Raw genomic sequence first — 55,837 nt, 5'->3', positions numbered from 1 at the left:
TATGGCGAATCCCGCCCTGTCACCGGCGCGACGGAGATGGACGACGAAGGCACCGGCACCAAGGTCGAGAGCGACGCCGTAGAAGTGGGTGATTCGGCTCTCTCCAAATACTGCGTGGACCTCAACGAAAAGGCCCGGCGCGGCGATATCGACCCGCTCATCGGTCGGGACCGCGAAGTCGAGCGGTGCATCCAGGTTCTTTGCCGGCGGCGCAAGAACAACCCGATCCTCGTGGGTGATCCGGGCGTCGGCAAGACCGCCATCGCCGAGGGTCTGGCGCACAAGATCGTCAAGGGCGAAACGCCCGAGGTGCTTGCCCACACCACGATCTATTCGCTCGACATGGGCGCGCTTCTGGCGGGCACCCGCTATCGTGGCGATTTCGAGGAACGGCTCAAGGCGGTAGTCACCGAGCTTGAGAAGCATCCCGACGCGGTGCTTTTCATCGACGAAATCCACACCGTGATCGGCGCGGGCGCCACCTCGGGCGGGGCGATGGATGCCTCCAACCTGCTCAAGCCCGCGCTTCAGGGCGGCAAGCTGCGCTGCATGGGCTCGACCACCTACAAGGAGTTCCGCCAGCATTTCGAGAAGGACCGCGCGCTGGCCCGCCGCTTCCAGAAGATCGATGTAAGCGAACCGACGGTGGAGGATGCGATCAAGATCCTCCTGGGCCTCAAGCCCTATTTCGAGGACCACCATTCGGTCAAGTATACCAACGACGCGATCCGCTCGGCCGTGGATCTCTCGGCGCGCTACATCAACGACCGCAAGCTGCCCGACAAAGCCATCGACGTGATCGACGAGGCGGGTGCGGCGCAGCACCTCGTCGCCGCCTCCAAGCGGCGCAAGTCCATCGGCGTCAAGGAGATCGAGGATGTGGTCGCCAAGATCGCCCGCATCCCGCCCAAGAACGTGTCCAAGAACGATGCCGAGGTTCTACGCGATCTCGAAGGCGCGCTAAAGCGGGTCGTATTCGGTCAGGATGCCGCCATCGAGGCACTGTCCTCGGCGATCAAGCTCGCGCGCGCCGGGCTACGTGAGCCGGAGAAACCCATCGGCAACTACCTTTTCGCCGGACCCACCGGGGTGGGCAAGACCGAGGTGGCCAAGCAACTTGCCGAAACCCTGGGCGTGGAACTGCTGCGTTTTGATATGTCGGAATACATGGAAAAACACGCCGTCTCGCGCCTCATCGGCGCGCCACCGGGCTATGTCGGCTTCGATCAGGGGGGCCTCTTGACCGACGGGGTCGATCAGCATCCCCATTGCGTGCTGCTTCTCGACGAGATCGAAAAGGCGCACCCGGACGTGTTCAACATCCTGCTTCAGGTGATGGACCACGGCACGCTCACCGACCATAACGGCCGCAAGGTCGATTTCCGCAACGTCGTGCTCATCATGACCTCGAACGCGGGCGCGGCGGAACAGGCGAAATCGGCCATCGGCTTTGGCCGCGACCGCCGTGAGGGCGAGGATACTGCCGCCATCGAGCGCACCTTCACCCCCGAATTCCGCAACCGGCTCGATGCTATCATCTCCTTCGGCGCGCTGCCGCGCGGGGTGATCCTCAAGGTGGTCGAGAAGTTCGTGCTGCAACTCGAAGCGCAGCTCATGGATCGTGACGTGACCATCGAGCTGAGCGACGAAGCCGCCGCCTGGCTGGCCGACAAGGGCTATGACGACCGCATGGGCGCGCGCCCGCTTGGCCGGGTGATCCAGGAGCACATCAAGAAGCCGCTGGCCGAGGAACTGCTGTTCGGCAAGCTGGCCAAGGGCGGGGTGGTCAAGGTGGGTGTTCGCGACGACAGGATCGCCCTCGACATCGAAGGCCCCGTCACCCGCCGCCTCACCGGCAAGAAGAAGCCGCCCCTGCTGACAGCGGAATGACCTGCGCATCGTTCCGGTCTCGCCCTTCCCCCGCGAGACCGGAACGGAAGGGCCGCAAGGGCGTCAGCGCGTGGTCAGTTTCAACTCGATCCGCCGGTTCTGCGCCCGAGCCTCGGGCGTGTCTGCCGGGTTGAGCGGCTGATATTCGCCATAGCCATTGGCCGACAGCCGCCTGGCCGGGAAGCCCAGCACCGTCGCCAGATAGCGCACCACCGACAGCGCCCGCGCCTGGCTCAGCGCCCAGTTGTCGGCGAACCGCGCACCAGGCATGAGCGGCACGGTATCGGTGTGCCCATCCACCTGCAGAATCCAGTCGATCTCGGGCGGGATCTCGTCGATCACATTGCCCAGAAGCCGCGCCACCCCTGCGATCTCGCGTTGTCCGGCCTCCGAAAGCTCGGCCTCACCCGGCGCGAACAGCACCTCTGACGAGAACACGAACCGGTCGCCCACGATCCGGACCCCTTCCTGCTGGCCCAGGATTTCGCGCATCCGCCCGAAGAAATCCGATCGGTATCTCTCCAGATCCGCCTTTTCCGCGGCCAGCCGCTCGGCCTCGGCCTGCAAGAGCGCGGCGCGCTCCTCCTCTGCCTGCCGCCGCCGGCGCTCCTCGGCGGCCACGCGCGCCAGCGCGGTGTTGAGTTCGTTACCCAGCGATTGCAACTGCACCTCGGCCTCGGCCTCTCGGTCCCGCGCGTCGTCGAGCAACGCCTGCAACTCAGACAATTGCGTGCGCAGCGCCGCCACCTGGCTGTTCAGCAAGGCCTGCTCGCGCCGCGCGGCCTCGGAGATTGCGGCCTCCTGCGCCAGCCGCGCGCGCGCCTCGGACAGAAGCACCGCTCGCTCCTGCGCCGCACTCAGCCGATCCTCGGCCTCGGCCTCGGCCGCGCGCTGCGCGGCCAGCGCCGCCACCAGCCGCGCACGCAGCTCCTCGGCGGTCTGTGCCCCGGCGCGCGCGTCGGCCAGCGCCGTTTCCAGCTGGCCTATCTCGGCTTCGCGCCCCTCCAGCCCCAGCAGCGCCTGCGCCAGCCGCGCGTCGAGATCGTCGCGCACCGCTTCGGTCGCCGCCAGAAGCGTAAGCGTCTCCTCCGCCCGCCGCCGCTCTGCCTCCAGCGCCAGCGTCATCGCCGTCAGCTCCGTCTGCGCCCCCTCCAGCCGCGCGCGCAACGCCTCTGCGGCCGCCGCCTCGGCGATCCGCGCGGCCTCCTCCTCGCTCAACCGCTCTTCGAGCGCCGCCTGCGCCGCACCCGCCTCGGCTTCGCGCGCGCGCAGATCGGCCACCAGCGCCTCAAGCGCCTCACGCCGCGCCGCCGCCAGACGCGCGGCCTCGGCCTGTTCGTCCACCTCCTCGCGGAGCCCAGCCAGCGCGAGGTTGAGCGCGGCCTGTTCGTCAAGCAAATCCGCCTGCGCGCCCTCGAGATCGGCCACCCGCCCAAGCGCGTGGTCGCGCTCGGCCAGAAGGCTTGCCACCTGTTCCTCAAAGCTGGCAATATGTCCCCGCGCCTCTTCCAGCGCGGCGGCCTGTTCATCGCCTTGCGCGCGCAACCGCGCGATCAGCGCCGCCTGTTCGGTGGCGCGCGTGCGTGCATCGCCCAACGTGGCGGTCAGCACACCCACCCGGTCCTGAAGGCTGGCGTTGCGATCCTCGGCCAGCCCCAGAGCGCGCGACAGCGCGGCCACCTCGGCGGAAAGCGTGTCGAGCCTGGACGCCTGCCCGCTGATCTCTTCTCGCAGCACGAATTGCACGATCATGAAGATCGTCAACACGAACATCAGCACCAGAAGCAGCCCGGTCATCGCGTCCACGAAACCGGGCCAGATCGCGCCCTGGAACCGTGCCCCCGTGCGCCTCGAGAGCGCCATCTCAGCCGTCCTCGTCGCGCGGAATCACCGGGCGGGCGGGGCGCTGCGCGCCTGCGCGCGCCTGTCCCAGAAGGCGGGTAAGCGCGGCCAGATCGGTGCGCAATTCGGTCATCGTCTCCTGCCGCCCGGCGCTGATTTCTTCGAGAATGCGCAGCATCTGCACATCGATCGAGCGCAAGCGCATCCGGCTTTCGGCGTCAAGCCCTTCGGAGGTCTCGCGCGCCTCGATCGCCTCGGAGAGCCGCTCCTGCCCCTCGGCCACGCGCATCAGCGCCACCTGAACCGGGTTCTGATCGCTCATCCGATGGGTCAGACGCTCGATTGAATCGGCAAGGATGCCGAGTTTTTCATCGACCATGGCGCGGCCCATCTCGGCTTGCGAAAACATCGCCTGCAACGCATCCATCTGCTCGCTCACCTGTTCGGCCATCGCGTCAAGCACATGGGCCACGCCGCTGCCCTCACCCTCGCCTTCGGCAAAACCCAAACGGGTGATGGTTGAAATCCACTCCTCCAACTCGCGGTAAAACCGGTTCTGCCCATGACTCGCGAACAGCTCCAGCAACCCCACGACAAGCGAGCCGGACAGCCCCAGGAGCGACGAGGCAAAGGCCACGCCCATGCCGCCCAGTTGCGCCTCGAGCCCGGTCATCAGCCGGTTGAAGATCTCCACCCCCTCCTCACCCTCCTGGGGGGCCAGGCTGCGGATGGTATCGACCACCGCCGGAACAGTGGTGGCAAGGCCATAGAACGTGCCCAGAAGCCCGAGGAAAATCAGCAAGCTCACGATATAGCGGGTAATCTCTCGCGCCTCGTCTATGCGCTGCGCCACCGAATCGAGGATCGAGCGGGCCGAGGTCGAGGCGATCTGCATCCGCCGCCCGCGCCCGCGCAGCATGGTGGCAAGCGGCGCGAGCATGGCAGGCGGATGCGTCAGTTCGTGGCCAGGCACCTGCCCGGCAAACCCTTCGATCCAGCGCGCCGAGCCGATCAGTTGAAAGACCTGCCAAAAGGTCGCGATCACGCCCAGTACGAAGACGAAGAAGATAAAACCGTTCAGCCACGGGTTCGCCTCGAACACCGGCATCACCCGTGGCAAGGCCAGGAACGCACCGAACCCGGTCAGCCCGACCACGACCACCATGAGCATGATCTGGCGGTAGGGATAGGAAAACTGCGGCTCGACCTCGCGGTCCGGCTGGTCCATCTGGACGCTCCCGACACGGTGTTTATCGCGTGCAGCCTACGCGGCTTGGCCCGTCAAGCCAAGGCTTAACCACAGAGGTGGCGCACCCGGCGCACAAGCCAGTCAAGTTCGCCGTCATGCAGGCCAAGTTCCTGCAGATGGGCGGTGGTGTTGAACAGATATTCGGTATTCGGCCCCCGCCCGCCATGGGCGCGGGCGATGATCTGCGCCTGTTCCTCCAGATCGATACCGCCGCAATACTGCCCGTGATCGGGATCGACCACATAGGTCACCGCCTCGACGCGGCGACCATCGGCAAGTGCCACCTCCAACCGCTGCTCCAGATAGGCCGAGGAAATCAGTTCGCGTTCGCGCAGATAGGCCAGCACCTCGTCGGCGCGATCGGAGGCGGCGCGCAGCGCCACCCCCTCGCATGACCCCCCCGGCACCCGGTCGAGCGCGAGCACCAGCCCCGGCGTCTCGGGCGTGCCGCGATGGTGGATCGAGCGCATGCAGAAGCTGCGCCGATAATCAGGCAACCGCGCAATCACCCGTTCGATCGTGTCGAATCCCGGATTCCAGACCAGCGATCCATATCCGAACACCCACATGCCATTTCCCCTGTTCCTCGCGCACCCGCCCTTATAAACACAGCCCCAACCAGGCATGAAAGGGGCTTTTGCCATGCGCTTATTGCTTGCGGTCCTCATTCTGGGCGCGTCGCTCTGGGGCGGCTACTGGTTTGTGGGCAGTCGCGGTATCGAGGCGGGATTTTCCCGGTGGTTCGACGCGCGCCGCACGGATGGCTGGGTGGCCGAGACACGCGCGCTTGATGTGCAGGGCTTTCCCAACCGGTTCGACACCGCGTTCACCGATCTCGCGCTGGCCGATCCGCGCAGCGGGCTGGCCTGGGAGGTGCCCTATTTCCAGATCAACGCACTCAGCTACCGGCCCAATCATGTCATCGCGGTCTGGCCCGAGCGGCAGTTGCTCGCCACCCCGCAGGAAAAGTTCCTGCTTGAAAGCCGCGACATGCGCGCCTCGCTGGTCATCGCGCCCGATACCGCGCTCGCGCCCCGGCGCATGACGTTGACGGCCGGGTTTCTGCGCGTGACCCCTCAGGGGCGGACGGACGAGACCTCCGCCCTGTCCGCCCTCTCGCTTGCCGCAGAGCGGCTGGAGGGCTTCGACTATCGCCTCGGGCTGCGCGCCGAGGGGCTCACCCTCGCGGCGCCCTGGCACACGCTGCTCGATCCCGAGAACCGCCTGCCGCGTCAGATCAGCGGCGTCACCGCCGATCTGACAGTGACCTTCGACAAGCCCTGGGACCGCAGCGCCATCGAGCGCGCCCGCCCGCAGCCCACGCGAATCAAGGTGGCGCTGGCCAATGGCCGCTGGGGCGATCTGCACCTTCAGGCAGCGGGCACGGTGGATGTGGACGCGCGCGGCTTTCCCGAGGGTGAAATCACGCTCAAGGCGCGCAACTGGCGCGAGATCGTGACGCTGATGCGGGTGGCGGGCGTCCTGCCTGAAAGCATGGCGCAGACGGTCGAGAACGGGCTGGGCATGATGGCGCGCATGGCCGGGAACCCCGAGACGCTGGATGTCCCGCTCGGGTTCAGCGACGGGCGCGTATGGCTTGGCCCAGTGCCCATCGGCCCGGCCCCGCTGCTGCGGTTACGCTGATGGCGTGCCGGGATCAGCGCGCGGGCGGCGGTGGTGCCGCGCAATGCCCGCCCGTGGCTGCCAGCCCCGAGCCGAGCGCGATCATCGGAGGCGCCTTATAGGGGTTGAGCGGCTGCGACTGCGCCCGGTCGAGCGCGAGCAGCACCCCCACCCCGAGCAGCACCAGAAGGGTGATATGGACCCGCCTCACCGCCGCACCTCCAGTCCCAGCATGGGCCGGAGTCTTATGCCCACGAAGGAGCCGGCAAAGGCCGCCGCGAACCACACCCAGCCATGGGCCGAGCCGGTGGCGATGCCGCTGAAGAACGCACCGATATTGCAGCCCAGGGCCAGCCGCGAGGAATAGCCCAGAACCAGCCCCGCGACGATCACCGCCACCCAGGCCCGCGCGGGCAGGATTCCCACCGGCGAGCCCAACCCTGCCCGCCACCACGCCACCAGCGCCGCGCCGCCAATGAGGCCCAGATCCGTGAGCGAGGTGACATCTGTCAGAAGGCTCGCCTGCACCTGCGCCGCATTGCTCGATGCCGACCAGAACACCGAGCCGGACAGATCACCGCCCATGGCCACCACCCCCTTGGCCACCCAGAGACCCAGGCCATACACCACGCCCCAGGGCTGCCCCGCCACCACCAGATGCAGGATGGCCAGCGCCGCCAGCGCCAGCAGCGCCCCCCAATAGCGCGCGGGCAGGCGATGGCTTCCCTTGCGCCCGAGCAAGAGCGCCACACCGGCCACACCGGCCAGCCCCAGCAGCGTGATGCCAAGCCCACTGGTTCCCTCCAGCACGATGACCGGCAGGCTGCCAAGCGAGGTCCACCAGCTCAGGTGATACGCCCCTGCGAAACTGCCGATGGCAAAGAACGGCAGCGCCAACGCACTGACGACATTGCCGCTTCCGGCATTGACCAGCGTGCCCGAGCCGCAGCCCAGCACGATCTGCATCGCCGCGCCGAACACAAAGGCCCCGCCGATCATGGCAAGCCCGATGGGTGCGTGCGCGCCCTTCAACTCGGCCCCGCTCGCCGCCAAGAGCGGCAGCGCCGCCATCGCCACGATGGCAATCGCCAGAAGCTGCGCCAGAAGGCCAGAGGCGTCCCGCTCAAGAATCATCCGCCGCCATGGCCCGGTAAAGCCGAAGCGGAACCCCTCGAGCGTGAGGCCAAAGCCCAGCCCGATCAGCAGCACCATGCCCGAGCGCGGCCCGGCGATCAGCGCGACCGAAAGCACCACCGCCGCCACCAGCACCAGCATCGTCGCACGCGAAAAAAGGCCCGGCGCTGTGGCTGCATCGGGCATCGTGGTAACCGTTGTCATGGGCGCGCCTTAGTATTTGCCGGTGATCTTGTTGAGCATGTTCCGCAGCAGACCCGGCACATTGGCCATTTCGCCCCCCGCGATTGACCAGCCGACGATCGATTCGGGATACATCCGCACCCCCTCGATCCCGGCCAGTTCGCTCAGCGCGAACCAGTTGGTCGCGGCCCAGTGCCCGGTGTTGCAGAAACTCACCAGCCGGTCGCCGGGGCCAAAGCCGTTTTCTGCCGCCAGTTGCCGCACGAGGTCGGGTTTGATCAGCGCGGGTTCGCTCTGGCCGAACCAGCGGTCATGGGTGAAGTAGCGCGACTGCGGAAGGGTGCCGGGGCGCGCCGCGGCGGTGTGCTTGGTCTCGCCCTTCCAGAACGCCTCGGGGCGCGCGTCGATCAACTGCGCCGTGTCGCGCCCCTGGACGATGGCCTGCACATCCTCGCGCGTGGCCAGCCATTCGCGCGAGAAACGCACGGTGATGTCCGATGGCACGACCTGCCGCGCGGGGCCGGTTTCCAGTGCGCCCCCGGCCCGTGTCCAAGCATTCATGCCGCCATTGAGAATGGCCAGCGTGCTGACCCCGCTGGACTTGAGCGTCCAGTAAACCCGCGCCGCCGCGCCGAAATCGGTCTGGTCGGCGCCCTGATGAACCACCACCACGGGTGTATCTGTCGCGATGCCAAGCCCGCGCAGCACCTCGGTCAGATGCGCCTCGGTGACAAGCTGTCCGGGGTTTTCGGCCGGGCCGCGAAATACGCCATAAGGCGCGTTGAGCGCCCCGGGGATGTGCCCCCTCTCGAAGGCGCTTCTTGCGCGGATATCGAGCACGACGGGCGCTTCGGCCTCGATCGCGGCGCGCAGTCCGTCCACATCGACAAGCGGTCCAAGCTGCGCCTGCGACGCCATCGGCAAAACGGCCAGGGTCACGGCAAGCAGAAGGTGGCGAAATCGGTCGAACATCTGGGAATCCTTTGGCGCGGAAACTCGATCTGGCGAATTCAATACGCCGCACGCCCCGCCGCAGCAAGACAGGAGCGTCATTTTCACGTCCCTTTGAGCGCCGCCTCCGCGCCACTTGGCGCTGGACAAGCGGCGCCAATCCCCCAAGCATGGCGCGGCACGATTACCGAAAAGGCAGAACGATGGCCAAACCGCCCTTCACGCTGGTGCAACTCTCGGTACTGGAGGCGATCGCACGCTGCGGCGGGATCGGGGCAGCGGCACGCGATCTGGGATTGTCGCAGCCCTCGGTCTCGAACCACCTGTCGCAGATCGAGGAAAAGCTGCGCGCGCGGCTGTTCGACCGCTCGGGCCACCGGCTCGAGGCGAACGCCCTGCTGATGCCGCTTTTGCCGCGCCTGCGTGCACTCCTGCAACTTTCCGACGAGGTGGCGGGCGCGCTTGGCGGGCTGGCCACGCTCGAATCCGGGCGTCTGGCGATCGGCTACACCACGCATCAGTTCATCATGGACATTCTCGCCACCTTCCGCCAGCGCCACCCCGGCGTGCGGATCGAGGCGCGCTGTCACGGCTCGCATGACCTGCTCGAAGGGTTGCGTCACGGCGCGTTCGAGGCCTGTTTCGTTACCCTCCCCGAGCCGGAACCGGACCTGGTGTGCCTGGAATTGCGGCGCGAGGACGTGGTGCTCATGGTCGGGCGCGACACGGCGCTGGCGAGGCGCGCGCGGATTTCATGGGCCGAGGTGGGCACGCTCGACCTCATCCGCCGCGAAGGGGCGTCGGGTACGCGGCGGCTGTTCGATGCCTATGCCGCGCGGCAGCGGATCGCGCTGCGCACCGCCATCGACCTCGGATCGTGGGAGTCGATGCGCCTCGCGGCGGCGCAAGGCGTGGGCGTGGGCGTGGCCATGGCGGGCGAGATCGAGCCGGACGATTCGCGCATCGTCGCCCTCACTCTGGACGAGCCGGTGCCGCGTCTCGGGCACTACCTCGTCACCCTGCCCGAACAACGCGATATGAGCGCGGTCGCGGCACTATTCGAGATTGCCGGGCAGCGCAAGCGCGCCGCCTGATAGAAACCCTGCCGACGCACATTTAGCAATCAAATGAATAATAGTGTTTCATTTAACCGTCACAGAATCGTGTAAAGGGATGACAGGCTGAAATTTAGCGGTAACATCCCGCCACCAACACCTGGAGGAAAACCGATGCGTCCGAAGAAGAACATGCTGCTTGCCAGCACCACGGCGCTGGCCCTGAGCGGAACCATGGCATTCGCCGCCTGCCCGCCCGCCACCGTCGCCGACATGAAGGGCCTCGTGCCCGCCTATCCGCAACAGTTCGAACTGGCCGAATTCCAGTCTGCGGCAAGTTGCACGCTCGACCTGGCCGAAAATCCGGCGATGGCAGAGCTCAACGCGCGCATCGCGGGCAACCCGAATCTGCCGCCGGTGGCCGAGCGTTTGCCCGAGGAGCCGCTTGTCGTCGCGCCCTACACGGCCATCGGTCAGCACGGCGGCACCCTGACGGGTGTGTCGCGCGCCACTGAATCCGGCACTTCCGACCTTTTGTCGGTCCGCCATGTCAACCTTGTGCGTTACTCCGACGATCTCAAGACCATCGTGCCCAACGTGGCCAAGGCTTGGTCATGGAACGGTGATTTCACGCAACTGAGCTTCACCCTGCGCAAGGGGCACAAATGGTCCGACGGCGCGCCCTTCACCGCGCATGACGTGGTGTTCTGGTATGACGACATCCTGACCAACCCGGCGATCACCGAACAGACCCCCGGCCGCTGGCTTTTTGGCGGCGAACCGGCCCGCGTCGAAGCGGTGGATGATGTCACCGTCAGCTTCACCTTCCCCACACCGCAGCCCAATCTCATCAACCGCTGGGCGATGGATTACGGCCAGACCTTCCTGCCGCGCCACTTCCTTGGCCGCTTCATGGACAAATACAATGACGGCGCCGCCGCCCTGCGCGCCGAGCACGGCTTTGCCAGCGAGAAGGATGCAGTGGATTTCTACTACGGCGCCTCCGACTGGAAGGACGTGCCTTCGCCGCTCCTGAAAGACCCCGCCAAGGCCGCCTCAATCGGGGTAGCCGTCAAGCCGACGCTGGAAAGCCATATCCTTGTGGCCGAGGATTCCAACGGCCGCCGCCTTGTCGCCAACCCCTATTTCCACATGGTCGATACGGGCGGCAATCAACTGCCCTATATCTCGGAAATCCGCGAGGAATATGTCCCCGAGCGCGATGTGGTGAACCTCAAGGTCATGAATGGCGAGATTTCCTGGAAACAACAGGCCATCGAGCTCAATGACTTTCCGCTCCTGAAGGAGAACGAGGCCAAGGGCAACTATACGGTAAGCCTTGCGCCGACACTGGGCGAGACGGTCTATTATTCCTTCGCGCGCAACCACAAGGACCCGGTGCTGCGCGACATCTTCAACGATCCGCGCTTTTCACAAGCCATGTCGATGGGCCTCGACCGCGAGGAAATCCGCGAGATCGTCTATCTTGGACAGGGCACGCCCGCGCAGGCCATCCCGGTGGAGGCCAAGACCGTCGATTTCGTGCCCGACTATGCGCTGACGCAGTTCCTCGAACATGACGTGGCGGCGGCCAATGCGCTGCTCGATGAGATGGGCCTTGCCCGCAACAGCAGCGGCAAGCGCCAGCGCCCCGACGGCAGGCCGCTTGCCATCCGCATCCTTTTCGCCAGCCAGGGCAGCCCAGTGCAGTTGCACGAACTGTCACGCGGCATGTGGGAGGATTTGGGACTGACCGTCGATCTGCGCGAGGTGACATCGGACGAATACCGTGCCAGCGCCAATGCCAATGACGTGGACGTGTTCATCTGGAAGAATGACGGCATCTCGGGTCCGTTCATCGCGCAGGATGCCACCATGCTGGTGCCGCCCTTCGGCGATTTCTTCAACCCCGGCGGCGGGTTCGAATGGGCCAAGTGGAAAGAGACGGGCGGCGCAGAGGGTATCGAGCCGCCTGCCGACATCCAGAAGCTGTGGGATCTCTCCGAGCAGTTCCTGTCGGTGCCGCTCGGCACGCCCGAATCGAGCAAGATCGGCGAAGAGATCGTGCGCATCCATGCCGACCAGATGCTCAAGATCGGGATCGTGGGCGAAATCCCGTCTCCTTACGTCCACCACAACAGCCTGCAGAACGTGCAGCCGCTCACGTCCAAGACCTATGACTACTACTGGACCTCTCCCTATCGTTCGCATCAGTGGTTCATCGCCAACTGAGGATTGAGCACCGCCCGTCCCGGTATCATGCCGGGGCGGGCGCAGCCCTTGGGGGACACAGATGGCCCGTTTCCTGATAGACCGGCTTTTCGGCATGGTCGTGACGCTGTTTCTTGTCTCGATCATGGTGTTCATCATCATGGAACTGCCGCCCGGCGACTATGCCGAGCGCTATGCGTTCCGCAAGTATTCCGGCACCGGCGTCACCATGACCGCCGCCGATGTGCAGGCGATCCGGGTCGAGCTTGGCCTCGATGCGCCCGCCGTCACGCGCTATCTCGACTGGATCGGCGGCATCGTGCTGCGCGGCGATTTCGGCCCCGCCTATGCCTTCGACACATCGGTGAACAATATCATCGGCGACAAGATATGGCTTACGCTCGGGCTTCTCTTCGCCACGCTGATCGTGACCTATCTGGTCTCGATCCCCGTTGGCATCTATGCCGCCGTGCGGCGCGGCAGCCTTGCCGATTACGGCCTGACGGTGTTTTCCTATCTGGGCCTTGCGCTGCCGAATTTCCTGCTGGCGCTGGTTCTGCTCTATTTTGCCAATCGCTGGTTCGGCACTTCGATCGGGGGGCTGTTCAGTGCGAAATATTCCGATGCGCCCTGGTCGCTGGCGAAATTCGGCGATCTTCTGGGCCATCTGTGGCTGCCTGCCATGGTGCTGGCCTGGTCGGCCATGGCCTATCAGATCCAGACCGTGCGCGCGACCATGTCGGACGAGTTGGGCAAGCTTTCCGTGGTGGCCGCACGCGCGCGCGGTGTGCCCGAGGGGCGGCTGTTGCTGAAGTATCCCGCGCGGCTGGCGATCAATCCGGTGGTCTCGACCATCGGTTTCGACGTCAACCGGATATTCTCGGAACTGCCCATCGTGGCGGTGGTGCTGGGGCTGACGGAACTGGGCGATCTGCTGCTCAAATCCTATCTCGATCTCGACATGAACGTGGCGGGCGCGATCCTGTTGATGCTGACAATCGTGATCGTGGTGATGAATTTCGTCTCGGACCTGCTTCTGGCATGGCTCGATCCGCGTATCCGGCTCGGAGGATGACATGACCGACACGCCCGACAGCCCGCCCGAGACCGCCGCAGAGCGCCGAGCGCGCCGCCAGCGCGAACGCTATTATTCGGCCAGCCAATGGACGCTGATCTGGTGGCGGTTTCGCCGTCACCGCGCGGCCATGGCGGCGGCCTGCGTGCTGGGGGTGATGGTGTTTCTGGGCCTTTTTGCCGAATTCTTCGCGCCTTACGGCACCACCGAGCGCAACCGCGACTACCTTTCCGGGCCGCCGCAGATCCCGATGTTCTGCGACGATAACGGCTGTAGCCTGCGCCCCTTCGTCCATGGCACACGGACAGAGCGCGACCCGGTGACGCTGCGCGCCGTGGCGATGCCAGACCCAGAGACGCGGCGATATGTGAGCTTTTTCGTCGAGGGCCAGCCCGCGCGCCTGCTGGGCGTCATCCCCATTCAGACGCGGCTTGTCGGGCTGGAGGATGGCGCGCGCCTGCATCTGTGGGGCACCGATCAGATGGGGCGCGACGTGTTCTCGCGCACGCTTTACGCCACGCGCACCTCGCTTTCCATCGGGGTGGCGGGGGTGCTCATCTCCTTCGTGCTGGCACTCGCCATCGGGGGGGCGGCTGGCTATTTCGGCGGCATGGTGGATAACGTGATCCAGCGATTCACAGAGGTTGTGCGCGTGATCCCGATCATCCCGCTTTACATGGGCCTTGCCGCGGCCATGCCAAAGGACTGGTCCTCGACACAAGTATACTTTGCGATGACGATCATTCTCGGCCTCTTCGGCTGGCCGACACTGGCGCGGCGCATCCGAAGCCAGCTTCTGTCGATCCGGGGTGAGGATTACGTGCTGGCGGCTGAGTTGGCCGGCGCGCGCCCGGCGCGCGTGATCGCCACCCACATGCTGCCGTCCTTCACCAGCTTCATCATCGTCGATCTGGTGATCTCTTTTCCCTACATGATCCTGTCGGAAACCGCGCTCAGCTTTATCGGCCTCGGGCTACGCCCGCCTTCGGTGTCGTGGGGGGTGATGCTGCAACAGGCGCAATCGGTGCAGGCCATCGAACAGGCGCCGTGGCTGTTCATCCCGGCGGTGTTCGTGGTGCTGGCGGTGCTGGCCTTCACCGTTCTGGGCGACGGGCTGCGCGACGCGGCCGATCCCTATTCGGAGGCGCGCTGATGCTTACCGTCGAGAACCTCTCGATCAGCTTTCGCACCGATGAGGGGCGCATCACCCCGGTGCAGGGGGTGGGGTTTTCGGTGGCCGAGGGCCGCACCCTCGGTATCGTCGGCGAAAGCGGCTCGGGCAAGTCGGTCTCGACCAAGGCGCTGATGCGGCTTCTGCCCGGCAATGCCGAAATCGACACAAAGGCACGGATGCGCTACATCGCCAAATCCGGCGAGGAAATCGCCATCGAGACATTGAAGGCCGGCTCGCGCACCCTGCGCCACCTGCGCGGCGGCGAGATTGGCATGATCTTTCAGGAGCCGATGGCCAGCTTTTCACCAGTCTACACCATCGGCAACCAGATCATGGAGACGATCCGCCTGCATCGCGGCCTAAAGGGCCGCGCGGGCCGCGATCTGGCGGTGGCCATGCTGACCAAGGTCGGTATCTCCAACCCCTCGACGCGCGTCGATCAATACCCCCACGAATTGTCGGGCGGGATGCGGCAACGCGCGATGATCGCGCTCGCGCTCTCCGCCGGGCCGCGCCTTCTGATCGCCGATGAGCCCACGACCGCACTTGACGTGACCATTCAGGCGCAGGTGCTTGACCTCATGCGCGGGCTGCAACGCGATCTCGGCATGGGGATGATCTTCATCACCCATGATCTGGGCGTGATCGCGCATGTGGCCGATGACGTGGCGGTGATGTATCTGGGCACCATCGTCGAAACAGGCACCGCGCGCGAGGTGCTGAAATCCCCCGCGCACCCCTATACGCGCGGCCTGATTAAGGCGATCCCGCGCGCCGACAGGCTTGATGCGCGGCTCGAGGCGGTGCCGGGCGACATCCCCTCGCCCTCGGCGCGGCCTGCGGGCTGTCCGTTCCATCCGCGCTGCGCCGAGGTGATCCCGGGGCTTTGTGATCGGGCGACCCCGCCCGAGGTGGTGCTGTCCGAAGGCCGCCGCGTGCGCTGTCACCTGCATGACCAGACGAGGGCCGTGGCATGACCCCCGATACCCGCCCGCTCATTGAAATCCGCGATCTGGAGGTGAGCTTCGATCTGGGCAAGCGCGGGTTCTTTTCCGGCACCCGCAAGCAACTCAAGGCCGTGGATGGCGTCAGCTTCGATATCCGCCGGGGCGAGACCGTGGGCCTTGTGGGCGAGAGCGGCTCGGGCAAGACCACCGTGGGCCGCGCGATCCTGCGGGTGATCGCCCCCTCTGGAGGGCAGGTGCTTTTGCACGGTGACGGCGCGCCGCTTGACCTTGTGCCCCTCGGCCCGAAGGCGCTGCGCCCGCTGCGCCCGCGCATGAGCCTTGTGTTTCAGGACCCCTATTCAAGCCTCAACCCCCGCATGACCGTGCGCGACATCATCGCCGAGCCACTGGTCGCCGCAAACCTCATGCGCGAGCGCGACCAGATCGACGCCCGCGTGCGCGAGATCGCCGCGCGCTGCAAGCTGGATCTGGAACATCTGCGCCGCTTCCCCCACGCCTTTTCCGGTGGCCAGCGACAGCGTATCTGCATCGCCCGCGCCCTCGTGGCACGGCCCGATTTCGTCGTCTGCGATGAAAGCGTCTCGGCGCTCGATGTCTCGATTCAGGCTGAAATCATAAACCTTCTCAAGGATTTACAGGACGAAACCGGCACATCCTTCCTGTTCATCGCCCATGATCTGAGCGTGGTGGCGCGCATCAGCCATCGCGTCGCGGTGATGTATGTGGGCCGCTTCGTGGAATACGCCCCCACCGAGAGCCTGTTCTTCCACCCGCGCCACCCCTATACCCACGCGCTGCTCTCTGCCGTGCCCGAACCCGATCCCGATCTGCCCTTCACGCCCGAGCGCCTTCTGGGCGAAATTCCGAACCCCGCCGACGCGCCCCCCGGCTGCCGCTTTCACACCCGTTGCCCCTTTGCGCGACCGCGCTGCGCGCTTGAGGTGCCGGATTGGCGCAAACTGGCCTCAGATCATTTCGTGGCCTGTCACTATGCCGGGGAATTCGATTTCCGTAGAAATCGGACATCCGCCCCAAAGGAGACCGAACCGACGTGACCCCCCTAAAGATCGAGCAGCCCCAGGGCGGCGAACCGTGGCTTCTGACGCCGGGGCCGCTCTCCACCTCCTACAGCGTCAAGGCGGCCATGCTGCGCGACCTCGGCAGTTGGGACAGCGATTTCCGCGCCATGACCGCGCGGCTGCGCGCGACGCTCGTGGCGCTCTTGGGGCCGGGGGGCGCGGATTTCACCTGCGTGCCGATGCAGGGCTCTGGCTCTTTCGTGGTCGAGGCGATGCTGGGCACGCTGGTGCCGCGCACGGGCAAGGCACTGGTGCTGGCCAATGGCGCCTACGGCCTGCGCGCGGCGGCGGCCCTGCGCCAGATGGGCCGCGCGGTCGAGGTGCTTGACAAGGGCGATTACCTGCCGCCGCGCGGGGCCGAGGTGACTGCCCTTTTGGCCCGCGATCCATCCATCACCCATGTGATAGCCATCCATTGCGAGACCTCATCGGGCATCCTCAACCCGCTTTCGGAAATCGCCGAGGCGGTCGCGGAGGCAGGCCGCCGCCTCTTGGTCGATTCCATGTCCGCCTTCGGCGCGGTGGCATTGCCAAAGGGCCTGCCCTTCGACGCGCTGGTAAGTTCGGCCAACAAATGCATCGAGGGCGTGCCCGGTTTCGGCTTTGCGCTTGTCCGCCGTGGGGTGCTGGAGGCGGCGCAAGGCAATGCCCATTCCCTCGCGCTCGATCTCTACGCCCAATGGGCCGAGTTCGAGCGCTCCGGCCAATGGCGCTACACGCCCCCCACCCATACCGTCGCCGCCTTCCTTCAGGCGCTGGATGAGCACAACGACGAAGGCGGCGTGGCCGCGCGCGGCGCGCGCTACGGCGCCAACCGCGATGCGCTGGTGGCGGGGATGCGGGGGCTTGGCTTCGAGACACTTCTGGCCGATCGCTGGCTCTCGCCCATCATCACCACATTCTTCTGCCCCGCCGATCCGGCCTTTGTCTTTGCCGATTTCTACGACCGGATGAAGGCGCGCGGCTTCATCCTCTATCCCGGCAAGCTGACGGTCGTGGACAGTTTCCGCATGGGCCATATCGGGCGGTTTGACGCGGATGTGATGCGCGACGCGGTGACCGCTGTCGGCGCGGTTCTGAACGAAATGGGCGTCACCTCCGCCGCGCCGCCCGGGGCGGCACTGGTGGAAAAACAACGCGCGGAAAGGGAGATGGCATGACCAAATTCGAGGCGGTGATTTTCGACTGGGCGGGCACGCTCATCGATTTCGGGTCTTTCGCACCGATGGGCGCCTTTGTCGAGGCCTTCGCCCATTTCGGCGTGAACGTCAGCATCGCGGATGCGCGCGGGCCGATGGGCGCGCCCAAGCGCGACCATATCCGCGCCATGATGGCGCTGCCGCATGTGGCCGAGGGCTGGCGCGCGGCACAAGGCTCCGCGCCGAATGAGGCCGCGATAGACCGCATCTACGAGGTGTTCGTGCCGATGAACGAGGAGGTGGTGGCGCGCTACGCGACGCTTGTTCCCGGCGCGGCCCGAACGCTCGAATGGCTCGCGCAACAGGGCATCCGCGTGGGCACCACCACAGGCTATACCCGCTCGATCATGGCGCGCGTGCTGCCCGTGGTGGCCGACCAGGGCTTTGCCCCCGAGGTCTGCATCTGCGCCGATGACGTGCCCAAGGGCCGCCCCGGCCCGTGGCAGATGTATCGCGTCTTTGCCGACATGACGCTTGTGCCCGGCCCCCATATCGTCAAGGTCGATGACACGCCCCCCGGCATCAAAGAGGGCCGCGCCACCGGCTGCACCGTGGTGGGCGTGGCACTTTCGGGCAATATCGCCGGGCGCACGCCCGAGGAACTGGCGGGCCTCACAGAGGCCGAGCGCGACGCGATCCGCGCGCAGGCAGACGCGGAGTTGCGCGCCGCCGGGGCCGATCACGTGATCGATTCCATCGCCGATCTGCCCGCGCTGCTTGAGCGGCTCAAATCGGAGGGGTGATGGCCCCGAACCTCCTCTTCGTGACGCTCGATCAGTTGCGCGCCGATGCGGTATTCGGCGCGCTTCATGGCATCGTGCCCACCCCCGCGCTTGACCGGCTGCGCGCCGAGGGGGTGAGCTTTACCAACTGCTTTACCGCTGCCGTGCCCTGCGGCCCCGCGCGCGCCTCGCTTCTGACCGGGCTTTACGCCTTCAACCATCGCGGCATCCGCAATGGCACGCCGGTGGCGCGCCACCACGCGACGCTGGCCACTGAGTTGCGCCGCGCGGGGACCGAACCGCTGCTTTTCGGCTATTGCGACATGGCCGCCGATCCGTCCGAGCACCCGCCTGACGATCCAGACCTTGCCACCTACGAGCTGCCCGCGCGCGGCTTTCGCGAAATCGTCGAGATGCGGTTCGAGGCCCCTCTCGCGTGGATCGGGCATTTGCGCAGCCGTGGCTATGACCTGCCCTCCCCCCTGCCGCAACGCTGGTTCGACCTCTACCAGCCGGTCGGCGATGGGCTGCGCGCGCCCGCGCTCTACCGGGCCGAGGACAGCGACACCGCCTGGCTTACCGACCGCACGCTGGAAGCACTCGATGCGCGCCGCGATGGTGCGTGGTGCGCGCATCTGACCTACATCCGCCCTCACCCACCGCTTGTCGCACCCGAGCCGTGGAACCGTCTGGCCGATACCGCCCGTATCCCTGCACCCGCGCCCGCCGGCCCCGATCACCCGTTCCGCACCGCGTGGTTCTCGGCGCCCGCGCAACACGGGCTTTTCCGGGGCTTCGACGGGCGCTGCGATCGCCTTGCGCCCGCGCAGGTGGCCGATCTGCGCGCCACCTATCTCGGGCTTCTGGCCGAGGTGGATCACCACCTTGGCCGTCTGCTCGACTGGCTGGACAGCACCGGGCAGGCCGGGCGCACGCTCGTGGTGCTGCTGTCGGATCACGGCGAGATGCTGGGCGATCAGGGCTATTGGGGCAAGGACAACGTGCTCGGCCCCGCCCATCACGTGCCGCTCCTGATCCGTGGCCCTGGCGTGGCGTCGGGGCGGGAGGTGGCCGATATGGTCTCGACCGTGGATGTGGCCCCGACGATCCTGGAGTTGATGGGTGTGGATGTGCCGCCCGCCATGGACGGCGCAAGCCTTGTGCCCTTTCTGCATGGCACTGCCCCCGAAGTCTGGCGTGGCCTGTCCCTCACCGAGATCGACCTGTCGCAGCCGGGCGCGCCCACGCGGTTCGAGCGCGCGCTTGGCCTCACCCCGCTTACCGCCAATGCCGCCATCCTGCGCGACGCGACCCACAGCCTTGTGCATTTCAATGGCGGGGTGCCGCCGATGCTGTTCGACCGGCGCCGCGATCCTGCGGAATGTCATGATCTGGCGTCAACACCCCAGGGCGCGGCAGAGGTGGCGCGGCTGCGCGCGGCGCTCCTCGATCTGCGGATGACGCGCGCCGACCGGCGATTGACTCATCTGTCGCACCTGCCCTGACCGGCGCTCAGTCCCGCAGCGGCAACGCCCGCTCGATCAGCCGCGCGAAAAACGACGCGCCGACCGGGGCCACCGCATCGTTGAAATCGAAGCCCGGATGGTGCAGCCCCGGCCCCGCGCCCTGCCCCAGAAACAGATATGAGCCGGGCCGCGCGGCCAGCATATAGGCGAAATCCTCGGCTCCCATCTCGCGGGTGCGATCCGCGACCACCGCCCCCTCGCCCGCCACCTCGCGCGCGACCTCGACGGCGAAGGCGGTGCTTTGCACCTCGTTCACCGTCGGCGGATAGCCCAGGTCGATCTCCACCTCCGCGCGCACCCCATGCGCCGCGGCCACCCCCTCGGCCACCTCGCGCAACCGGCGATGCACCATCGCCTGCACGGTGCCCGAGAATGTGCGGATGCTCGCCCCCACATAGGCCCGGTCAGGAATCACGTTATCGACGCTGCCCGCGTGGATCTGCGTGACCGAGATCACCAGATCATCCAGTGGGTCACGGTCGCGCGTCACGATGGTCTGGATCGCCTGCACCATCGCCACCGCCGCCGGGATCGGATCGCGTGTCTCATGCGGCAGGGCGGCATGGCCGCCCTGCCCGATCACATGGATATGGAGCGTATCGACGGCGGCCATGATCGGCCCCGGCGTGGTCTCGAACCGGCCCTCGGGCGCGCCCGGCAGGGTGTGCAGCGCATAGACCTCGCGCACCGCGTGCCGGTCAAGCGCGCCCTCCTCCACCATCAGCCGCGCGCCGCCCGGCCCCTCCTCGGCGGGCTGGAAGAACAGCACCGCGCGTCCGGCGAAGTTCCTTGTTTCCGCAAGATATTTCGCCGCGCCAAGCAGCATCGTGGTATGACCGTCATGACCGCAGGCATGGGCACGCCCCGGCACGGTGCTGGCGTGATCGGTGCCGCTCAGGTCCGCCACCGGCAGCGCGTCCATATCGGCGCGCAAGCCAATGGCGGGACCGTCCCCGCGCCCCTCGATCACCGCCACCACGCCGGATTGCGCCACCCCTGTCTCGATCCGGTCCACGCCGAATTCACGCAGACGCTCGACCACAAACGCCGCCGTCTCATGGCAGTCCAGCCCGATCTCGGGATGGGCGTGCAGGTGCCGCCGCCAGGCGGTCATGTCTCCGGCAAAACCGGCAATTCGGTTGATCACGGCCATGGCTGGACTCTCCCCCCTCTCACAGGTCAGGGTGCACTCAACCGCAAAGACGAAGGCGCTGCAATGGTTGACGATGCCCTTATTCATGACGCGCGCGGCGGGCTGCCCCGGCTCATCGCGATCATGGCGCGGCTGCGCGATCCAGAGACGGGCTGTCCCTGGGATATCGAACAGGATTTCGCCACCATCGCCCCCTATACCATTGAAGAGGCATACGAAGTCGCCGACGCCATCGAACGAGGCGATTGGCAGGAACTGCGCTCGGAACTGGGCGACCTCTTGTTGCAGGCGGTGTTTCACGCGCAGATCGCGCGCGACAAGGGGCTGTTCGACATCGAGGACGTGGCCAATGCCATTTCCGACAAGATGGTGGCGCGGCACCCGCATGTGTTCGGCAATGAAAGCCGAGAGAAATCAGTCGAGCAACAGACCCGCGACTGGGAGACGGTCAAGGCCGCCGAGCGCGCATCAGAGGGGCGGCGCGGCACGCTCGAGGGCGTGGCGCTTGGCCTGCCTGCGCTGCTGCGGGCGGTGAAATTGCAAAAGCGCGCCGCGCGGGTGGGGTTCGACTGGCCCGACTCCTCTCATGTTCTCGACAAGATACGAGAGGAAGTTGAGGAACTGCATGAGGCGGCAGCAAAGGCCGATCCCGACAGGATCGAAGACGAATTCGGCGATCTGCTTTTCGTCATGGCCAATCTCGCGCGGCACATGCGGCTTTGCCCCGAGGCCGCGCTGCGCCGCGCCAACGCCAAATTCACCCGCCGTTTCGAGTGGATCGAGGGACGTCTGGCCGAAGATGGACGCCGCCCCGAGGACAGCGATCTTGCGGAAATGGACGCGCTCTGGAACGCTGCCAAGACCGAGGAACGCCGCTGAGGCGCCCCGTGCGCGCCCCGCAACCTGACGGAATGAGCCACCATGCCCCTTACCATGCCCCGAGAGGTTTTCATCACCTGCGCCGTCGCCGGCGCGGGCGGCGTTGTCGCAGCCCGCGAGGCCGATCTGCCCGCGCCCCCGGCCCGGACGAATGAGCCCCCCCCGCACTTGCGGTGACAGGCGCGCAAAACCCCTTGCACGGTCGGAACAGAGCGTATAGACGCTCGGTCGCACAAGGCCCGCTCCGGCGCGCCTGTCGAGAAGAGTGCCGCTGTAGCTCAGCTGGTAGAGCACGTCATTCGTAATGATGGGGTCGGGGGTTCGAGTCCCTTCAGCGGCACCAGTCTTCTTTCCAGATGGACCTTGCCCGCCAGGGGTGAGCCGGGCCGGTCAGGCCGGCTCAGGGGCGCCAGAAGCGTGGCAGCAGAAGCACGATGACGGCGATGATTTCCAGCCGTCCCATCAGCATGGCCGCGATCATCAGCGCCTTCGCCATCTCGGGAAAGGCCTGAACCGAGCCGGTATCGCCCACGCTTGGCCCGAAGGCGGGACCGATGTTGAAGATCGCCGTCCACGCGCCGGTGACCGATTCCATCAGTGTCAGCCCGGTCAGTTCCAACGCCACAGAAAAGAACCCGAGCGACAGGATATAGACGGTAAAGAGCAGCATCACCGATTGCAGCACCTCATCCTCGACCTGCCGCCCCTCATGACGCAGCACCATGACCGAGGAGGGATGGAATATCCGCCGCGCCTGCTGGCCGAGCGCGCGCAGCATGAGCTGGTAGCGGAAGATCTTGATCGAACAGCCGGTGGAGCCGGTGCAGCCGCCGATCGCCCCCACGATGATCAGGATGGCAAAGGAAAAGTGGCCATAGGCCGTCACATCGCCGTCGCCATAGCCCGTGCCGGAAAACAGCGACACCACGTTGAACAGCCGCTCACGCAGCCGCGCCTCATCGAAATTTCCGAGCGCAAGAATGTCATAGGCCGCCAGCAGCGCAAAGGAATAGAACAGCCAGCGGATATAGGTACGCACCTGTGTATCCTGCAGCAGCGGCCGCAGGTTTCCCTGCACACCCTGCATCATCCGTACGAACGGCAGACTGGCCAACACCATGAACACCACGCAGGCATATTGCGGTGCACCGGGAAAGGCACCGAACGAGGCATCGGTCGTGGAAAATCCCCCGGTCGAGACTGTGGTCAGCGCGTGCACCGTCGCATCGAACGCCCCCATGCCAAGCGCGAGATAGGTCGCCGTGCAGACAACCGTCAGGCCCAGATAGACGTTAAGCACCCCTTTCGAGATATCGATCGTGCGCGGCAGCGCCTTGCCGAAGGTATCGAACCCCTCGGAACGAAAGAACTGCATCCCGCCCACCCGCATTTCGGGCAGGAACACCAGCGCCACGATGACAATGCCAAGCCCGCCCAGCCATTGCAGGATGCCGCGCCACAGCAGGATCCCCTTGGGCAGATCATCAAGCCCGGCGATGACCGTGGTGCCGGTCGTGGTCATCCCCGACATCGATTCGAAGAACGCATCGACAAAGCCAAGCTGCGTCTCGCCCAGCATGAAGGGCATCGCGCCGAAAAGCGGCAGCGCCACCCAGACCGTCGTTGTCAGCAGAAACGCCTGCTGGATGTTCAGCCCCTGCCCCACCGAATTGCGGCAGGACAGCGCCACCAGCCCCCCGGCGAGGCAGGTCACGATCATGCTTTCGGCGAAAACGGGCCAATGCTCACGCCCTTCGGCGAGATCCACCAGAAGTGGCAAGGCCATGGTAAGGCCCATGGCCATCACCATCAGCCCGACAAGATATCCCACGGGGCGCACGTCAAACATGGAGCGCAGCCTTGGCGTCAGCCCGCGCGCCTGTCAAGCGGCTTGGGCGGCGCTGTCTCAGAGCTGATCGGGCAGCACATCCTCGAACACGAAAGCCGGAATATCGGCGCGCTGCAGCCCCATCGCAGCAAGATCACGGTCGCTGAGCGCCTGGAGGCGCATCACGCTGTCAATCCGGCGTCGCGACAGCATGTAGCCATTCATGCCCGGCGCGCGTTCGGTCAGAAACAGGTCTAGATCACGCCGCCAGCCGGCGGGCAGAAAACGGGTATGCACGATGTCTGCGGTCATTGGGTCCCCTTATCGTCGCTTGCGAGGGTCCCCTCCCTGACTGTCAATATAGCGCATCCCGCCGGAAATTTCGCGGGATGCGGCGCGTCTTGCGCGGATTTCCGCTGCGGTGCAGCAAAAACATCGTCCCCGCCGCGCCATGACGCGGGCGGGGACAGATTGTCTCGTCTTGTTCAGGCGTAGAAAAGGTCCTTGAAGACATGATAGGCGATATCGTCCCGGCGGAGGCCAATCCGGGCGAGTTCCTCATCGGATTTCGCCTCGAGCGCCTCGATCCGGGCGCGACGGCTCTGCACTTGCGCGTGCCGTTCGCAGGATCTTTCAAGCGCGGCGACAAAGCCCTTCCAGAAAGCGCGCAGCGGGGCAGATGTGATATTCGTGGATATGTATGCCATTTGGAAACCTCACGGATGTGATGCGTTTCCTCCCTGCGATCTAATTAGGTCATAGCCACTGACATGACGAGCGCCAAAACGGAATGGCCGGGTTGCATCTGCTGCATCCCGGCCAGCAAGGACTTATTCCGTATCGGCTTTTGCCGCGCGTTCGGGCAATGCGGGCGGTGCCGAAGGCGCACGCGGGCGCTTGAGCGCGGCGGGGGCTTCGGCCTTGGCGACCTCGGGCTTGGCAATCTCGGCCTGTGCCTTGGCAGCGGTGGGTGCCGGTTTGACCGGGGCGGCCTCGGCCTTGGGCTTGGGCGCGGCGGCCACTTCCGCTTTCGGCGCAGGCTTGGGCGCGGGGGCGGATTTGGCTTCGGGTGAAGCGACTGGCGCTTCTTTGGCTTTCGGGGCGGGCTTGGGCGCGGGGGCCGCGTCCTTGACCGGGCTCAGAGCCGGCTTGACGACAGGTTTGACGGCGGGGCGCGCGGCGCGCGGCTTGGCCGGGGCGATGGCGCGTGTGGCCGGAGCCTCCTGCGATTTGAAAAGCGGCCCCAAGGGCGTCGCGCGCAATCCCGCCTCGGTCATGATCCGGGCAATGCGCAACTGGCTTTCGACCATATAGCCGGTCAGCCGAATGCTGGCGGCAGACAGCTTGAGCGGCAGATCGGGTGTAAACATGTTCCTTGATCCTCTTTGTCAGGTGTCGGCCATTATGGCGCAGACAGGTGACACGCGTCTAACGCAGGTCCAATGCTGCGTTGCAGCAAAATGCCGCGAGGTCAAATCACATTTCGCATATGCAGCAAAATGCCGCCAGCAGGGCTCCTGGACTGCCCAAAAACCGGGCAGCGCGCCTAGCCGCCGTGAACAAGCGTCTGGAACAGGCGCGGATCAAGGCTGGTTGCGGCGAAGGTCTCGCCCTCGGTCAGCACGCTGACCGCGTCATGACTGTGCAGACTTTCCTGATGGCTGGCCACTACGCGGAAATCGCCGATGCGCGGATCGGCCAGCAACTGCTCGCAGAAAAGCCGCGCGGCATCCTCGACAAAGATCGCGTTGGCCGCGTTCAACTCGGCAAAAGCCTGCTCGTCCTCGCGCTTGACCATGACCTGCGTCTCGGTCGGCACGGAGCGACGCGCGAGGTCGATGAGGTCCTCGAACCACAAGCAACCGCCCGCGACCACCTCGATCGAGAGACGTGCGACCGAGCGTTGCGAATGTGGTGTCGCAAGCTGCCCGCGCGTGGCGCGCGCGTGCTCGCTCAACTCCAGCGAACAGGGGCAGGTCGAGGAATAGACATAATCGAGATGCACGAACTTGCGCTTGACCCCGCCCTGTTCCACCAGTTCCAGCGCGATGTCGTAATACTGATAGCCCTCGAGACCAGAGCGCAGCGACCGCAGCTTCATCGGGTAGGACAGCCGCATCTGCAACCGCGCCTCGCCGCTGTCGAGATCGGTCAGGTAATCATCAAGCGCCGCCTCCATCACCTCGAAGCTGAAGGTTTTTTCGGCATGCTTGTAAAAGCTGCGCATGATGCGCGACATGTTGATGCCCTTCTTGCCCGCCTCCAGGCTGACCGTGCCGGTAACGGATGTCTCAAGCGTGAGATCGCCATTGTCGCGGGTGTGAAAGCGGATCGGCAGGCGGAAGTTGGAAATCCCCACATGCTGTAACTGCTGTTTCGTGCCCCGGATGAGCGAGGCCGGGCCGTTCTGAAGGTCGGGCAGCGAGGCGCGATAGGCGTCGTCCACCTCGAAACCTTCGGGATAGTCACGGGCCATGGCGGGATAGTTCGTCAGGGTCGCCTCGGGTAAAAGACGCGCGATCGCCGGATCGAGGTCGGCCACCTCTTCGGCGGTGGCCGAGGACGCCCACGCCCGGAGCCGCGCAAGCGCCTGTTTCGCCTCGTCCCGGTCGGGAACCGGCAGCATGTCAGAGGGATGCATGTTCATTCAAAAATTTCCCTGTCCGCTCGTCACGAGAGAAACATAAGCCGTTTCCCCCGAAATTGCCATTCACGTAAGTTCTTACGCCAAAGGCGACAGGCCGGATCATTTCCGTCAGGTCTTTCTACCCCGCCGCGTCAAGCGCATGCCGCAGATCGGCGATCAGGTCCTCCGCATCCTCCAGCCCCACGCTGAGCCGCACCAGCCCCGGCGTGATGCCGAGCACGACCTTCTGTTCCGCCGGCAGTCGTTGGTGGGTGGTGGTGGCCGGGTGCGTCACGATGGATTTCGCATCGCCCAGGTTGTTGGAGATGATCACGATTTCAAGCGCATTGAGAAACCGGAACGCCGCCGCCTGCCCGCCCTTCAGATCGAGCGACAGCACCGTGCCCCCCTGCCCCATCTGCCGCATCGCCAGCGCGTGCTGCGGATGATCCCCAAGCCCCGGATAGATTACCCGCAACCGCGCGTCACCCGAAAGCGCCTCGGCAATCGCCTGCGCGCTGGCCGATTGCGCGCGCACCCGCAGGTCGATCGTCTCAAGCCCCTTGAGCATGACCCAGGCGTTGAACGGCGAGAGCGCGCCGCCGGTGTGCTTCATGTAGGGCTCAAGCGTCTTGCGGATGAACTCGCGGCCGCCCAGAACCACCCCGCCCAGACAGCGCCCCTGTCCGTCGATGTGCTTGGTGGCCGAATAGATCACCACATCGGCCCCCTGAGCGATGGCATCGGAATAGACCGGCGTGGCAAAGACATTGTCCACCACCACAAGCGCCCCCGCCGCATGGGCCAGTTCCGCCACGGCGGCGATGTCGATCACCTCCAGCGTCGGGTTGGCGACAGTCTCGAAAAATACGGCTTTCGTGCCGGGCCGGATCGCCGCGCGCCACGCGTCAAGGTCGGTGCCATCCACGAATGTCACCTCGACGCCGAACCGCGTGAGAACCTCCTCCAGCACATAGAGGCACGAGCCGAACAGCGCCCGCGCCGAGACCACATGATCGCCCGCCCGCAGCATCGAGGTCAGCGCGCCCGAGACGGCCGCCATGCCGCTTGCCGTGGCAAAGGCGTCCTCGGCCCCCTCAAGCGCGGCGATGCGTTCCTCGAACATGGCCACCGTAGGATTGCCGTAGCGGGCATAGATGAACTCGTCCGGTCCCGCCTTGATGAACCGCGCCTCAGCCGCCTCGGCGCTGTCATAGACAAAACCCTGCGTGAGGAAAATCGCCTCGCTTACCTCGTTGTATTGGCTGCGCCGCGTGCCGCCATGGACCAGTTTCGTGCGTGTCTTCATATCCGTCCTCCGGGCGCGCGGCCCAACCGAAAAAGCCCCGCCCGCGGCCAAGCGAAAGGGGGCTTTCTCCTGACCTTTTAGCGGAGTTGTTTAACGTGGCCCGCAATCCGGTAACAAAGCGCCACATGCGGCGCTTTAACCACAGGTCCGGGCTGCGTCAACTCTGTCACCGTAGTTTTATCAAAGCGTCGCGGTGCCGACATATGGCGCGCCTAATTCCTCGACACAAGATGTTGTAGGGATCGGTGGACATGCCGCTCGTTCATGTAAATACCGGGGACCACCTGCCGACCTGGGCGCTTGATGCCGGATCGGGGCCGGTCATCATCATGGTGCACGGGTTCAGATACGCCCCCGGCCATGCCAGCGAATGCCCCCATCGCCAGATATTTTCTCTCGCGCCCGAGCGTGAGTGCTTCAAGGTGGTATCCTGGCCGCGTGGTCTGGGCTTTGACGGCACCCGAGGCGACGAAGGTCTCGCCCTGGGCTTCGGCTGGAACGCGCGCGGCACGCTCTGGCAGGCATACAGAGAGGCCGTCCACGCCGGAGAGGCGCTCGCAGCCACGATCAACGTCTTGCAAGCCCGTGCGCCGCATCGCCCGGTCCACGCCATCGCACATTCCCTTGGTGCGCGGGTGGTGCTCTCGGCGCTGTCACACCTGAAGCCGGGCGCGATCGACCGCGCCATTCTGCTGGCGGGGGCCGAATTCGGCCACCACGCGGCGCAGGCCCTGGCCAGCCCCGCAGGCCACGCGGCAGAGATCATCAACGTCACCACGCGCGAGAACGATGTTTACGATTTCCTGCTCGAATGTCTCATCCCGGCCCCCGCGCGCGGCGACCGCAGCCTGGGACTCGCGCTGCCGACCGGGGCCAATGTTCTTACCCTGCAACTCGACGATCCCGGCACGCTCGACGTCCTGAACCGCGCAGGATATGACGTGGCGCCCCCCGCCACGCGCATCTGCCACTGGTCCGCCTATACCCGTCCCGGCGCGCTCGATTTCTACGCGGCCCTTCTGCGCGACCCGGACCGCCTGTCGATCGCACAGCTTCGCGCCGCCCTGCCCGAACGCGCCGCGCCGCGCTGGTCGCGACTCCTGCCCGAGATGCGACTGCACTTGCCAATGGGCCGCAAAGCGTCATTCTGAAACCGCGCACAGCCGGACGGAAGGACGCCATGCAAGACCCGATCGACCTCTATTACTGGCCCACACCGAACGGCTGGAAAATCTCCATCGCACTCGAGGAAATGGGCCTGCCCTATCGCTGCCACCTGATTGACATCGGCGCGGGCGATCAGCACGCGCCCGCGTTTCTCACCATCTCGCCCAACAACCGCATCCCCGCGATCACCGATCCCGAAGGGCCCGACGGCGCGCCGATCCATATCTTCGAATCCGGCGCGATCCTCATGTATCTCGCGCGCAAGACCGGGCGCTTTCTGGGCGAGACCGAGCGCGAGCAGATCGCGGTCGAGCAATGGCTGATGTGGCAGATGGGCGGCGTCGGTCCGATGGCCGGTCAGGCGCATCATTTTCTCAAGTTCGCACAAGAAGACATCCCCTACGCCAAGGACCGCTACCGCACCGAGGTCGCCCGCCTCTACGGCGTGCTCGACCGGCAACTGGCGGTCAATCACTTCGTGGCGGGCGATTTCTACTCCATCGCCGACATGGCGCTCTGGGGCTGGTGCTCGCTCTGGGAGGGGCAGCAGCAGACGCTTGACGACAAGCCGCATTTCGCCCGGTGGCTGGCGGAAGTGGGCACGCGCGAAGGCGTGCACCGTGGCCGCGCGCTTCATGCCGACCGCCGCCAGGATCCCACGGCACGGCCCGCCTGAGTCCCGCGCTCGGCCCTTGCGCGGCGGGCCGTATCGCTCTACCTTTGACGCAACTAGTAATGGAGGGCGTTACATCATGACGCCCAAGCGTCCGATTGGTGCGGGCGCTATCCCGAAGCCGGTCGAGAGCCCCGCGCCGAGCCTCCCGGATCGATTTCCGCTTTATGCGGCGCTCGATCTTGGAACCAATAGCTGCCGCATGCTGATTGCCCGACCGGAGGGCAGTCAGTTTCATGTGGTGGACAGTTTCTCGAAATCCGTTCAGCTCGGCGCCGGGCTGGAGCGGTCCGGTCGTCTGTCGCGCGCCGCCATCTACCGAACGATACAGGCGCTGCGGGTCTGCCATCAGAAGCTGCGCCGCCACAAGGTCGGACGGATGCGCCTTGTTGCGACAGAAGCCTGCCGCCGCGCCATCAACGGGCGCGAGTTCATGGCAAGGGTCGAGCGCGAGACAGGGCTTCGCCTCGATATCATCGCGCCCGAGGAAGAGGCGCGGCTGGCCGTTGTTTCCTGTGCGCCGCTGGTCAGCCCCGGCACGGAACAGTTGCTTGTGGTCGATATCGGCGGCGGCTCGACCGAGCTTGTCTGGATCGACCTGCGCGAGGTGCCACCGGCGGACCGCGCCCGCGCCATCATGCAGATGCATCTGGGCTTTCATGCGGTGACCGAAGGACCGTCGGCAAAGGTGGTGGACTGGATCAGCGTGCCGCTCGGCGTCGCCACCCTGCGCGAGCAGTTCCGCGATGTCGAGGACGACGCGGCGCGTTTTGCGCTCATGAGCTGGTTTTTCGAGGAGAACCTTGCCGAATTCGCTCCCTACAAGGACGAACCCTCGCGCAAGGGATTTCAGATCGTCGGCACTTCGGGCACTGTCACCACGGTGGCGGCAAGCCATCTGGGCCTCAAGCGTTACGACCGCAACAAGGTGGATGGTCTGACCATGACCAGCGACGAAATCGACCGCGTGATCCGCAACTACCTTGCACTCGGCCCCGCCGGACGGCGACGCGACCCGCGCATCGGGCTGGACCGGCAGGCCCTGATCATGTCGGGCGCGGCGATCCTTCAGGCGCTGTTGCGTTGCTGGCCGACCGACCGGCTTTCGGTCGCCGATCGCGGCCTGCGCGAGGGGATGCTATACGCGCAGATGGCCGCCGACGGCGTGCTCGACGAAGGAGAGACGTGATGGCCAAGGGACCGGACGGCAAGAACACCTCGGGACGAGGGCTGCGCGATTTGACGGTCAAGGTCAAGACGGCGCGGGGGCGGCGCTCGTCCTCGACACGCTGGCTGCAACGGCAATTGAACGACCCTTATGTCAAGCGCGCGCAGGCCGAAGGCTATCGCGGGCGTGCCGCCTACAAGATCATGGAACTCGACGACAAATACCGCTTTCTGGTGCCGGGGGCACGGGTGGTCGATCTGGGCTGCGCGCCCGGCGGCTGGTTGCAGGTGGCGGTGCCGCGCGTCAACGCGCTCGGGCAGAAGCCGGGCAAGAAGCAGGGCTTCGTTCTGGGCATCGACCTGCAAGAGGTGGAACCCGTCGCCGGGGCCGAAATCCATCAGCTTGATTTCATGGAAGACGGGGCCGACGAAAAGGTGAAGGAGTGGCTGGGGGGGGGCGCAGATGTCGTCATGTCCGACATGGCCGCCGCCTCCTCGGGGCACAAGCAGACCGACCACCTGCGCATCATTGCGTTGTGCGAGGCGGCGGCCTATTTCGCCTTCGACGTGCTCGAAGAGGGCGGCACCTTCGTGTCCAAGGTGCTTGCGGGCGGGGCCGAGGGCGAGTTGCAAAAGCTGCTGAAACAGCGCTTTGACAAGGTCGCCAACGTCAAGCCCCCCGCCTCGCGCGCCGACAGTTCCGAGAAATTCGTGGTCGCCACAGGCTTTCGCAGCTGAGCCGCGCGCCCCCGTTGACGCCGCCCGAAACCGGCGTAAGGTCGCGCCCGAAAACCCTCTCTGGAGACGTCCCCATGAGCCTTGCCAACGGTCGCGCCTATCTTGCCATCCCCGGCCCTTCGGTCATGCCCGAAGAGGTGCTGCGCGCCATGCACCGCTCTGCCCCCAATATCTACGAGGGCGAATTGATCGAGATGACGGCGGGCCTCATCCCCGATCTGCGCGCCGTGGCGCGCACGGCAGGCCGCGTGGCCATCTACATCTGCAACGGCCATGGCACATGGGAGGCCGCGCTTGCCAACACCATGGCCCAAGGCGACAGGGTTCTGGTCCCCGCCACGGGCCGTTTTGGCCATGGCTGGGCGGATGTGGCGCGCGGTCAGGGCCTCAACGTGGAGATGCTCGATTTCGGCAAGCGCGATGCGCTCGACCTTGGCCGCGTCGAGGCCGCGCTGCGCGCGGACACAGATCACACGATCCGCGCCGTGCTGGCGACCCATGTGGACACTTCCACATCTGTTCGAAACGATATCAATGGCCTGCGCAGCGTTCTTGATGCCACCGGCCACCCCGCGCTCTTGATGGCCGATTGCATCGCGTCGCTGGCCTGCGACCGGTTCGAGATGGACGCATGGGGCGTCGATGTCACCATTTCCGCTAGCCAGAAGGGACTGATGGTCCCCCCCGGCCTTGGCTTCGTGTGGTTTTCCGAGAAGGCGGCGGAGGCGCGCAAACGCATTGGCGCGGTCCCGCGCTACTGGGACTGGACGCACCGCGCCGAGCCGGAAATGTTCTACCAGTATTTCGGCGGCACCGCCCCCACCCATCACCTCTACGGGCTGCGCGCCGCGCTTGATCTGATCAAGGCCGAGGGGATCGAGGCGATCTGGGACCGCCACGAGGTGCTTGCCCGCGCCATCTGGGCGGCCTGCGAGACCTGGGGCGCAACCGGCCCGCTGGAAATGAACATCGCCGACCGGGGCTTTCGCAGCCACGCCGTCACCGCGCTCCGGATCGGCGCGCCGCATGGCTCCGACTTGCGGCAATGGGTGCAGGACCATGCGGGCGTCACCCTCGGTATCGGGCTTGGCATGGCGGAACCGGGCGATCCGGCCTGGCACGGCTTTTTCCGCATCGGCCATATGGGGCATGTGAATGCCCATATGATCCTCGGCGCGCTCGGGGCGATCGAGGCAGGCTTATGCGCGCTCGACATTCCCCACGGGTCAGGCGGGCTGTCCCGCGCGGCAGAGGTGATCGCAGGCTGCGTCAGCCGTCCTTGAGCAGCCGGTCGGCCTTCTTGCGCACCAGAACCGTGCGCAGATCGTGCATGGCCAGCAACAGCGCATCCATCACCTGATCAAGCTGCGCATCGGTCGCCTTCGCCTGCACCCAATGGGTCGTTGTGTTAAGGCAATCGACCGCCCGCAGGATATCGTCGATGTCGCGATATTCGAGGATTTTCAACCGCTCGGCCATCCACGCCTCAATCGCGGTCCTGTCCTCTGGCGTCAGTTCCCGCTCGCCATGGGGCTTGATCTCGCCCTTGCGGATATTGACCACGGCGATCTGGTCCATGTCGATACGCCTCTGCCGGTTCTCGGTATCGACCCGGAACACGAAAGCGCCGTTCTCACGCGCACGGAAATAATAGTCCGGCAGATCGCCCGCCATATGCCCCTCTTATCGCAGCCCGGCGCAGAACCTCTCGATCCGTGTGCAGGCCTCGCTCAGCGCCTCGTCCGAGGTAGCGTAGCTGATGCGGAAATTCGGTGAAAGCCCGAAGGCCGCGCCAAACACCACCGCCACGCCGGTCTCTTCCAGCAGGGCCGTGGCGAAATCCTCATCCGTTTCGATCCGCGCGCCGCCCGCGCTCTGCTTGCCGATCAGCCCCGCGATGGAGGGATAGACATAGAACGCTCCTTCGGGGCGCGGGCAGGTGATGCCGGGAATAGCATTGAGGCGGTCCACCACCAGATTGCGACGGCGCACAAAGGCCGCATTGTTCTCGGCGATGAAGTCATGGCTGCCGTTGAGCGCCTCAACGGCAGCCCATTGGCTGATGCTGCAGGGGTTCGACGTGCTCTGCGACTGGATCTTGCGCATCGCCGCAATCAGATCCTTCGGCCCGGCCGCATAGCCGATCCGCCAACCGGTCATGCAATAGGCTTTGCTCACCCCGTTACAGGTCAGCGTCCGCTCGTAAAGCCCCGGCTCCACCTCGGCAGGCGTGCAGAACGCGAAATCGTCATAGGCGAGATGCTCATACATGTCGTCGCTCATCACCCAGACATGGGGATGGCGCATCAGCACATCGGTAAGCCCCGACAACTCGGCCCGGCTATACCCCGCACCGGTCGGATTCGACGGCGAATTGAAGATGAACCAGCGCGTTTTCGGCGTGATCGCGGCCTCGAGCGCCTCTGGCGTGAGCTTGAACCCGGTTTCGATGCCGGCGGGCACAATCACCGGCTCGCCGCCAGCGAGGAGCACCATGTCGGGGTAGCTGACCCAATAGGGCGCAGGGATCAGCACCTCATCCCCCGGATTGAGCGTCGCCATCAGCGCATTATAGAGGATCTGCTTGCCGCCCGAGGCGACGCTGACCTGTGCGGGCATATAGTCCAACCCGTTGTCGCGCTTGAACTTGGCACAGATCGCGGCCTTCAGTTCGGGGATACCATCGACGGCAGTATATTTTGTTTTGCCCTCTTCGATGGCCCGGATACCCGCAGCGCGGATATGCGCAGGGGTGGGGAAATCTGGCTCTCCGGCGCCAAGGCCGATCACGTCGCGGCCCGCCGCCTTCAACTCCTGCGCCTTGGTGGTCACGGCGATGGTGGGCGAGGGCTTGACGCGATCAAGCGTCGCGGACAGGCGGGACATGGTCGGCTCCGGTTTGAATTTACCTGCCAAACCTCTTAGGGTGCGTCTATGACCCGATCAAGCACGATCGCCGGAAAGGGAGAACAATGACCGAAACCACCGAGCACTGGTTCGACCCCGACGCCACCACCTTTGGCGACCGCATCACCGGCGCGCGCGAACGCGCGGGCATGACCCAGAGCGATCTGGCCAAGCGCCTCGGCGTCAAGCTGAAGACGCTCAAGGGCTGGGAGGACGACCTTTCCGAGCCACGCGCCAACAAGCTGTCGATGATGGCGGGACTTCTGAATGTCTCGCTTCTGTGGCTGCTCTCGGGCGAGGGCGAAGGACCGGACGCGCCCTCGACGGGTGATCTGTCGCCCGACATCTCGGGCATGCTGACCGAAATGCGCGACATTCGCACCCGGCTTGTCACCTCGACCGACCGGCTGGCCCGGCTGGAAAAGACCCTGCGCGCCAAGCTGAAGGAAGAAGCCGGTGAGTGAGGAAACCCACGAGCACCGCCTGCGCCGTCTGACGATGCGCGCGAACCGGCGTGGAATCAAGGAGATGGACATCATCCTTGGCCGCTATGCGCGCGCGCGCCTTGAGACGATGGATGACCCCGCGCTCGATCTTTTCGACGCGCTTCTGTCGGAAAACGATCAGGATCTTTACCAGTGGGTGACGCGGCAAGGCCCCGCGCCCGCCCGCTTTACCACGCTCATCGCGGACATCATGCAACGCGCCTGCACCCCGAAATAGAGAATATTTTAGACGTTGGCGTCCCGATTTAACCGATTATTGGCGGTTTTGCCGCAAGCTCCCTCGCGAACCCACCGCAAGGGACACGTTCATGAGTTTTCAGAGACCCCTCGGCGCACCATCGCGCGCCGCCTATGTCACCGGCTATCTTGAGGCACTGTCACTGGTGGAGCGGTTGCACCGGCTGCTGCTCGACGTGATCAAGGACGAGTTCGAGCGCGTCGGCATCATCGAGATCAATGCCGTTCAGGCGCTCTTGCTGTTTAACATCGGCGAGAACGAGGTGACGGCAGGCGAATTGAAGTCGCGAGGCTACTATCAGGGCAGCAATGTCAGCTACAACCTGAAGAAACTGGTCGAGACCGGCTATATGCACCACCAGCGATGCGAGGTGGACCGCCGCGCCGTGCGCGTGCGCCTGACGGAAAAGGGGCGCAACATCCGCAACCTGGTCGCCGCGCTCTTCGAGCGCCATGCCGAGGGGCTTGAGGGGCGCGGCGTGCTCGGAGCCGACGGACTCGACCAGGTGACAACGGCCCTGCGCCGCGTCGAACGCTACTGGAGCGACCAGATCCGGTATATCTACTGACGCTCAGCCGACCACATAACCCGCCATCCCCGCGAAAGCGGGGATCGTCCCGCAGTCCTCTGCGTCGTTACCAGTGGCCGATATTCTCCATGCTGGTCCAAGGCTCTTCGGGCGGCAAGGGATCACCCGCCTGCAAAAGTTCCACAGAGATGTTGTCGGGACTGCGCACAAAGGCCATGCGCCCGTCGCGCGGCGGGCGGTTTATCGTCACGCCGTTGGCCTGCAAGTGGCGGCACATGTCATGGATGTTCTCCACCTCATAGGCCAGATGCCCGAAATGGCGGCTGTCCGATGGCAGCCCCTCATCGCCGTCCCAGTTCCAGGTCAGTTCGACCGGGCACTCCTCCTGCCCCTCGGGTGCCATGAAGACCAGCGTGAACCGCCCCCCCTCATTGTCCCAGCGCCGCGTCTCCTTCAGCCCCAGAAGCGAGAAGAAACGCATCGTTGCGTCCAGATCCCTGACCCGGACCATGGTGTGCAGATAGCGGATTTGCATGACTGACCTCCGTTTTGCCCGTCGCCCCGAGGATAGGCGCGCGGGCGGCGGTGTCGAGGGCAAATCCCCATCCTGTCATTTCCTTTGGATACCACCCGATATCGGCTTGGCCCACCCACCACACGCAAGATATAGTGGGCTACGACTCAAACCCCATCTCCGAAAGGTGCCGTCATGCCGCTGACCCAAGAGCAACAGGCCGAAATCGACGCGGCACGCGCCACTTCGCGCCAGACCCTGCGCGCCACTGCGGATGGCATGGAGGCGCATCTCTACACCGCGCATCCCGTTCTCGATCACGGCTTCGTCCGCGTGATCGACTATATGGGCGACGATGCCGCCATCTGCCAGGCGGCGCGCGTCTCATACGGGCGCGGCACCAAATCGGTGCAAAATGACGAGGGGCTGATCCGCTATCTCATGCGGCATTGGCACTCGACGCCCTTCGAGATGTGCGAAATCAAGCTGCATGTCAAACTGCCCGTCTTCGTGGCGCGCCAGTGGATCCGCCACCGCACGGCGAACGTCAACGAATATTCAGCCCGCTACTCGATCCTCGACCGAGAATTCTACATCCCCGCGCCCGAGGACCTTGCCGCGCAATCGACCACCAACAATCAGGGCCGGGGCGCGGCGCTCTCGGGTGAGGAGGCCGCCCGTGTGCTCGACATCCTGCGCGGGGATGCGATGCGCTGCTATGACCATTACGAGCAGATGATCGGGCAGGAGGGCCAGCAGGGCCTTGCGCGCGAACTGGCCCGCATGAACCTGCCCGCCAATATCTACACCCAATGGTATTGGAAAACCGACCTGCACAACCTGCTGCATTTCCTGCGGCTGCGGGCAGACCAACACGCACAGTATGAAATCAGGGTTTACGCCGACGCGATCTGCCGCATCACCGCCGACTGGGTGCCGTTCGCCTACAAGGCATTCGAGGATTACCGCATGGGCGGCGCGACGCTCTCGGCCACTGCCCTCGCCTGCGTGCGCCGGATGCTGAAAGGCGAGGCGGTGACACAGGAGGACAGTGGCATGTCCAAGGGGGAGTGGCGGGAATTCGAGGGGATTTTGAACGACCCCACCTAGATCATGTGGCGCCTGTTCAGGGTCAGGCCCGGAAAAGGTATGCCACCTCAATACAACACTCCGGACGGTGCCGGCACGGGCACGCCCATGACCGGGCTCCATGCCGGCCTTTGGTGCGATGAATTGCCAGGAAACCGATGCCGCCCCCCTAACCCATTCCCGTTGCCTTTCGCCCCAGCTCTTGCCACACTCGCCTCAAACCATCGTCGCGTCAGGACCCCGAATGCGCTTTGCCCTGATTGCCCTTCTCCTCATCGCCTCCGCCGCATCGGCAGAACCGCGCGGCACCTTCCGCCACGCCCATAACGTCGGCTTCGGCGCGCAGTCGAGTCTCGATCCCGCATCATCGGGCCGCGTGCTTCAGATCATCGAGAAGATCCAGAGCCGCCTTGTGCGTCCCGCCCGCGACGGAACCCCCGCGCCAGATCTTGCAACTCATTGGTTTACAAATGAAAATGGTACAGTCTGGACATTTCATATCCGCGACGGCGTGCAGTTTCACGACGGTCGACCGCTGCGCGCCGAGGATGTGGTCTATTCCATCGCCCGCGTGATCGACCCCGATTACGGCAGCCCCGCCCGCGCCTCGGTCCGTATGATCGAGACGGTCGAGGCCACCGGCCCGCTGACCGTGCGTATGGTGCTCCGTTCCACCTTCGCCGACTTTCCGTTGCAACTGATGGACCCGCGCCTGCGGATCATCCCAGAGGGGTCGGGCGACACGGTCGGCCATACCGGCATCGGCACCGGACCTTTCAAGGTCAAGAAGTTCGACCCCGACGGCATCACCACGCTCATCGCCTACGAGGACTATTGGGAAGGACCGCCGCAACTCGCCCGGATTGATGTGATCGGCGTGCCCGACGCGCAGGCGCGGCTTCAGGCGTTTCTCTCGGGACAGCTCGACATGGAGCGCGGGATCGCCCCGGTGCTGCGTCGGGCACTTGATAAATCTCTCCGATATCAACTTCTCGAGATTCCAACCGGTAACTGGATGGGCTTGAGTTTCCGCAACGACGTGCCGCCCTTCGACGATCCCCGCGTGCGCCTTGCGCTGCGGCTTGCGGTCGATCGCGACGAGATGCTGCAACTGGCGCTCGACGGGGGTGGGGTGATCACCTGCGACACGCCGGTGGCACCAAATGACCAGTATCGCGCCGAGATGGCCTGCCCGCCAGATCCCGAGGGCGCCCGCGCGCTTCTGACCGAGGCGGGCTATCCGGACGGGCTGGATGTCAGGATATACGTCTCGTCGCTCGATCAGAGCTGGCCGGTGATCGGAGCCGCCTTTCAGGAACAGGCCGCGCGGGCGGGCATCCGGGTCGAACTCGTGAGTGCCGCCGCCGATGGCTATTGGTCGAATGTCTGGATGAAGAAGGATGCTTTCGCCACCTCCTGGGGCGAGCGCCCAGCCGATCAGGCCCTGAACGAGGTGTTCCATTCCGAGGCCAAGGGGAACGAAAGCCATTTCAGCAATCCGGCCTTTGACCAACTGCTGGCAAGGGCGCGCTCGGAACTGGATTTCGACCGGCGCCGGGGCCTTTATCTTGAGGCACAGCAAGAGCTTGCTAGGACCTCTGGCACGCTCATCCCCTTTCACGTCACACAGCTTGTGGTGCTCTCGAACCGGGTCACCCATTTCGACCCCGTGCGCAACGACGCGCTGCGCTGGCATCTGGTGGCGGTCGAGGATTGAGGGCCTTGCCGTCGTGATGGTCGGCCCCTAGCGTTCGCCCCCTGACGCAATATACCCGGTGCAAAGCGGCTGCAAAGTGTCTGTTGATGACCCGCATGGACATTCCCAATTGAGGGATGAGCCGCGCGAGTGCCTGACCGCCGGGTGGCGCTGCGACGGTTTTTGTGGGCAGTTTATGGTGCAGGAACATCGAACGATTGTACGGGGTGCAGCGTTGCAAAATCGCCCGCCCGGGGGGGCGGTCGGGCGCTCGCGCGGCGGCGCGCAGGCACGCCTTGATTCCGCGCGGGTGGCAGGAGGCCAGCGTCAGCGCAAGGCCATTCAACGCCCCTGGCATTCTAGATTCCGCCAACATGGCGCGCCTGCTCAATACCGGGTAACTTATGTCAGGTGGCGAACACTAGCGTTCCCCCCACACCAGAAGGAGATCCCGATGCGCGCTGCCCTGATGACCCGCTATGCCATGCCGGTCGAGATCACAGATGTGCCCGATCCCGCCTGCCCGCGCGACGGCGCCGTGGTCGCCGTTCGCGCCTGCGGGGTGTGCCGGTCGGATCACCATGCCTGGAAAGGGGCAGACCCGGATGTGGTTTTGCCGCATGTGATGGGGCACGAATTCGCGGGCGAAGTGATCGAGGTCGGGCCAGAATGCCGAGCCTTCCGGGCGGGCGACCGGGTCACCGCGCCATTTGTCCTTGGCTGTGGTACCTGTCCCGATTGTCGGGGCGGAGAACCGACGATCTGCAACCACCAGGAGGTGATCGGTTTTACCGGCTGGGGTGCCTTTGCCGAGCGCCTGGCCATCCCGCGCGCCGATTTCAACCTCGTGCGCCTGCCAGACGGGATGGATTTCGCCGTGGCCGCAGGCATGGGTTGCCGCGTCACCACCTCGTTCCGCGCCGTTGTGGACCGGGCGAGAATCCAGCCCGGAGAATGGCTGGCGGTGCATGGCTGCGGCGGTGTGGGGCTGTCGGCGATCCTGATCGGGGCGGCGCTCGGGGCGCGTATCCTCGCCGTAGACGTGACGCCGGAAACGCTGGCCATCGCCCGCGATCTGGGCGCGAACGCGACGCTTGACGCAAGCGCGACCGACGATGTGGGCGGCGCGGTGCGCGAGATCACCGAGGGCGGCGCGCATGTTTCGCTCGATGCGCTCGGGATCACGGAAACCTTCCACAACTCGCTGAAAAGCCTGCGCAAGATGGGGCGCCATGTGCAGATCGGCATGCCGCTCGGCCGCCACGCCACCCCCGACCTGCCGCTGCTGGAACTGGTCTATTCGCGCCAGATCACGCTTCATGGCACACGCGGCATCGGCGCGCATCGCTTTGCCGCGCTGTTCGACATGATCACGGCGGGGCGGCTCGATCCTGCGCGGCTGGTCACGCGCCGGATCGGACTTTCCGACCTCAACAGCGCGCTTGTGGCCATGGACAGCTATGGTGGGGCAGGTGTGACTGTGGTGGACGACATGGCCGCGTAAGCCGTCACAATGCCGCCCTGCTCTCGGACCTCACGGCAGTGCCGCTGTCAGCCCTGCCCGCCGCGCCGATATTCCTCGGGGCGAATGCCATAGCGCGCGAGCTTGTCGTAGAAGGTCTTGCGCGGCAGTTGCAAGGCGCGGGCCGCTTCGGCGGCACGACCGTTCTGCCGCCCGAGCGCCGCGACAAGCAGCGCGCGCTCGACCCGTGCCATCTGTTCGGCCAGCCCGAGCCCGGCCGCTTCGGCCACCTCGTCGGGCATGCCCAGAACAAAGCGCATCGCAGCCGACATGAGCGAGCGCGCATTACCCGGCCAGTCCTGTGCCATCAGCGCGGCGAGATGGTCGGGCGTGATCTCGGGCGCGGGGATGCCTGCCTGTTCGGCGGCCTGCGCCACATAGTGGCGAAACAGCACCGGAATATCCTCGGGCCGCTCCGAGAGCGCGGGGATGCGCACATGCATCACCTCCAGCCGGTAGAAGAGATCGGCGTTGAACGCCCCTGCGCGCGCCGCCTCGGCCAGATCGGCGGTGGTTCCTGCGATGAGGCGCACGCCCGTGCCCGCCTCCAGTCGGTCCAGCAGCGCATAGCGCGCCATCTCGGGAAGCGCACCCACCTCGTCGAGAAAAAGCGTGCCGCCCTGTGCGCGCTCCAGCGCCTCGGCGAGTGCCTGCGGTTCCATCCCGGCCGCTGCGCGCTTGACGAAAGGACCCGCGGCGCTACCCGACATGAGGTGCATCACCTCAGCCACCTTCGAGACGCCCGCGCCGGGCGGACCGCTCACCAGAACCTCGGTGCCCGCCCGCGCCGCCTGCCGCACCGAGCGCCGCAGCGCATCAACCAGCGCCGAGGTGCCGAAAATCAACCGAGCGGCCGGATCGCCGGTTTCGAGCTGCGCCTTGAGGCGGCGGTTTTCCAGAACCAGCGCGCGATTCTTCAGGGCGCGGCCCAAAACCGTCAGAAGCTGTTCGGGTGCGCAGGGCTTTTCCAGGAAATCGAACGCGCCCTCCCCCATCGCCTTGACCGCCATGGGAATGTCGCCCTCGCCAGTCAACAGGATCACCGGCAGATCAGCATCGACCTGCCGTGCATGCGCCAGCAGGTGAAACCCGTCGCGCCCTGGCATCCGTATGTCCGACAGGATCACGCCGGGATAGTCGCGCGCGATGTGATCCTTGGCCTCGATGAAAGAGCCCGCCGCACGCACCTGCCAATCGGCCAGTTCCAGCGTCTGCACCAGCGCCTCGCGCACCGGGCGGTCATCGTCCACCAGCAGCACCGCGCCTGTCATGCCACGCGCTCCTCGGCCCACGGGTCAAGCTCGACGGTAAATTCGGCCCCCGCACCGGTATTGGCCCCCGAGATTCGCCCGCCAAAGCTCTGCACCAGCCCGTAGGAGATCGAGAGGCCAAGCCCCATGCCCTCGCCGCCGACATCCTTGGTGGTGTAGAATGGATCGAAGATCTTTTCCGGCTCCTCGATGCCGGGGCCGGTGTCGCGCACCGCCACGCGCACCGGCGCGCCATCCTCAAGGGTGATGCTCAGCCGCCGCTCGGCACTCTCGGCCATGGCGTCGGCGGCATTGGTAATGAGATTGACCAGCACCTGCCCCAGCCGCACCTCGCCGCCGCAGACCAGCACCGGGCCGGGTGGCGCGTGCCAGTCCACCGCAACGCCATCCTTGCGCAGCCGTTCGGTCGTCATCTCGAGCGCCACCTCCACCACCTTGATCATGTCCACCCGTCCCATCGGCTCGTTCTCGTTGCGCACGAAGGCGCGAAGGTTGCGGATAATCCGGCTCATCCGGTGCGCCATCTCGTCGATGCGCGCGAGGTTCTCGGCGGCACTGTCTGGCGCGCCTCGTTTCAGGAACGCGCCGCCATTGGCCGCCAATTGCCGGATGGCCATCAGCGGCTGGTTGAGTTCGTGGCTGATGCCCGCGCTCATCTTGCCGAGCGCGCTCAGCTTGCCGGCCTGCACAAGTTCGGCCTGCGCACGCTTGAGCGCCGCCTCCGCCTCCTGCCGCTCTCGTATCTCACGCTGCAAGGCGCGGTTGGTGCGGGTCAGCGTCTCGGTACGGTCAGCAACACGCCGCTCCAGTTGCGCGTTAGCGCGCGCCAGCGCGTGGCGCCGCTCCTGCGCCATCAGCAGCAGTGCGCCGAAAAAGAGCAGCAGCACCGCCACCGCCGCCGCCTGAAGCGCCGCCAGCCGCCGCGCCGGGCCCACATCCACCAGCGCCGCGCCGGTCATGCCGATGCGGGGCAGATCCTGCGCCACCTGCACCGCGCGGCGCGGCAGGTAGGGGCCGAGCTCGATCTGCCAGATCTCGTGCGGCCCGCTCCGGCTCTGCCCGAAGCGAATCGGCTGCCCCCCCGGCGGCACCAGTTCCGGCGCGCCCGGCACCTTGCCCCAACCCTGCAACTCGGAACGATTCGACAGGAACACTGACCCGCCCACATCCACGAGGAACACCGCCGTGCTCATGCCGCGCCAGCCGAACTCGACATTCTCGGCCGGGGCCACGGCCACCACCGCGCCGCTCACCCGTCCGTCCGCGCCAAAGGCGGGGGCGGCAAACTCGAAATACCGCCCGCCTGCGCCATCGCTGCCATGGGCGGTGCCAAGCGCGCCATCGAGGGCGCGCCGAAAAGCGGGGGCCCCGGCAAAGCCCTCGGGGCGTAGCGCGGTCCCGGCCAGAAGCCGCCCGTCGCGATCAGCGAAATAGAGCGCGCCTGCCCCGGTGCGATCAGCGGCGGCGATCAGAAGCCGCGTCGCCACCCGCCTGTCGCGCGGCCCCGACGCATGAGTGAGCACTGTCAGGCTCGGATGATCTGCCAGCGCCACCGCCTGATCGCGATACCGTTGCAGGTCAGAGACAAGCCCACCCAGAACCAGGGCCAGATCGGCCTCGCCGCGCCGCGACAACTCATCCAGCGCCTGCCGGTAGCCATAGTGCCAGACCGCCCCGGTCATCGCGGCGACGACCAGCAGGAACGGGGCAACAAGCATCAGACGGGGGGCAGATCGGGTCATGGCCCGCAGTTTATCCGCGCGCAGCCGCCCTTGACCAGAGCCAAGCCGCTCAGGCGTGGCCCGCCTGCTGCGACAGCATCAGGGCCGAAACCCCCAGACGCGCCAGCGCCGCCTCCCATTTCTCGGGATCTGGGGTGGTGAACACCAGATCGGCATCGGCATCGCAAGTGAGCCAGCCGTTCTGTGCCAGTTCCTGTTCGAGTTGCCCCGGCCCCCAGCCGGCATAACCCAGCGCAAGGATCGCGTGATCCGGCCCGCGCCCCTCGGCCAGATCCTCAAGGATGTCGAGTGTCGCGGTCATGCCGAATCCGCGATCGACATTCAGGGTCGCCAGATCCGAACGATAGCCGTCATCATGCAGCACAAAGCCGCGCCCATGTTCAACCGGGCCGCCGAAATACACTGGCAGATTACGCATCACCGCTCCGGGCGTGATCGAGAGATGATCCAGAAGATCGCGCATCCGCAATTCGTCGGTTGGCTTGTTGACGATCAGCCCCATTGCCCCTTCGGCCGAATGGGCGCAAAGATAGACGACCGAATGGGCAAAGCGCGGATCACCCATCCCCGGCATGGCGATGAGACATTTGCCGGTCAGATCAACCGGAGACGTGCTGTGTTCCGTATCGCTCATGGATCAAGAATGGGGGGCGCAAGGGGCCGGCGCAAGCGTGCAGTTGAAGCTACGGCAAGATTTCTCTCTCGAATGTGAGTTGGCATTACGTGCGAAATCCCCCATGTCAAAGTCATGTTCAGATCCGCGCTCCTCTCGCTGGCCCTTGCGGCGTTTCCTCTCGCTGGCCCCGCCACAGCACAATCCACCGATGACATGGTTTCGGTCAGCATCCTGCCCGGTTGGCGCGATGCCGACGGCACGCATGTGGCCGCGCTGCGCTTCGAGATGGCGGAGGGCTGGAAAACCTATTGGCGCGCGCCGGGCGAGGCCGGGATCCCGCCGCGCTTCGACTGGCGCAACTCGGACAATCTGAGAGCAGTGGACATCCTGTGGCCCACACCGCAGCAGACCACAACCAACGGCATGCGCACCATCGGATACGAGCGGGATCTGATCCTGCCCGTGCGCCTCACGCCCACACAAGCCGGCCAGCCGATAACCCTCGCGGCCGATCTGGAGATCGGCATCTGCAACGATATTTGCGTGCCCGTGGACACGAAGGTGCGTCTTGAACTGCCGCTCGACCCCGGCCATCGCGACCCGCGCATCGCCGCCGCCCTCGCCGCGCGCCCCTACACCGCCGCCGAGGCAGGCGTGGGCCGGGTCACCTGCGCTGTCTCGCCCATCGAGGGCGGGCTGCGCCTTTCGACCGAGATCGAGATGAAGCAGATGGGCCAGAGCGAGATGGTCGCGATCGAGACCGACAACCCCGAGCTCTGGGTGGCGCAATCGGACACCTCACGCAACGGCAATCGCCTGAACGCCGAAACCGAGATCTACCATGTAGACGGGCGCGGCGTCATGCTCAATCGAGGCGCGTTGCGCTTCACCGTGCTCAGCACCGGCGACGCGGTCGATATCCAGGGGTGCACCGGGCGCTGAGCAGATCAGCCCTTTGGCCGCGCTGGCCGCGTATCGGGCAGCGAGATATTCGCCACCTGTTCGGAAATCGGATCGTTCACCAGCGGATGCGCACGGGCACGGAAGGCAGCCGGGTCGCGCATCTTCTGCCAGCGGCCGTCGGCATAGACCTCCAGCCCCGAAAAGGCGGCCTTGTAGCCCATCTTGTCGCTGCCCGGCACCCAATAGCCCAAATAGACGTAAGGAAGCCCGTTTTCGCGCGCAATCTCGACATGGTCGAGGATGACAAAGGTGCCCAGAGACGCCGCAGCGCGGTCCGGCTCGAAGAAGGAATAAACCATGCTCACCCCGTCATCGAGAATGTCGGTGAGGCAGGTCGCCACCATTGTGCCGTCCGGTTCGGCATATTCCACCACCCGCGTGCGCACCGGCGTTTCCTCGATCATCGCCGCGAATTCGAACGTGTCCATATCGGCCATGCCGCCCGTCGCGTGGCGACTCACCAGATAGCGGCGAAAGAGCGTGTATTGCTCCTCCGTGGCCCAGGGAGAGGTGGCGCGCCGCATCAGCCCGGCGTTGCGCCTGATCGTGCGCCGCTGACTCTTGGTCGGCTCGAACGCAGCCACGTTGATCCGTGCCGAGAGACAGGCCGCGCAATCACTGCATGATGGCCGGTAAAGCACGTTCTGCGAGCGCCGGAAGCCCTGTTTCGACAAACCGTCGTTCAGACGCCTCGCGCCCTCGCCCTGCAACGCCGTAAAGAGCTTGCGCTCCATCCGCCCAGGCAGATAGGGGCATGGCTGCGGGGCCGTCACATAGAATTGCGGCGCTATGGGAAGCGTGTGACGCATGGAAATTCCGTGGCTCTTTGCGCTGACGATAACAATGAAGACCCTTTACGCCAAGGGGCTTGTCACCGCCCTGTCACATCGCCGCACGCCGGTTCACGGCGACCGAACCAAGCACCAGATCGCTCAGCCCCTGACCGCGCGGCTGCGTCAGCATCAGCACGATGGAGACCACCTGCAACACCGGCAAACCAAAGGAAATCGCCAGCCCCAGCGTATGCGCAAAGGCCAGCCCGAGATCGAACCGCCCGCCATCGCGGGCGCGAAACTCGATCGCCACCAGCTGCATTCCCCATGTGGCCGAGGCGCGCGCGATCGTCACCACGCGATAGGCAAAGCCCACCACAGCCATCAGCAGCGGAAAGAAGAAAAGGCCGGTGAAGGCAGTGAACGGCACGACCAGAAGGCTCAGCCCGAGAATCACCAGCGTGTCCACCACAAACGCCACCAGCCGCTTCGCCGGCACATCGGCGTAGAATTCGGGCTGCGTCTCGGGGTCGGGCAGGTGCCATATGTCTTGCATCGTCATGGCACATAGCTTGGGGGCGGCGGGGCGATTTGCAAGGGGGCGGGCCGGGTGAAATCCCTACCGCTCCAGCACCAGCCGCCCGCCCGTGATCTCCACCCTTGAAAAACGTTGCAGATAGTCCATGCCCAGAAGCGATCCCGCCATCTCGCCCGCGTTCACCACCGCGCGCACATTCGTGTCGCGGATCGGTCCCACCTCAACCCGGTCGAGCCGCACCGGCGCGGTGCGCACCTCGCCATTGGCGGTGACGGCGCGGCCCAGATAGACGAGGCTTTCCGTGTCGATGCCGACGCGGCGCGCGTCGCTCCGGCTCAGCACGATCTGGCTTGCCCCGGTATCGACGACAAGGCGCAGGGGCACGCCATTGACCTCTGCCGTCAGGTAATAATGCCCGTCAGGCGCGCGCGGCAATTCGATCCGGCTCTCGCCCATCATGCTCTGGCTTGGCTGCACCGTCTGGCGAATATCGCCCCAGAGACCGACGACCGCGAGCGCGCCGAGAAAGATCAACCCCCAGATCGCGGCATATTGCGCCAGCTTGCCGAGCGCCGCGCGGTTCTGCACGAAAAACCACAGGCCAATCACCGATCCGAGGATCACCAGATAGACAAGGCGGGTTGTGTCGAGATGTTCCATGACCCCGATATAGGCGCTCAGCCCGTCAGGCCAAAGCCGCGCAACCCGTCGAGCACGAACTGAACCGCCAGCGCCGCGAGCAGCATTCCCAGCAGCCGTGTGACCACGTTGATGCCGACCTTGCCCAGGGCGCGCTCCAGCAGGTTGCCCATCAGGAACATGAGAAACACCAGCAGGATCACCGAAAGCATCACGCCTACCACCAGCGCCAGCCCCTCGACCCCGGGCTTTTGCCCCGCGAGCAGGATCACCGTGGCGATGGCACCCGGCCCGGCAATGAGGGGAATGGCGATGGGAAAGATCGACGGATCGTCGCCCTCATCCTCCTCGGCGGCATCGGCCTGCCCCTTGCGCCGCTGACTGCGCCGCTCGAAGAGCATGTCCAGCGCGGTCAGGAACAGGAGCATCCCCCCGGCGATTCGAAAAGCAGGCATGGAGATGCCGACAAACCCCAGCACCGCCTCGCCGAAGGCCGCAAAGACGATAAGGAGCAGCGCCGAGGTGACACAGGCGCGAATGGCAATCGCGCGCCGCCGTGCCGCGTTCATGCCCTGGGTCAGCGCCACGAAAAGCGGCGTCATGCCGATCGGGTCAATGATCACGAAGAGCGTGACAAAGGCGGTGATGAGAAAGGCGGTGTCCATGGTCCCTCTTGTCCTTTCCCCTTGCACCACGCCGGGGCCCGCTTGCCAAGCTATTTTGGTCGTGTTGGGCGCGGATCAGCCCTCCACCGCCTCAAGCCGCTCCTGTGCTTCGAGCCAGAGCTGTTCCGCAAGCGCCAGACCGTTCTCGATCTCGGTATATTTCTTCTGCCATTCGGTCACGGCGTGGATATCGTCATAGACCTTCGGATCGGCCAGCTTGTCAGCGACCTTTCTCTCCATTTCATGAAGTTTCTCAATGCGTTCCTCGCATTTTCTTACGTCTTGCCGCAACTTCAGAACCGCCTCGCGCGAGGGTTTCTTCGGCTTGACGGGCTTGGGCTGCGCGGGTTTGTCCACGTCCTGTCCGCCCAGAAGCATGGCCCGATACCCCTCAAGATCACCCTCGAACGGCACCACCCGCCCGCCATTAACCAGCCACAGCCGGTCCGCCACCAGCCCCAGAAGGTGCATGTCGTGGCTGACCAGAATGATCGCGCCGGAGTAATCGGTCAGCGCCTCCACCAGCGCCTCGCGGCTTTCGATGTCGAGGTGGTTGGTCGGCTCGTCGAGGATCAGCATATGTGGCGCATCGACCGTGGCCAGCATCAGCGAGAGCCGCGCCTTTTGCCCGCCAGAGAGGTTCTGCACAAGCGTTTCCGCCTGTTCCGCCCCGATCCCGAAACCCGCGAGACGCGCGCGCAACCGCGCGGGCGTCTCAAGCGGGCGCAGGCGGCGGATATGGTCAAGCGGGGTCTCATCAAGGTGCAGCTCGTCCACCTGATGCTGCGCGAAATAGCCGACACGCAGTTTGGCGGCCTTGTGAACACGGCCTTCGATGACATCGAGTTTGCCTGCCAAAAGTTTGGAAAGCGTTGATTTCCCCTCACCATTGCGCCCCAGAAGCGCGATCCTGTCATCCTGATCTATCCGCAGATCGAGGCGGCTCAGAACCGCCGCGCCGTCATAGCCAACCGCTGCGCCCTCAAGCCGCAGGATCGGCGGCGAGAGTTCCTCGGGTGCGGGAAAACTGAATCGCCGCAGCGCCGCTTCCTGCGGGGCCGAAATTGGCTGCATCCGCGCCAGCGCCTTCAATCGCGCCTGCGCCTGCCGCGCCTTGTCGGCCTTGTAGCGGAAGCGATCCACATAGGATTGCAGATGCGCGCGGCGTTGCTCCTGCTTCCTGGCCTCCGATTGCGCGGCGGCCAGCCGGGCGGCGCGGGTCTCGGCGAACTTGTCGTAACCCCCTTGATAAAGCGTGAGTTTCCTGTCCTCCAGATGGAGAATCGCCCCGACCGCGCGGTTGAGCAGCCCACGATCGTGGCTGATGATCAGCACCGTGTGCGGATAGCGCGCGAGATAGGTCTCAAGCCAGAGGGCGCCTTCGAGATCGAGATAGTTGGTCGGTTCATCGAGCAACAGCAGGTCAGGCGCGGCAAACAGAACCCCCGCCAGCGCCACCCGCATCCGCCAGCCGCCCGAGAAGGCCGAACAGGGCATGTGCTGTTCCTCATCGGTGAAACCAAGCCCCTTCAGGATCGCCGAAGCGCGCGCCTCGGCCGACCAGGCATCGATATCGGCAAGCCGCGTCTGGATCTCAGCGATCTTTGCACCATCGGTCTCGGAGGTGGATTGCTCAAGCAATTCCGTGCGTTCCACATCAAAGCTCAAAACAGTATCGAGCAGGGAGACCTCGTTTCCCGGCACCTCCTGCGCCACCCCGCCGATGCGCGCGCGCGCAGGCAGGGAAATTGCCCCGCCCTCAAGAGCCAACTCGCCCCGGATCAGGCGAAAGAGCGTGGTCTTGCCGGTGCCGTTGCGTCCGACGATGCCCACCTTGTGCCCCTCGGGGATGGTGGCGGACGCGCCGTCAAGCAGACGATGTCCGGCGATGGAATAGGTGATGTCATCAATGCGCAGCATGGGGCGGGGATGCCGCAATGCAGGCCCCGCGTCAATCGCCGCTTTTCATGCGCCTGCCCCCATGCTATCGGGGCCGCGATCTGATCGCGCGGGGGGCCCGCGCGGCGCAAACCCTGGAAAAAGAGGCTGAAATGGCTGTGGAACGCACGCTGAGCATCATCAAACCCGACGCCACCCGGCGCAACCTGACCGGCAAGATCAATGCCAAGTTCGAGGATGCCGGGCTGCGCATAGTCGCGCAAAAGCGTATCCACCTGACCAAGGCGCAGGCTGGCGTGTTCTACGCCGTTCACGCGTCACGCCCGTTCTATGATGAGCTGTGCGAATTCATGGCGTCGGACCCGGTTGTGGTGCAGGTGCTCGAAGGCGAGAACGCCATTGCGAAAAACCGCGAAGTGATGGGCGCGACCAACCCCGCCGACGCCGCCCCCGGCACGATCCGCGCCGAATTCGCCGAAAGCGTGGGCGAGAACTCGGTCCACGGCTCGGACGCCGCCGACACGGCCGCGGTCGAGATCGCCTATTTCTTCTCAGGCCTCGAACTCGTCGGCTGAGCCGGCCAACCGGATCGGGGCATCTGCTCCCGGTCTGGTCTTGCAACCGCGCCCGCCCTCCGGGGCGGCGCGAGACTGGCGGCGGTGCCACACTTGCGCCGCGCCCTCCCCCCCCACCGGAACACGCCCTCGAATCTTGTGCGAATTTCCGCACAAATGCGCCCATGGGTGTGCGATATCCCGCACAGACAGGGCAAGGGGCCATGGCGCTGCACCGCTCTCATCTTTCCACCCCCTTGATTACGAAAGATTTTACGAAAACGCATACCGGCCATGCACAAATGCTTGAGCGTGTCCGCGCTTTGGCACACGCTCACGCGCAGCCCCGAGAAGGGCCGATTGCAACGTCTCATAAATGGGAGGAGACACCGATGAGATTCCTGACCACCGCCGTTTCGGCACTGGCATTGACCATGGGCGCAGGCGCCGCCATGGCCGCCTGTGATCCCGGCGAGATCGTCGTCAAGTTCAGCCATGTCACCAATACCGACAAACACCCCAAGGGCATCGCTGCCTCGCTGTTGCAAGAACGTGTCAACACCGAGATGGACGGCAAGATGTGCGTCGAAGTGTTCCCCAACTCGACGCTTTACGACGATGACAAGGTGCTCGAGGCGATGCTTCAAGGCGATGTGCAGCTTGCCGCGCCGAGCCTGTCGAAATTCGAGAAGTTCACCAAGCAGTTCCGCCTTTTCGATCTGCCGTTCCTCTTTGCCGATGTAGATGCGGTGGACCGCTTTCAGGACTCCGAGACCGGCCAGGCGATGCTCGATTCGATGCAGCGCCGCGGCCTTCAGGGTCTGGCCTACTGGCATAACGGCATGAAGCAGATGTCCGCCAGCAAGCCGCTGCTCGAGCCGTCGGATGCCAATGGCCTCAAGTTCCGCGTGCAATCGTCGGACGTGCTTGTGGCGCAGATGCGCGCGATCGGTGGCAGCCCGCAGAAAATGGCCTTTTCCGAGGTCTATGGCGCGCTGCAACAGGGTGTCGTGGACGGGCAGGAGAACACCTGGTCGAACATCTACGGCCAGAAGTTCTTTGAGGTGCAGGACGGCATCACCGAGACCAATCACGGCATCATCGACTATCTCGTGGTGGCCAGCGTGGACTGGCTCGACAGCCTCGATGCGGATGTGCGCGACCAGTTCCTGACCATCGTCAAGGAAGTGACCGAGACCCGCAACGCCGAATCCACCCGCGTCAACAACGAGGCTCGCGATGCCATCGTGGCCGCCGGTGGCGTGGTGCGGCAGTTGACGCCCGAACAGCGCGCCAAGTGGGTCGACGCGATGAAACCCGTCTGGGACGAGTTCAAGGGCGACGTGGGTCAGGAGAACATCGACGCCGCCGTGGCCGCCAACTCGGCCTCGTGATCGCAGTCCCGTGGCGCGTGGCTCACGCGCGCCACACGCGCCGGGCGGATCCGATGATCCGCCCGTGACGCCACATACAATTCAAAATTCGGGGAACGGGACGATGCAGCACAAGTCCGGGCTGATCGACCAGATCGAGGAGACGGTGATCGCCGTTCTGCTCGGGCTGATGACGGTCATCACCTTCGCCAATGTCATCGCACGCTACATGTTCAACTCCAACATCCTCTGGGCACTGGAGCTTACCGTGTTCATGTTCGGCTGGCTGGTCCTTCTGGGGGCCTCCTATGCGATCAAGAAACATGCGCATCTCGGGGTGGATGTGATCGTGAACATGCTCGGCCCGGCCGCGCGCCGGATCATGGCTCTGATCTCGGTGGCAGCCTGTCTCGTGTTCTCGCTCCTGCTGCTCAAGGGCTGCTACGATTACTGGGCGGTCTTTGCCGATCTGCCGCCCACCTCGGGGCGCTGGTTCCCGACCGGTCTCAACCATGCCGCGCGCAGCCAGAGCTTTTACGAGGTGCAGGACGTGCCGATGCTGGGCATCTTCCGCTTTCTCGAAGGCCTGATCAACGAAGGCGACGCATACGAGAAGCTGCCCAAGGTCGTGCCCTATTTCGTGCTGCCGCTCTCGGCGCTGCTGATGGTCTATCGCTTTGGCCAGATGGCCGTGGCGATCTGGCAAGGCAAGGTGGATCGTCTTGTGGCCAGCCACGAAGTCGAGGAAGAGCTTGAGGAAATCCGCGCAGGCCATGCCCGCGATGCCGCCGGAGGGCAGAACTGATGGAAGTCGCACTTCTTTTTTCGATGGTGGTGGGGCTCCTGCTCGTCGGTGTTCCCATCGCTGTCTCGCTGGGTCTGAGCTCGACGATCTTCCTGCTCGTGTTCTCAAGCAGTTCTCTGGCCTCGGTCGCGGGCACGCTTTTGCAGGCTTTCGTGGGCCACTACACGCTCCTGGCGATCCCTTTCTTCATCCTGGCCTCGGCCTTCATGACCACCGGCGGCGTGGCACAGCGGATCATACGCTTTTCCATCGCCTGTGTCGGGCACCTGCCGGGGGGCCTCGCGATTGCGGGGGTCTTTGCCTGCATGCTTTTCGCCGCGTTGTCGGGATCATCGCCCGCGACGGTGGTGGCCATCGGCTCGATCGTCATCGCCGGGATGCGGCAGGTTGGCTATTCCAAGGAGTTCGCCGCAGGCGTGATCTGTAACGCGGGCACGCTCGGCATCCTCATTCCGCCCTCCATCGTGATGGTGGTCTATGCGGCCTCTGTCGATGTATCGGTGGGGCGGATGTTCCTTGCCGGCGTCATTCCGGGGCTGCTGGCGGGGTTCATGCTGATGGTGACGATCTATGTCATCGCCAAGCTGAAAAACCTGCCCAAGGGCGAATGGAAGGGCTGGGGCGAGGTCTGGGCCTCTGGCCGCGCGGCAGGGTGGGGGCTGTTCCTGATCGTCATCATCCTCGGCGGCATCTATGGCGGCGTCTTCACCCCGACCGAGGCCGCAGCTGTCGCCGCCGTCTATGCCTTCTTCATCGCGAGTTTCGTCTATCGCGACATGGGGCCGCTGGCCACCGGCGGCGACGGTGCGAATATCAGCCTCTTGCGCAAGCCCTGGGCGATTTTCACCGTCTTCGTGCATCCCGACACCAAGCGCACACTCTTCGAGGCGGGCAAGCTGACGGTCACGCTGCTCTTCGTGATCGCCAACGCGCTCATCCTCAAACATGTGCTGACGGACGAGCAGATCCCGCAATCCATTGCCAATGCCATGCTCGACGCAGGTTTTGGCCCGGTGGTGTTCCTGATCATCGTTAACGTGATCCTGCTCATCGGCGGCCAGTTCATGGAACCATCGGGCCTTCTGGTGATTGTGGCGCCACTCGTCTTTCCCATCGCCATGGAACTCGGGATCGACCCGATCCATCTCGGGATCATCATGGTGGTGAACATGGAAATCGGCATGATCACGCCGCCTGTGGGCCTGAACCTCTTTGTGACCTCGGGGGTTGCCGGAATGCCGATGATGGCCGTGGTCAAGGCCGCCCTGCCCTTCCTCGCCGTGCTGTTCGTGTTCCTGATCATGGTCACCTACATCCCTTGGATATCGACCTTCCTGCCCAATACCTTCATGGGGCCCGAGCTCATCATAAGATAGCGGCACGGACCACCGCGGACAGACGGGCGGCATCGCATGGTGCCGCCCGTTGCCTTTGCGCTCTGCTGTCTTTTCCCTTCCCCTTGCGGCACGCGGACCTATCTGCGCTATCACGGTCGCGTCTTTACCCTGACGCATTTGGCCGCTACCCAGAGACCCTGTCCGCTCCCGAGGAGACGCGCGCGTGCAATCCCCCTGTCCCCCCGTCGAACGCGACGCCTTTCTTGCCGCCATGCGGCAGGTGGCGGCCACCGTCACGGTGGTGACGACCCAAGGGCCCGCGGGCCGCGTCGGCGCGACGGTGAGCGCGTTCACCTCGCTCTCGGCCGATCCGCCCTCGGTGCTTGTCTGCCTGCGCGCCGACAGCCGGATCGCGCGAGCGGTGGTGGCGAACGGGGTGTTCTGCGTCAACGTCCTGCCCGAGGACGCGGTCGAGGTGGCACGCGCCTTCGCCGGTCCTTCGCCCGACGACCCCGAGGACCGCTTTGCCGGCCTTGCCATCGCGCCCGATCCGCACGGCCCCCGCCTACCCCGCGCGACGGCCTTTGCCTGCACGTTGACCGACCATGTCCTGCACGCCACCCACGCCATATGCATCGGCACGGTAGCGGGGCTGACCGTGGCGGGGGAAAAGCCCCTGACCTATCTCAGCGGCAGCTATCACCGACTGCATCCGCACGAGGGCTGAGGGCGCCCCCTTGCGCCCGCCCCGGCGCGGGTCTAGCACTTGCGCATGAGCGAGATGACCCTCCCCGATGTCGATGCCCGCGCGCGCCGCAATGTGGCGGTGCTTGTGGGTGCGCAGGCCATTCTCGGCGCGCAATTGCCGATGATCTTTGTCGTGGGCGGGTTGGCGGGGCAATCGCTTGCCACCAATATCTGTTTTGCGACCCTTCCCATCTCGCTCATCGTGCTCGGCTCGATGCTCTCGGCCACACCGATGTCGCATGTGATGCAGAGGTTCGGACGGCGCGCGGGGTTCTTCATCGGTGCGCTCTTCGGGGCCATGGGCGGCGCGGTCGGGGCCTGGGGCCTCTATGAGGCGTCGTTTCCGATCTTCCTGCTGGGCAGCTTTCTGACCGGCACCTACATGTCGGCGCAGGGCTTCTACCGTTTCGCCGCCGCCGACACCGCAAGCGACGCTTTCCGCCCCAAGGCCATTTCCTATGTCATGGCGGGCGGCCTCCTGAGCGCCATTGTAGGACCGCAACTGGTGAAACTCACCTCGCAGGCGATGGTGATTCCCTTCCTTGGCACCTATCTGGCGGTGATCGGCGTGAACCTCTTGGGCGCGCTTCTGTTCCTTCTGCTGGACATCCCACGCCCGCCCGTGCCGGCCCATGACGCGCCGCGCGGACGCTCGCGCATGGAGCTTTTGCGCACGCCGCGCATCGCGGTGGCGGTGATCTGCGCGACCGTTTCCTACGCGCTGATGAACCTCGTGATGACCTCGACGCCGCTTGCGGTGGTGGGCTGCGGATTCACCCCCAGCCACGCCGCCGACATCGTCTCGGCGCATGTGCTGGCCATGTATATCCCGTCCTTCTTCACCGGCCACCTGATCGCACGGTTCGGGGTAGAGCGGGTCGTGGCGACGGGGCTTCTCATTCTGGCAGGCGCGGGGGGGGTGGCGCTCTCGGGCGTAACGCTGGAGAACTTCTTCGTCGCGCTGATCCTCCTGGGACTGGGGTGGAACTTCGGCTTCATTGGTGCCACCGCCATGCTGGCGGGAGAACATGAGATACATGAGCGCGGCCGTGTGCAGGGGATGAACGATCTGATCGTGTTCGGCGGCGTGACCTTTGCCTCGCTGTCGTCGGGCGGCCTCATGAACTGCTCGGGCGGCACCGCAGAGGCCGGCTGGACCGCCGTCAACCTCGCGATGATTCCGTTTCTCACGCTGGCGGGGGCTGCGCTGATCTGGCTGGCGCTGCGCCCTCGGACGGCGTGATTTTTCGAGTATTTCTGGAACGATGAAGCGGGGCGTCAGCCCCGAGGCTCCTCCGGGTCGGGCTGACCCACACCGAGAAAGAGCCGCCTGAGCGGCACAATCCAGACAAGGCCAAGCCCCACATAGTTCATCCTGAACAACGGCCTCAGGTGGCGATTTGCAGTGCTTGAGGGCTGCCAGCACCCCGCGTGAACCCTCGGAGCAGTGCGATCCGCCAGATGAACTGGCGCAAAAAGACCCTCAGATGGCG

At 65.3% G+C, this 55,837-nt stretch carries 54 protein-coding genes, 1 tRNA gene and 1 riboswitch (1 of these 56 cut by a window edge); of the genes, 31 read left to right on the top strand and 24 right to left on the bottom strand.

Annotation, left to right across the window (positions count from 1 at the left end; all coding sequences use genetic code 11):
* Positions 1–1,890, top strand: partial view of an ATP-dependent Clp protease ATP-binding subunit ClpA gene (gene clpA / locus KAK09_RS11920; protein WP_210879165.1) — the 3' portion only. Its footprint begins 447 nt before the window's first position; only the last 1,890 of its 2,337 coding nucleotides appear in the window; its start codon lies beyond the left edge, outside the window; it ends in the stop codon at positions 1,888–1,890.
* Positions 1,891–1,953: 63 nt separating this feature from the next.
* Here the strand turns inward: clpA and KAK09_RS11915 are convergent, their stop codons facing one another.
* From KAK09_RS11915 to KAK09_RS11905, 3 genes are all read right to left on the bottom strand, one after another.
* Complete coding sequence (locus KAK09_RS11915; protein ID WP_210879164.1) at positions 1,954–3,753, bottom strand: peptidoglycan -binding protein; 1,800 nt, start codon at positions 3,751–3,753, stop codon at positions 1,954–1,956.
* Between the two features lies 1 nt (position 3,754).
* Positions 3,755–4,960 carry a biopolymer transporter ExbB gene (locus KAK09_RS11910; RefSeq protein ID WP_210879163.1) on the bottom strand — a complete coding sequence of 402 codons (1,206 nt, stop codon included), beginning with the start codon at positions 4,958–4,960 and terminating at the stop codon, positions 3,755–3,757.
* A 65-nt stretch (positions 4,961–5,025) separates the two neighbouring features.
* On the bottom strand, positions 5,026–5,550 hold the full coding sequence (locus KAK09_RS11905; protein WP_210879162.1) for a gamma-glutamylcyclotransferase: 525 nt from the start codon (positions 5,548–5,550) through the stop codon (positions 5,026–5,028).
* 73 nt (positions 5,551–5,623) lie between these two features.
* Between KAK09_RS11905 and KAK09_RS11900 the strand changes: the two genes are divergently transcribed.
* Positions 5,624–6,625 carry a DUF2125 domain-containing protein gene (locus KAK09_RS11900; protein WP_247651203.1) on the top strand — a complete coding sequence of 334 codons (1,002 nt, stop codon included), beginning with the start codon at positions 5,624–5,626 and terminating at the stop codon, positions 6,623–6,625.
* Between the two features lie 13 nt (positions 6,626–6,638).
* Here the strand turns inward: KAK09_RS11900 and KAK09_RS11895 are convergent, their stop codons facing one another.
* The 3 genes from KAK09_RS11895 to KAK09_RS11885 all read right to left on the bottom strand — a co-directional run bounded on the left by KAK09_RS11895 (position 6,639) and on the right by KAK09_RS11885 (position 8,893).
* Entirely contained in the window at positions 6,639–6,815 is a 177-nt protein-coding gene (locus tag KAK09_RS11895; protein WP_210879160.1) for a hypothetical protein, read from the bottom strand.
* A complete protein-coding gene (locus tag KAK09_RS11890) occupies positions 6,812–7,879 on the bottom strand; it encodes a YeeE/YedE family protein (RefSeq protein WP_210879209.1) in 1,068 nt (355 codons plus the stop codon). The genes KAK09_RS11895 and KAK09_RS11890 overlap by 4 nt, the downstream gene beginning before the upstream one ends.
* 72 nt (positions 7,880–7,951) lie before the next feature.
* Positions 7,952–8,893 (bottom strand): sulfurtransferase, encoded by a 942-nt coding sequence (locus tag KAK09_RS11885; RefSeq protein ID WP_210879159.1) that lies wholly within the window; start codon positions 8,891–8,893, stop codon positions 7,952–7,954.
* Between the two features lie 182 nt (positions 8,894–9,075).
* On the opposite strand from KAK09_RS11885, the gene KAK09_RS11880 reads away from it, so the two are divergent.
* From KAK09_RS11880 to KAK09_RS11840, 9 genes are all read left to right on the top strand, one after another.
* Complete coding sequence (locus KAK09_RS11880) at positions 9,076–9,966, top strand: LysR substrate-binding domain-containing protein (protein WP_210879158.1); 891 nt, start codon at positions 9,076–9,078, stop codon at positions 9,964–9,966.
* 135 nt (positions 9,967–10,101) lie between these two features.
* Complete coding sequence (locus KAK09_RS11875; protein WP_210879157.1) at positions 10,102–12,159, top strand: ABC transporter substrate-binding protein; 2,058 nt, start codon at positions 10,102–10,104, stop codon at positions 12,157–12,159.
* A gap of 61 nt (positions 12,160–12,220) precedes the next feature.
* The gene (locus KAK09_RS11870) at positions 12,221–13,213 is read left to right on the top strand and encodes an ABC transporter permease (protein ID WP_247651202.1); all 993 of its coding nucleotides are present in this window, start codon (positions 12,221–12,223) and stop codon (positions 13,211–13,213) included.
* A 1-nt stretch (position 13,214) separates the two neighbouring features.
* Positions 13,215–14,366 (top strand): ABC transporter permease, encoded by a 1,152-nt coding sequence (locus tag KAK09_RS11865; protein ID WP_210879156.1) that lies wholly within the window; start codon positions 13,215–13,217, stop codon positions 14,364–14,366.
* Complete coding sequence (locus KAK09_RS11860) at positions 14,366–15,364, top strand: ABC transporter ATP-binding protein (RefSeq protein ID WP_210879155.1); 999 nt, start codon at positions 14,366–14,368, stop codon at positions 15,362–15,364. The genes KAK09_RS11865 and KAK09_RS11860 overlap by 1 nt, the downstream gene beginning before the upstream one ends.
* A complete protein-coding gene (locus tag KAK09_RS11855) occupies positions 15,361–16,410 on the top strand; it encodes an ABC transporter ATP-binding protein (RefSeq protein ID WP_210879154.1) in 1,050 nt (349 codons plus the stop codon). The genes KAK09_RS11860 and KAK09_RS11855 overlap by 4 nt, the downstream gene beginning before the upstream one ends.
* Positions 16,407–17,594, top strand: a complete 1,188-nt coding sequence (locus tag KAK09_RS11850) for a 2-aminoethylphosphonate--pyruvate transaminase (RefSeq protein WP_210879153.1) — start codon at positions 16,407–16,409, stop codon at positions 17,592–17,594. Before KAK09_RS11855 ends, KAK09_RS11850 begins: the two co-directional genes overlap by 4 nt.
* Positions 17,591–18,376 (top strand): phosphonoacetaldehyde hydrolase, encoded by a 786-nt coding sequence (gene phnX / locus KAK09_RS11845; protein WP_210879152.1) that lies wholly within the window; start codon positions 17,591–17,593, stop codon positions 18,374–18,376. The genes KAK09_RS11850 and phnX overlap by 4 nt, the downstream gene beginning before the upstream one ends.
* Positions 18,376–19,860 carry a sulfatase-like hydrolase/transferase gene (locus KAK09_RS11840; protein ID WP_210879151.1) on the top strand — a complete coding sequence of 495 codons (1,485 nt, stop codon included), beginning with the start codon at positions 18,376–18,378 and terminating at the stop codon, positions 19,858–19,860. Before phnX ends, KAK09_RS11840 begins: the two co-directional genes overlap by 1 nt.
* A gap of 7 nt (positions 19,861–19,867) precedes the next feature.
* On the opposite strand, the gene KAK09_RS11835 is transcribed toward KAK09_RS11840, so the two are convergent.
* Positions 19,868–21,034 carry a M20 aminoacylase family protein gene (locus KAK09_RS11835; protein WP_210879150.1) on the bottom strand — a complete coding sequence of 389 codons (1,167 nt, stop codon included), beginning with the start codon at positions 21,032–21,034 and terminating at the stop codon, positions 19,868–19,870.
* A 63-nt stretch (positions 21,035–21,097) separates the two neighbouring features.
* Between KAK09_RS11835 and mazG the strand changes: the two genes are divergently transcribed.
* Entirely contained in the window at positions 21,098–21,913 is an 816-nt protein-coding gene (mazG, locus tag KAK09_RS11830; RefSeq protein WP_210879149.1) for a nucleoside triphosphate pyrophosphohydrolase, read from the top strand.
* A 267-nt stretch (positions 21,914–22,180) separates the two neighbouring features.
* Positions 22,181–22,256 (top strand) — tRNA-Thr (locus tag KAK09_RS11825).
* Between the two features lie 57 nt (positions 22,257–22,313).
* On the opposite strand, the gene KAK09_RS11820 is transcribed toward KAK09_RS11825, so the two are convergent.
* The 6 genes from KAK09_RS11820 to metZ all read right to left on the bottom strand — a co-directional run bounded on the left by KAK09_RS11820 (position 22,314) and on the right by metZ (position 27,676).
* A complete protein-coding gene (locus KAK09_RS11820) occupies positions 22,314–23,762 on the bottom strand; it encodes a TrkH family potassium uptake protein (RefSeq protein WP_210879148.1) in 1,449 nt (482 codons plus the stop codon).
* A 57-nt stretch (positions 23,763–23,819) separates the two neighbouring features.
* Complete coding sequence (locus KAK09_RS11815) at positions 23,820–24,053, bottom strand: DUF1127 domain-containing protein (RefSeq protein ID WP_210879147.1); 234 nt, start codon at positions 24,051–24,053, stop codon at positions 23,820–23,822.
* Positions 24,054–24,226: 173 nt separating this feature from the next.
* Positions 24,227–24,448: a hypothetical protein gene (locus KAK09_RS11810; RefSeq protein ID WP_210879146.1), complete on the bottom strand. Its 222-nt coding sequence runs from the start codon at positions 24,446–24,448 to the stop codon at positions 24,227–24,229.
* A 123-nt stretch (positions 24,449–24,571) separates the two neighbouring features.
* Positions 24,572–25,111 carry a hypothetical protein gene (locus tag KAK09_RS11805; protein WP_210879145.1) on the bottom strand — a complete coding sequence of 180 codons (540 nt, stop codon included), beginning with the start codon at positions 25,109–25,111 and terminating at the stop codon, positions 24,572–24,574.
* Between the two features lie 176 nt (positions 25,112–25,287).
* Entirely contained in the window at positions 25,288–26,388 is a 1,101-nt protein-coding gene (gene folE2, locus KAK09_RS11800; RefSeq protein ID WP_210879144.1) for a GTP cyclohydrolase FolE2, read from the bottom strand.
* A gap of 118 nt (positions 26,389–26,506) precedes the next feature.
* A complete protein-coding gene (gene metZ, locus KAK09_RS11795) occupies positions 26,507–27,676 on the bottom strand; it encodes an O-succinylhomoserine sulfhydrylase (RefSeq protein WP_210879143.1) in 1,170 nt (389 codons plus the stop codon).
* A gap of 57 nt (positions 27,677–27,733) precedes the next feature.
* A riboswitch (SAM riboswitch) is annotated at positions 27,734–27,811 on the bottom strand.
* Positions 27,812–27,927: 116 nt separating this feature from the next.
* Here metZ and KAK09_RS11790 point away from each other — a divergent pair.
* The 5 genes from KAK09_RS11790 (at position 27,928) to KAK09_RS11770 (ending at position 32,704) form a co-directional block, all read left to right on the top strand.
* Positions 27,928–28,827, top strand: coding sequence for an alpha/beta hydrolase (locus KAK09_RS11790; RefSeq protein ID WP_210879142.1), 900 nt, complete (start codon positions 27,928–27,930; stop codon positions 28,825–28,827).
* 29 nt (positions 28,828–28,856) lie between these two features.
* Complete coding sequence (locus KAK09_RS11785) at positions 28,857–29,519, top strand: glutathione S-transferase N-terminal domain-containing protein (protein WP_210879141.1); 663 nt, start codon at positions 28,857–28,859, stop codon at positions 29,517–29,519.
* A gap of 76 nt (positions 29,520–29,595) precedes the next feature.
* Entirely contained in the window at positions 29,596–30,705 is a 1,110-nt protein-coding gene (locus tag KAK09_RS11780; protein ID WP_210879140.1) for a Ppx/GppA phosphatase family protein, read from the top strand.
* Positions 30,705–31,421: an RlmE family RNA methyltransferase gene (locus KAK09_RS11775; RefSeq protein ID WP_210879139.1), complete on the top strand. Its 717-nt coding sequence runs from the start codon at positions 30,705–30,707 to the stop codon at positions 31,419–31,421. Before KAK09_RS11780 ends, KAK09_RS11775 begins: the two co-directional genes overlap by 1 nt.
* A 74-nt stretch (positions 31,422–31,495) precedes the next feature.
* Positions 31,496–32,704, top strand: coding sequence for a pyridoxal-phosphate-dependent aminotransferase family protein (locus KAK09_RS11770; protein WP_210879138.1), 1,209 nt, complete (start codon positions 31,496–31,498; stop codon positions 32,702–32,704).
* Here the strand turns inward: KAK09_RS11770 and KAK09_RS11765 are convergent.
* Together KAK09_RS11765 and KAK09_RS11760 are read right to left on the bottom strand one after the other, a co-directional pair.
* Positions 32,691–33,095 carry a hypothetical protein gene (locus KAK09_RS11765; RefSeq protein WP_210879137.1) on the bottom strand — a complete coding sequence of 135 codons (405 nt, stop codon included), beginning with the start codon at positions 33,093–33,095 and terminating at the stop codon, positions 32,691–32,693. The two genes, KAK09_RS11770 and KAK09_RS11765, sit on opposite strands and share 14 nt — an antisense overlap.
* A gap of 9 nt (positions 33,096–33,104) precedes the next feature.
* Positions 33,105–34,307, bottom strand: a complete 1,203-nt coding sequence (locus KAK09_RS11760; protein WP_210879136.1) for a pyridoxal phosphate-dependent aminotransferase — start codon at positions 34,305–34,307, stop codon at positions 33,105–33,107.
* 86 nt (positions 34,308–34,393) lie between these two features.
* On the opposite strand from KAK09_RS11760, the gene KAK09_RS11755 reads away from it, so the two are divergent.
* The 3 genes from KAK09_RS11755 (at position 34,394) to KAK09_RS11745 (ending at position 35,640) form a co-directional block, all read left to right on the top strand.
* The gene (locus KAK09_RS11755) at positions 34,394–34,792 is read left to right on the top strand and encodes a helix-turn-helix domain-containing protein (protein WP_210879135.1); all 399 of its coding nucleotides are present in this window, start codon (positions 34,394–34,396) and stop codon (positions 34,790–34,792) included.
* 34 nt (positions 34,793–34,826) lie between these two features.
* Positions 34,827–35,051: a succinate dehydrogenase assembly factor 2 gene (locus KAK09_RS11750; RefSeq protein WP_210879207.1), complete on the top strand. Its 225-nt coding sequence runs from the start codon at positions 34,827–34,829 to the stop codon at positions 35,049–35,051.
* Positions 35,052–35,142: 91 nt separating this feature from the next.
* Positions 35,143–35,640 carry a MarR family winged helix-turn-helix transcriptional regulator gene (locus tag KAK09_RS11745; RefSeq protein ID WP_210879134.1) on the top strand — a complete coding sequence of 166 codons (498 nt, stop codon included), beginning with the start codon at positions 35,143–35,145 and terminating at the stop codon, positions 35,638–35,640.
* A gap of 67 nt (positions 35,641–35,707) precedes the next feature.
* On the opposite strand, the gene KAK09_RS11740 is transcribed toward KAK09_RS11745, so the two are convergent.
* On the bottom strand, positions 35,708–36,136 hold the full coding sequence (locus tag KAK09_RS11740) for a VOC family protein (RefSeq protein ID WP_210879133.1): 429 nt from the start codon (positions 36,134–36,136) through the stop codon (positions 35,708–35,710).
* A gap of 174 nt (positions 36,137–36,310) precedes the next feature.
* Here KAK09_RS11740 and thyX point away from each other — a divergent pair, with 174 nt between their 5' ends.
* The 3 genes from thyX (at position 36,311) to KAK09_RS11725 (ending at position 40,404) form a co-directional block, all read left to right on the top strand.
* Positions 36,311–37,225: an FAD-dependent thymidylate synthase gene (thyX, locus tag KAK09_RS11735; RefSeq protein ID WP_210879132.1), complete on the top strand. Its 915-nt coding sequence runs from the start codon at positions 36,311–36,313 to the stop codon at positions 37,223–37,225.
* A 223-nt stretch (positions 37,226–37,448) separates the two neighbouring features.
* The gene (locus KAK09_RS11730) at positions 37,449–38,921 is read left to right on the top strand and encodes an ABC transporter substrate-binding protein (protein WP_210879131.1); all 1,473 of its coding nucleotides are present in this window, start codon (positions 37,449–37,451) and stop codon (positions 38,919–38,921) included.
* A gap of 433 nt (positions 38,922–39,354) precedes the next feature.
* Positions 39,355–40,404 carry a zinc-dependent alcohol dehydrogenase family protein gene (locus KAK09_RS11725; RefSeq protein ID WP_210879130.1) on the top strand — a complete coding sequence of 350 codons (1,050 nt, stop codon included), beginning with the start codon at positions 39,355–39,357 and terminating at the stop codon, positions 40,402–40,404.
* Positions 40,405–40,451: 47 nt separating this feature from the next.
* Here KAK09_RS11725 and KAK09_RS11720 read toward each other — a convergent pair whose 3' ends face one another.
* The 3 genes from KAK09_RS11720 to KAK09_RS11710 are packed head-to-tail and all read right to left on the bottom strand — an operon-like array spanning position 40,452 to position 44,069.
* Positions 40,452–41,693: a sigma-54-dependent transcriptional regulator gene (locus KAK09_RS11720; RefSeq protein WP_210879129.1), complete on the bottom strand. Its 1,242-nt coding sequence runs from the start codon at positions 41,691–41,693 to the stop codon at positions 40,452–40,454.
* Complete coding sequence (locus KAK09_RS11715; protein WP_210879128.1) at positions 41,690–43,435, bottom strand: sensor histidine kinase; 1,746 nt, start codon at positions 43,433–43,435, stop codon at positions 41,690–41,692. Before KAK09_RS11715 ends, KAK09_RS11720 begins: the two co-directional genes overlap by 4 nt.
* A 49-nt stretch (positions 43,436–43,484) precedes the next feature.
* Positions 43,485–44,069: a YqgE/AlgH family protein gene (locus tag KAK09_RS11710; RefSeq protein ID WP_210879127.1), complete on the bottom strand. Its 585-nt coding sequence runs from the start codon at positions 44,067–44,069 to the stop codon at positions 43,485–43,487.
* Positions 44,070–44,183: 114 nt separating this feature from the next.
* Here KAK09_RS11710 and KAK09_RS11705 point away from each other — a divergent pair, with 114 nt between their 5' ends.
* The gene (locus KAK09_RS11705; protein WP_210879126.1) at positions 44,184–44,993 is read left to right on the top strand and encodes a protein-disulfide reductase DsbD domain-containing protein; all 810 of its coding nucleotides are present in this window, start codon (positions 44,184–44,186) and stop codon (positions 44,991–44,993) included.
* A gap of 5 nt (positions 44,994–44,998) precedes the next feature.
* On the opposite strand, the gene KAK09_RS11700 is transcribed toward KAK09_RS11705, so the two are convergent.
* The 5 genes from KAK09_RS11700 to KAK09_RS11680 form a co-directional block, all read right to left on the bottom strand.
* Positions 44,999–45,823: an arginyltransferase gene (locus tag KAK09_RS11700; protein WP_210879125.1), complete on the bottom strand. Its 825-nt coding sequence runs from the start codon at positions 45,821–45,823 to the stop codon at positions 44,999–45,001.
* 73 nt (positions 45,824–45,896) lie between these two features.
* A complete protein-coding gene (locus KAK09_RS11695; RefSeq protein WP_418895530.1) occupies positions 45,897–46,343 on the bottom strand; it encodes an RDD family protein in 447 nt (148 codons plus the stop codon).
* A gap of 63 nt (positions 46,344–46,406) precedes the next feature.
* Entirely contained in the window at positions 46,407–46,985 is a 579-nt protein-coding gene (locus KAK09_RS11690) for a retropepsin-like aspartic protease family protein (RefSeq protein ID WP_210879123.1), read from the bottom strand.
* Positions 46,986–47,002: 17 nt separating this feature from the next.
* Positions 47,003–47,629: a MarC family protein gene (locus KAK09_RS11685; protein WP_210879122.1), complete on the bottom strand. Its 627-nt coding sequence runs from the start codon at positions 47,627–47,629 to the stop codon at positions 47,003–47,005.
* A 75-nt stretch (positions 47,630–47,704) separates the two neighbouring features.
* Positions 47,705–49,549, bottom strand: coding sequence for an ABC-F family ATP-binding cassette domain-containing protein (locus tag KAK09_RS11680; protein WP_210879121.1), 1,845 nt, complete (start codon positions 49,547–49,549; stop codon positions 47,705–47,707).
* 131 nt (positions 49,550–49,680) lie between these two features.
* On the opposite strand from KAK09_RS11680, the gene ndk reads away from it, so the two are divergent.
* From ndk to KAK09_RS11650, 6 genes are all read left to right on the top strand, one after another.
* A complete protein-coding gene (gene ndk, locus KAK09_RS11675) occupies positions 49,681–50,103 on the top strand; it encodes a nucleoside-diphosphate kinase (RefSeq protein WP_210879120.1) in 423 nt (140 codons plus the stop codon).
* A 371-nt stretch (positions 50,104–50,474) separates the two neighbouring features.
* Positions 50,475–51,476, top strand: coding sequence for a DctP family TRAP transporter solute-binding subunit (locus KAK09_RS11670; protein WP_210879119.1), 1,002 nt, complete (start codon positions 50,475–50,477; stop codon positions 51,474–51,476).
* A gap of 103 nt (positions 51,477–51,579) precedes the next feature.
* Entirely contained in the window at positions 51,580–52,260 is a 681-nt protein-coding gene (locus tag KAK09_RS11665; protein ID WP_210879118.1) for a TRAP transporter small permease, read from the top strand.
* Positions 52,260–53,636 (top strand): TRAP transporter large permease, encoded by a 1,377-nt coding sequence (locus KAK09_RS11660; protein WP_210879117.1) that lies wholly within the window; start codon positions 52,260–52,262, stop codon positions 53,634–53,636. The genes KAK09_RS11665 and KAK09_RS11660 overlap by 1 nt, the downstream gene beginning before the upstream one ends.
* Before the next feature lie 184 nt (positions 53,637–53,820).
* Positions 53,821–54,324, top strand: a complete 504-nt coding sequence (locus tag KAK09_RS11655; protein WP_336244451.1) for a flavin reductase family protein — start codon at positions 53,821–53,823, stop codon at positions 54,322–54,324.
* Positions 54,325–54,378: 54 nt separating this feature from the next.
* Positions 54,379–55,587 (top strand): MFS transporter, encoded by a 1,209-nt coding sequence (locus KAK09_RS11650; RefSeq protein ID WP_418895529.1) that lies wholly within the window; start codon positions 54,379–54,381, stop codon positions 55,585–55,587.
* The last annotated feature ends 250 nt before the right edge of the window (positions 55,588–55,837 follow it).

This window comes from Roseovarius autotrophicus, from assembly GCF_018069895.1.
Taxonomy (GTDB): domain Bacteria; phylum Pseudomonadota; class Alphaproteobacteria; order Rhodobacterales; family Rhodobacteraceae; genus Roseovarius; species Roseovarius autotrophicus.
Note: the sequence above shows the minus strand (reverse complement) of the source record. Positions and strands in the feature narration are given on the sequence as shown.

Excerpts from the sequence above, each read along its gene's own strand:
- KAK09_RS11700 (WP_210879125.1), bottom strand. The coding sequence starts at position 45,823 with ATGCGTCACACGCTTCCCATAGCGCCGCAATTCTATGTGACGGCCCCG.
- KAK09_RS11690 (WP_210879123.1), bottom strand. The coding sequence starts at position 46,985 with ATGGAACATCTCGACACAACCCGCCTTGTCTATCTGGTGATCCTCGGA.
- phnX (WP_210879152.1), top strand. The coding sequence starts at position 17,591 with ATGACCAAATTCGAGGCGGTGATTTTCGACTGGGCGGGCACGCTCATC.
- KAK09_RS11855 (WP_210879154.1), top strand. The coding sequence starts at position 15,361 with ATGACCCCCGATACCCGCCCGCTCATTGAAATCCGCGATCTGGAGGTG.
- KAK09_RS11720 (WP_210879129.1), bottom strand. The coding sequence starts at position 41,693 with ATGACAGGCGCGGTGCTGCTGGTGGACGATGACCGCCCGGTGCGCGAG.
- metZ (WP_210879143.1), bottom strand. The coding sequence starts at position 27,676 with ATGAAGACACGCACGAAACTGGTCCATGGCGGCACGCGGCGCAGCCAA.
- ndk (WP_210879120.1), top strand. The coding sequence starts at position 49,681 with ATGGCTGTGGAACGCACGCTGAGCATCATCAAACCCGACGCCACCCGG.
- KAK09_RS11755 (WP_210879135.1), top strand. The coding sequence starts at position 34,394 with ATGACCGAAACCACCGAGCACTGGTTCGACCCCGACGCCACCACCTTT.
- KAK09_RS11915 (WP_210879164.1), bottom strand. The coding sequence starts at position 3,753 with ATGGCGCTCTCGAGGCGCACGGGGGCACGGTTCCAGGGCGCGATCTGG.
- KAK09_RS11885 (WP_210879159.1), bottom strand. The coding sequence starts at position 8,893 with ATGTTCGACCGATTTCGCCACCTTCTGCTTGCCGTGACCCTGGCCGTT.
- KAK09_RS11780 (WP_210879140.1), top strand. The coding sequence starts at position 29,596 with ATGACGCCCAAGCGTCCGATTGGTGCGGGCGCTATCCCGAAGCCGGTC.
- KAK09_RS11770 (WP_210879138.1), top strand. The coding sequence starts at position 31,496 with ATGAGCCTTGCCAACGGTCGCGCCTATCTTGCCATCCCCGGCCCTTCG.
- KAK09_RS11775 (WP_210879139.1), top strand. The coding sequence starts at position 30,705 with ATGGCCAAGGGACCGGACGGCAAGAACACCTCGGGACGAGGGCTGCGC.
- KAK09_RS11660 (WP_210879117.1), top strand. The coding sequence starts at position 52,260 with ATGGAAGTCGCACTTCTTTTTTCGATGGTGGTGGGGCTCCTGCTCGTC.
- KAK09_RS11740 (WP_210879133.1), bottom strand. The coding sequence starts at position 36,136 with ATGCAAATCCGCTATCTGCACACCATGGTCCGGGTCAGGGATCTGGAC.
- KAK09_RS11870 (WP_247651202.1), top strand. The coding sequence starts at position 12,221 with ATGGCCCGTTTCCTGATAGACCGGCTTTTCGGCATGGTCGTGACGCTG.
- KAK09_RS11650 (WP_418895529.1), top strand. The coding sequence starts at position 54,379 with ATGACCCTCCCCGATGTCGATGCCCGCGCGCGCCGCAATGTGGCGGTG.
- KAK09_RS11790 (WP_210879142.1), top strand. The coding sequence starts at position 27,928 with ATGCCGCTCGTTCATGTAAATACCGGGGACCACCTGCCGACCTGGGCG.
- KAK09_RS11820 (WP_210879148.1), bottom strand. The coding sequence starts at position 23,762 with ATGTTTGACGTGCGCCCCGTGGGATATCTTGTCGGGCTGATGGTGATG.
- thyX (WP_210879132.1), top strand. The coding sequence starts at position 36,311 with ATGCCGCTGACCCAAGAGCAACAGGCCGAAATCGACGCGGCACGCGCC.
- KAK09_RS11715 (WP_210879128.1), bottom strand. The coding sequence starts at position 43,435 with ATGACCCGATCTGCCCCCCGTCTGATGCTTGTTGCCCCGTTCCTGCTG.
- KAK09_RS11665 (WP_210879118.1), top strand. The coding sequence starts at position 51,580 with ATGCAGCACAAGTCCGGGCTGATCGACCAGATCGAGGAGACGGTGATC.
- KAK09_RS11890 (WP_210879209.1), bottom strand. The coding sequence starts at position 7,879 with ATGCTGGTGCTGGTGGCGGCGGTGGTGCTTTCGGTCGCGCTGATCGCC.
- KAK09_RS11730 (WP_210879131.1), top strand. The coding sequence starts at position 37,449 with ATGCGCTTTGCCCTGATTGCCCTTCTCCTCATCGCCTCCGCCGCATCG.
- KAK09_RS11685 (WP_210879122.1), bottom strand. The coding sequence starts at position 47,629 with ATGGACACCGCCTTTCTCATCACCGCCTTTGTCACGCTCTTCGTGATC.
- KAK09_RS11725 (WP_210879130.1), top strand. The coding sequence starts at position 39,355 with ATGCGCGCTGCCCTGATGACCCGCTATGCCATGCCGGTCGAGATCACA.
- KAK09_RS11785 (WP_210879141.1), top strand. The coding sequence starts at position 28,857 with ATGCAAGACCCGATCGACCTCTATTACTGGCCCACACCGAACGGCTGG.
- KAK09_RS11900 (WP_247651203.1), top strand. The coding sequence starts at position 5,624 with ATGCGCTTATTGCTTGCGGTCCTCATTCTGGGCGCGTCGCTCTGGGGC.
- KAK09_RS11810 (WP_210879146.1), bottom strand. The coding sequence starts at position 24,448 with ATGGCATACATATCCACGAATATCACATCTGCCCCGCTGCGCGCTTTC.
- KAK09_RS11875 (WP_210879157.1), top strand. The coding sequence starts at position 10,102 with ATGCGTCCGAAGAAGAACATGCTGCTTGCCAGCACCACGGCGCTGGCC.
- KAK09_RS11750 (WP_210879207.1), top strand. The coding sequence starts at position 34,827 with ATGCGCGCGAACCGGCGTGGAATCAAGGAGATGGACATCATCCTTGGC.
- KAK09_RS11815 (WP_210879147.1), bottom strand. The coding sequence starts at position 24,053 with ATGACCGCAGACATCGTGCATACCCGTTTTCTGCCCGCCGGCTGGCGG.
- KAK09_RS11680 (WP_210879121.1), bottom strand. The coding sequence starts at position 49,549 with ATGCTGCGCATTGATGACATCACCTATTCCATCGCCGGACATCGTCTG.
- KAK09_RS11695 (WP_418895530.1), bottom strand. The coding sequence starts at position 46,343 with ATGCAAGACATATGGCACCTGCCCGACCCCGAGACGCAGCCCGAATTC.
- folE2 (WP_210879144.1), bottom strand. The coding sequence starts at position 26,388 with ATGAACATGCATCCCTCTGACATGCTGCCGGTTCCCGACCGGGACGAG.
- KAK09_RS11805 (WP_210879145.1), bottom strand. The coding sequence starts at position 25,111 with ATGTTTACACCCGATCTGCCGCTCAAGCTGTCTGCCGCCAGCATTCGG.
- mazG (WP_210879149.1), top strand. The coding sequence starts at position 21,098 with ATGGTTGACGATGCCCTTATTCATGACGCGCGCGGCGGGCTGCCCCGG.
- KAK09_RS11705 (WP_210879126.1), top strand. The coding sequence starts at position 44,184 with ATGTTCAGATCCGCGCTCCTCTCGCTGGCCCTTGCGGCGTTTCCTCTC.
- KAK09_RS11670 (WP_210879119.1), top strand. The coding sequence starts at position 50,475 with ATGAGATTCCTGACCACCGCCGTTTCGGCACTGGCATTGACCATGGGC.
- KAK09_RS11760 (WP_210879136.1), bottom strand. The coding sequence starts at position 34,307 with ATGTCCCGCCTGTCCGCGACGCTTGATCGCGTCAAGCCCTCGCCCACC.
- KAK09_RS11880 (WP_210879158.1), top strand. The coding sequence starts at position 9,076 with ATGGCCAAACCGCCCTTCACGCTGGTGCAACTCTCGGTACTGGAGGCG.
- KAK09_RS11710 (WP_210879127.1), bottom strand. The coding sequence starts at position 44,069 with ATGAGCGATACGGAACACAGCACGTCTCCGGTTGATCTGACCGGCAAA.
- KAK09_RS11860 (WP_210879155.1), top strand. The coding sequence starts at position 14,366 with ATGCTTACCGTCGAGAACCTCTCGATCAGCTTTCGCACCGATGAGGGG.
- KAK09_RS11910 (WP_210879163.1), bottom strand. The coding sequence starts at position 4,960 with ATGGACCAGCCGGACCGCGAGGTCGAGCCGCAGTTTTCCTATCCCTAC.
- KAK09_RS11765 (WP_210879137.1), bottom strand. The coding sequence starts at position 33,095 with ATGGCGGGCGATCTGCCGGACTATTATTTCCGTGCGCGTGAGAACGGC.
- KAK09_RS11840 (WP_210879151.1), top strand. The coding sequence starts at position 18,376 with ATGGCCCCGAACCTCCTCTTCGTGACGCTCGATCAGTTGCGCGCCGAT.
- KAK09_RS11865 (WP_210879156.1), top strand. The coding sequence starts at position 13,215 with ATGACCGACACGCCCGACAGCCCGCCCGAGACCGCCGCAGAGCGCCGA.
- KAK09_RS11835 (WP_210879150.1), bottom strand. The coding sequence starts at position 21,034 with ATGGCCGTGATCAACCGAATTGCCGGTTTTGCCGGAGACATGACCGCC.
- KAK09_RS11745 (WP_210879134.1), top strand. The coding sequence starts at position 35,143 with ATGAGTTTTCAGAGACCCCTCGGCGCACCATCGCGCGCCGCCTATGTC.
- KAK09_RS11905 (WP_210879162.1), bottom strand. The coding sequence starts at position 5,550 with ATGTGGGTGTTCGGATATGGATCGCTGGTCTGGAATCCGGGATTCGAC.